This window comes from Microbacterium sp. NPDC089321 (genome assembly GCF_040684935.1).
Lineage (GTDB): Bacteria > Actinomycetota > Actinomycetes > Actinomycetales > Microbacteriaceae > Microbacterium.
The window spans coordinates 960,420-1,015,836 of sequence record NZ_JBFBGX010000002.1; the positions used below are offsets into that span (position 1 = coordinate 960,420).

Below are 55,417 nucleotides of genomic sequence, written 5' to 3' on the forward strand. Positions count from 1 at the left end.
TCGCCCCCCGCGGCCGGGTCCCCTTGATGGGGCTCGTGGACGCCTGTCCGTCGCCCGTCGCGAGGAACTGCTCGGGGCTCGCGCTGAGCACGTGCTGCTCCCCCACTCGCAGGTAGCCGCCGTGGTGTGCGGGCGTCGCCGCACGCAGTCGCCGGTAGACGACGAAGGGATCATCGGGTCGTGCTGTCGTGAATCGCGTGGTGAGGCACAGCTGATACGCGTCGCCCCGCCGGATCGCCGATCGGCACTCCTCGACGAGGGCGGTGTACTCGGCCACCCCGTGCCTCGGCGTCGCGATCTGCGAGCCTGCGGGGACCGCTGCGGGTTCGAGAGCAGGGGCGGTCATCGCCTCGCTCACGGAGCGCGCCCAGGTGTCGAGCTCGTCCGCGGGCGCCAGTGCGTGCACCTCGCCCGTCGCATGGTCCACCGCGACCGCGCCGGTGACGCCGATCCAGGTCGGCTTCGCGGCGGTGTCCGCGACGGGGGCGCCGTTCGCGGCGGCGCCGTGCTCATACGGCAGCCAGCCGACCCAGCCTCCGAGGAAGGGGATGCGCGACGTCCGTGCCGGTGTGCTCAGGCCGACGGCGCGCACCGCCGACGGGTCCGGGTCGGCGAAGCCCGTTCCGATGAGGCTCCAGCCACCCTGCGGATCGATCCCGGCATCCAGCCAGAAGACATCGCCCGCGCCGCCGAACAGGCGGGCGAACAGCGTCTCGACGTCGGGGCGCCGATCATCGACGACACGCAGGAGGCGTGCGATCAGCGGGAGTGGTGCGGGCACCTTCACAGCGTATGGCTCCGCCGCAGGCTTTACGCTCATGGGGTGAACGACTTCGTGCTCTGGGTCATCGAGGCCGTGCAGGCCGTCGACCCGGTGCTGCGCACGGTGCTGGCGGGTGTCGCGATCATGCTCGAGACGAGCATCCTGATCGGCCTCGTGGTGCCCGGCGACACGGTCGTCCTCGTCGCCGCGATCGGCGTCGACGGCTGGGCGGAGGGCATCGCGCTCGGCGTCACAGTGGTCATCGGCGCGCTGATCGGCGAGTCGATCGGCTTCTGGCTGGGCACCTGGGCGGGTCCGCACATCCGCGCCTCCTGGCTCGGACGGCGGATCGGCGAGGAGCACTGGCAGCGCTCCGAGCGCTACCTTCGCCGCCGCGGAGGCGTCGCCATCTTCCTCTCCCGCTTCCTGCCGGTGCTGCACTCGCTCGTGCCGCTCACCGTGGGGATGAGCGGATACGCCTACCGCCGGTTCATCGCGTGGACGCTGCCGGCGTGCGTGCTGTGGTCCGGTCTGTACGTCGGCCTCGCCGCCACCGCTGCGGGCAGCTATCACGAGCTCTCGGAGAGGGTGCACTACGCCGGCTACCTGTTCGTCGGGGTCATCGTGGTGCTGCTCGTGGTGCTGCTCGTCGGCAAGAAGCTGCTCGCGCGGCGCGAGGAGCGGCACATGCGCCATCCCGGCGAGGTGAACGAGGCCGAGCGGCACTCCGAACAGTGACCCCGCGGCGCAACCGTGAAAGACTGGTGACGATGTCTCCTGCCTCACCGGCCAAGATCCACTGGTTCGCCCGACTCGAACACCGCGTCCACGTCTGGCGCGAGCGACGCGCTCGCCGACGGGGGCGTTCGGCGACCGCCGTGCCCTTCCCCGGCTACGGCAGCACCGCCGGCTGGGTCCGCGTCGTCGGTCGCGCGCTGATCGTGCCGGCACCGCTGAAGAAGACCCGCGGCGAAGGGAGCGTCCGCGGCTGGCGCTCGTTCGTCAGCATCCCGGTCAGCTTCGCCTCGGTCGTCATCGAGATCGGCGGTCGGACGCACACGGTCGTCGCCGACCGCGGCGGCGTGATCGACACGGTGATCGACGCTGAGCTCCCCGCAGGGTGGCAGACCTTCACAATGTCTGTCGAGGGACAGAAGCCGCTCGAGGCCACCGCCTTCATCGTCGACGAGAACGTCGAGTTCGGCGTGGTGTCCGACGTGGACGACACGGTGATGGTCACGGCACTGCCGAGACCGTTCATCGCCGCATGGAACTCGTTCGTGGTCGACGAGCACGCACGCACGCCGGTGCCAGGCATGGCGGTGCTGCTCGAGCAGCTGCGGCGCGACAACCCGGGCTCGCCGATGATCTACCTCTCGACCGGAGCGTGGAACGTCGCCCCGACCCTGCGGCGCTTCCTCAGCCGTCACCTCTTCCCGGCCGGCGCCATGCTGCTCACCGACTGGGGCCCGACGCACGACCGCTGGTTCCGCAGCGGCCAGGCTCACAAGACGAGCAACCTCCGCCGCTTGGCGCAGGAGTTCCCGAATGTCCGATGGCTGCTGATCGGCGACGACGGACAGCACGACGAGGCGATCTACTCGCAGTTCCAGGAGGAGCATCCCTCGTCGGTCGCTGCGGTCGCCATCCGCCGACTGCTGCCCGCCGAGGCGGTTCTGGCCGGTGGTCGCGCGTCGGGAGAGCATGCCGACGGCGACGTGCCGTGGGTGAGCGCCGAGGACGGCGCGGGCCTGCGCGAGCGGCTCACCGAGGTCGGCATCCTCAACGACCCGTCATGACGGCGCTGTCGCGCGCCGAATGGTCGGCTCGTGCTGAGGCGCATGCCGAGCGAGCCGACGCTCTGACGGCTGCGCACCGCGAGCGTCAGCAGCGCGGCGAGAAGCATCCGGTCGAGGACTTCCTCTTCACCTACTACTCGTACAAGCCCGCGCAGCTGCGCAGATGGCATCCGGGTGCGGGGGTGACGCTGCACGACGCTGCGGAGCGCGCCGGCTGGCGCTGGTACTCGCCCGGCCCTCGTCCCGGCGACGTGGTTCCCGATGCGGAGATGTTCCAGGCGGAGAAGCCGCAGCTCGCCTCACTCGTCGAGCGGATGCTGCGACTGACCGCCGCACGCCCCGGTCAGTTCGGATGCTTCGGGCTGCACGAGTGGGCGATGGTCTATCGCTCCGACGAGCACCGGCACGCCGTGCCCCTTCGGCTGGGCGGCGCCGGTACGGATGCGGTCGTCGAGGCCGGCGAGCTGCGATGCACGCACTTCGATGCCTTCCGCTTCTTCACCGACGACGCTGTGCCCCGCAACAGGCTGCCGTTGAGCCGCGAGGGCCAGCCCGATATCGAGCAGCCCGGATGCCTCCATGCGGGGATGGACGTGTACAAGTGGGCGATCAAACTGGGTCCGCTGGTGCCCGGTGAGCTCATGCTCGATGCCTTCGAGCTCGCCTCCGACATCCGCCGTCTCGACATGGAGGCCGCTCCCTACGATCTGTCGGAGTGGGGCGTCCGGCCGGTGCGGATCGAGACCGCAGAGGGCAAGGCCGAGTACGTGCGCCGGCAACGGACGTTCGCTGAGCGGGGCAACGCTCTGCGTCACGCGATACTCGGCGCCTGGCTCGGGGCGAAGCTCCCCGTCGACTCGGCCGCGAGCTGAGCGAGATGCCGACGCACGCCCGCTGCGGCCGTGCGGCCTGCGCGGTTGGCGCCGATCGTGCTCGCTGAGGGTCCGTAGCCGACCAGCTGGATGCGAGGATCGGCCACCGCGGTCGTGCCGCGCCCGCCACGATCGAGCTGGATGCCGCCCTGCGGGCTGCGGAGATGAAGCGGGGCGAGATGGGCGATCGCGGGCCGGAACCCGGTGGCCCAGAGGATGATGTCGACGGCTTCGAAGGATCCGTCCGCCCACCGCACGCCGTCGGGCTCGATCGACGAGAACATCGGCCGTCGTGCGGCGTACGCCCCGAGCCGCTCGGCCTCCCTCTCCTGCGGCCGCAGCATGAGTCCTGTGACGCTGACGACGCTCTCGGGCGGGAGGCCCTGCGCGACTCTCTGCTCGACCAGGGCGACCGCCGCGGCCCCCGCCTCGGGAGTGAAGTCATCGGTCCGCCAGACCGGCGCCCTGCGGGTCACCCACACCGTGTCAGCGATCGGAGCGAGCGCGCCGAGGAACTGCACGGCCGATGCGCCGCCGCCGACGACCAGCACCCGCTTGCCGCGGAAGTGCTCGGGTCCCGGATAGTCGACGGTATGCAGCTGCTCGCCGACGAAGGTCTCCATGCCCGGGTAGTGCGGCACGAACGGCTGGGTCCAGGTGCCCGTCGCGTTGACGAGGGTGCGACTGCGCCACGACCGCTCCCCCGCCCGGATCGCCAGGATGCCGCCGTCGTCGCGCACGTCGTCGACGTGGACAGGACGGATCACGGGCAGGGCATGGTCGCGTTCGTATGCCGCGAACGTCTGCGGCACGGCGAGATTCGCGCGGGCATCGTCGTGCACGGGCGCGTCGTCACCGGGCAGTTCGGCGACGCGGTGCACGTCGCGCATGGTCAGGGCATCCCACCGATGCTGCCAGGCCCCGCCTGGGTGGACATCCGCGTCGAGCACGACGTGCTCGACGCCGAGCCGCTGCAGGTGGTACGACGCCGAGAGACCCGCCTGGCCCGCTCCGATCACGACGCTGTCGAGAATGCTCACACCCGTGCACAACATCTGCACAGGCGCGGTTGTTCCTGCTTGCTACCCTGGTGCTGAAGCGACCGGCGGGACGACCCGGCGGAGAGATCACAGGTGGGGACGGCCCCGCAGATTCGGTTCGCACCGTGACCCGCTCAGGCCTCCTCCACTCCGTCCTCACCCGCAGCGCCATCGTGCGCCTCATACTCGGCTGGGGCTCATTCGTCCTCCTGCTGGCCCTCGGGCCGCTGCTCTCGGGACCGTTGCCGACGATCACGCTCTGGCTCGCGCTGGCGGTCATCGTCGCCGTCATCTCGGTCTGCGCGTTCGGCGTCGTCATCGAGGCGGAGCACCTGGCGCATCGACTCGGCGACCCGTACGGCACCCTCGTGCTGACGCTGTCGATCGCCGCGATCGAGGTGATCCTCATCGCCGCCGTGATGCTCGGGCCCGGTGAGCATCAGACGATCGCCAGAGACTCGGTGATGGCCGTGTCGATGATCATCATGAACCTCGTCATCGGCGTCGCGCTCATCGCCGGCGGAATGCGGCACGCCGAGCTGCGTGCCAATCGGACGGGCGTCTCGACCTACCTCGGCATGCTCGTCGTGCTGCTGGCGGTGGCGTTCGCGTTCCCGGCCTTCCTCGGTGACGACGGCGCATATCCCCCTGCCGCCGCGATCACGATGGTCGTGCTCGTGGTGCTGCTCTACGCGTTCTTCCTGCTGCGCCAGACGGGTGCGCAGAAGACGGACTTCCAGGAGGTGGATGCCGCTCGAGATGCCCGTGGCGATGCCCCGCGCGTCTCCGCGATGGCCGTGATGGCCGAGCACCGTGCGGAGCTCATCGCGCGCGTCCTGCTTCTGCTCGCCCTCGTGCTGCCGATCGTGCTGCTCTCGCACGACATGGCGACACTGCTCGACGATGGACTGAGCAGGCTCGGAGCGCCGGTGGCCCTGTCGGGCATCCTCATCGCGATGATCGTGTTCCTGCCCGAGACGATCACGACCGTACGGGCGGCGCTGGGCGGCGAGATGCAGCGCGTCAGCAATCTGTGCCACGGCGCCCTGGTCTCGACGGCCGGGCTCACGATCCCCGCGGTGCTCACGATCGGCCTGCTCACCGGTCAGACCGTGCTGCTCGCCGAGAGTCCGGTGAATCTGCTGCTGCTGGGCCTCACCCTGCTGCTGACGATGGCCACGTTCGGCGCCCGGCGCCTGAACCCGCTGCACGGCGCCACGCACCTGCTGCTCTTCGTGCTCTACGTGTTCAGCGTGTTCGCATAGCGACGCGTATGCCGGCACAGGCATCCGGAAACGAAGAAATCCCGCGATCTCTCGCGGGATTTCTCTTCGGTGGACCTGAGGGGACTCGAACCCCTGACCCCCTGCATGCCATGCAGGTGCGCTACCAGCTGCGCCACAGGCCCATATCCGCCGCCGAACTCGGCAACCTGATCAGCATACTACGGACCGGCGGGCGACAGCCAAATCGCCCGCGCACGTCGGGAGTGTCGGCTACTCCGAGGTCGCCGCTGCGTCAAGAGCCTCCGGGCCGCCGCGCACGAGAGCTAGATTCGCCGCACACGACTCGCACCGAGTCGCCGAACCGAGGAGCCATCATGACGAACCCCACCCCGAACATGCTTCCCGAAGACCCCGACCTCGAGGAGGAGGACGCCGGCATGCCGACCCGGGAGGTCGACGGCGAGGTCGAGATCGATCCGGATGCCGATCCCGATCAGGTCGACAGCATCGACGCCGACCGCCTCGCCTCGGGCGCAGAGGACGAAGACGACGCCTGGGCGGGCGACGAGCGCACCGACTGACCTCAGCTGATCGCGAGAGGCCCCTCGAGGGCGTACGAGGTATCGGCGACCTCGAAGCCGATCGCCCGGTTCAATGAGAGCATGGCGCTGTTGTCGACGGCGGTCGACGTCTGCACCCAGCGTGCAGCGGCCGCCGCCGGCACCGAGCGCAGCTGCCGCAGATTCTCCGCCTTGAGCAGTCGCGCGATCCCCCGGCCGCGATACGCGCCCTCGACGAACGTGTCATCCTGCACGATGATCTCATCACCGTCTCTCGCGATGAAGATCACCGTGTAGCCGACGCCGTGCGATCCCGCACGCGCCATCGCCCGAGCGAGGATCCACCCCTGATCGCTCATGCGCTTCTCATGAGCACGCACCCACTCGGCATCGATCACGGTCGTCCGTCTGGTGAGCTCGCCCAGGGGCACGTCATCGCGCATGCTCGCGTTCAGGCGCACCCAATCAGCGAGCATGCCCTCCGGAACGGCGCCCGTCCATGCGACGACATCGACGCCCGAGACCGAGGGGGCGTCGGGGACCGCTGACGCGGTGTCGCGCAGCATCCGGAACTCGCTGTTCGCGATCGAGAGGCCGATGCTCTCCGCGAAGGCCACTCCGGGCGCCGACCACGTCTCGGACTGCGCCACGGCAGGCGAGTGCTCAGCGAGCAGCTCCCCCGCGGCCTGCCAGAGCGCTGTGCCGCGACCGCGACGACGGTGCTCGGGGAGCACTCCGACGGTGAGCTCTGCAGGATCGCCATCGGTCACCGCGACATCGGCCGCGCCCGCGACCGAGCCGTCGTCAGCGCGAAGGACGAGCGCCCATCGGCGACGGCCCGAAGGCGGGTCGGCGAACTGCGCCAGAATGCTCTCGTCGCTCGGCCACCGAGCACCGACGCGATCGCCGACGCCGGATCGCGGCGCTCCGTTCGATGAGCGCCGCCGCGTCGACCGGGTCGACGACGGAGGCGCGCACCGTCACTCCCCCGCGGCGGGGGCGGGAAGCTCGATCGGAACGACCGGGCAATCCTTCCAGAGACGCTCGAGGCCGTAGTAGACGCGCTCCTCGGAGTGGAAGACGTGCACGACGAGGTCGCCGAAGTCGAGCAGCACCCAGCGAGACTCCGCGCGGCCTTCGCGGCGCACGCGACGGTGACCTGCCTCGAGAAGCTGGTCCTCGATCTCGTCCGCGATGGCGGCGACGTTGCGCTCGCTGTTTCCGGTGACGAGAAGGAAGATGTCGACGAGCGGCAGCGGCTCGGAGACGTTGAGGGCGATGAGGTCCTCTCCGCCCTTCGCATCCGCCGCGCGCGCGGCGATCTGCAGCATCTCATTGGCTGTCTGGGGGGATTGCATCAACCGAGGACTCCTGAAGTGAAAGCGATGATGAGCGACGCGGCCAGCGCGAGCGCGAGACCACCGGCGACGATCGCCAGGGTCAGAGTGAGCTTGTTGCTCTTATCGGGAGCGGGCGGTCGGATGACCTCGCCCGCGGGCTTCGAGGTGCTGATCGCCGAGCTGGCGGCGATCGGGGTGGGCGACGAGGCGGGAGCCAGCTCGCCGTCGAGAAGCACGGCGTCGACGTCCTTGCCGTCGGTCGTGCCGAGCGCATGACCCTGCGAGCCGACACCCTCGGGCAGCTGGTAGGTGCCGGTGATGAGCAGCTCACCGGTGGATGCAACGGGCCCCGAGAGCGACCCCGCACCCGGCGACGGCGTGAAGATGAGGGTGCTCGCAGTCTTGTGCGGGCCCGCCGAACCGCTCTCGAGCAGTTCGTCGAACGCTGCGGGAGCACCGTGACCGCCGTGCGATCTCTTCACTCCGATGCCGAACGCCGCACCGACCATCGGACGGTCCGCTTCGCTCTCGGTCCCCTGCGCGGCCGTGGAACCGGCGGTCGGCTCGGTCTGGGGCTCGACGCCCGACTCGGCTGAGGTCGGCTCGAAAGGGGCAGACTCGTCGGGGGCCGGCTCGGCGTCAGCGGGCTCTGACGGTGCGTCGAAGCGCGGCGCCTGCGCGGCCTGAGGAGCGAAGGCAGGGATGCCGGACACGAGACCGGGTGACGCGACTGCCGGCTCATCCGCCATGGGCTGCTCGACGACGGGCTCACCGACGACGGGCTGCTGGACCACGGCCTCTGCGATGACCGGCTGCTCGACGACCGGCTCGTCCTCGACCGGCTGCTCGCCCGTGGCGACCACGGGCACGGATCCGGTGCGGATGCGCTCCTGCTCGCGCGCGGCGCGACGGGTCAGCGGTGACGATGCGGAGGGCGCCGGGGTCGCCGACGCCGCATCTTCGACGGGCGGTGTCGGCGTGAAGGCCGGCCCCGAGGGGGCCGGGGCGGTCGTCTCGGCGGCAGCCGCGGACTCGGTGGCCTGCGGCTCGGCCGGCTCCGGCTGGGCGGCAGCCGTGGCCTCCTCACCGCCGACGACCGGTGTCGAGCCGGTCAGACGAAGCTCACGCAGCTGCTTGCGCGTGAGGGTGTGCCCGTCCTCTTCAGTGCTCATGCCTTGCTCCGATACAGATGATGCTTCGCGATGTACTGGACCACGCCATCCGGCACCAGGTACCAGACGGGCTGCCCGTCGGCGACGCGCTCGCGGCAGTTCGTCGATGAGATCGACAGCGCCGGCACTTCGAGCTGACTCACATCCTCGGTGGGCAGTCCGTCCGTGCTCAGCACGTGGCCTGGTCGAGAGACGGCGACGAAGTGGGCGAGATCCCAGAGTTCATCATGGTCCCTCCAGCTGAGAATCTGCGCCACGGCGTCGGCCCCGGTGATGAAGAACAGCTCGGCGTCGGGCCGCTGCGCCTTGAGATCACGCAGCGTGTCGATCGTGTACGTCGGCCCGTCGCGATCGATGTCGACCCGGCTCACGGTGAAGTCGGGATTGGATGCGGTCGCGATGACCGTCATCAGGTAGCGATGCTCGCTCGGTGAGACGTTCTGCTTCTGCCACGGCTGACCGGTGGGCACGAACACGACCTCATCGAGGTCGAACGAGTGCGCCACCTCGCTCGCCGCGACCAGGTGACCATGGTGGATGGGGTCGAACGTGCCACCCATCACGCCGATGCGCGGTGCTCGAGCGGTGGAATCGTGCATGCGGTCCTAGTGGCCGTGGCCGTCCTTGCCGTGCTTCAGCGCGTACGCCTCGGCCTTGGCCGCGTGACGATTGGCGACGTTGCGGAAAGACAGCGTCACCAGGCCCATCACGGCGAAGATGATCGCGGCGATGACACCGAAGATGAAGGTTTCGGCAGCCACGTTGCCGTGGTGCTCCGTCTCGGCTGCGGCCATCGCAATCTGTGCGACGAGGTTCATCCTGACTCCGTTCGTGACCTGGCGAGCAAACGCCTGTCCAGTCTAGTCCTCAGCCGCGGATCTGACCGGACCCGCGCGCGAGCCACTTCGTGCTGGTCAGCTCGCCGAGCCCCATGGGCCCGCGGGCATGCAGCTTCTGCGTCGAGATGCCGACCTCGGCACCGAAGCCGAACTCCGCACCGTCGGTGAACCGCGTGGAGGCGTTGACCATCACGACAGCCGAATCGACCTCCGCCAGGAAGCGCTCGGCGTTGCGCGAATCGGTCGTGATGATCGACTCCGTGTGACCCGTGCTGTAGCGGCGGATGTGTGCGAGCGCCTCGTCGAGGTCGTCGACGACCTTGATCGCGATCTCGAGCCCCAGGTACTCAGTGGCCCAGTCCTCGTCGGTGGCCGGGATCGTGCCGGCGACGAGTCCCACGACCATGTCGTCGCCATGGATCGCCACGCCCTCGCTGAGCAGAGCGCTGGCGATGACGGGCACGAGCTGAGGGGCCGCCTGGCGATGCACGAGCAGCGTCTCGACGGCATTGCACACGCTGGGACGCTGCACCTTCGCATTGACGACGATGTCGCGCGCCCAGTCCATGGGTGCCGACTCGTCGATCACGATGTGCACCACGCCGGCCCCGGTCTCGATGACCGGCACGGTCGATTCGGTCACCACGGTCTCGATGAGCGAGGCGCTGCCGCGCGGCACCAGTACGTCGATGAGCCCGCGGGCGTGCATCATGGCCTTCGCGCCCTCGCGTCCGAAGTCGTCGACGCTCTGGATCGCCTCGGGATCGTGCCCGAGCGCCTCGACAGCCTGGCGCATCACCGAGACGAGAACCGTGTTCGAGTCTCGTGCGGCACTGCCGCCTCGCAGCACCACCGCGTTGCCCGAGCGCAGCGCGAGCGCGGCGATGTCGACCGTCACGTTCGGCCGCGCCTCGTAGATCGCTCCGACCACGCCGAAGGGCACGCGCACCTGCTCGAGGGCCACGCCGTTCGGCATCCGGTGCCCGCCCACGACCTGACCGACCGGGTCGGGCAGGGTGGCGACGTCACGGACCGCGGCGGCGAGAGCCGCGATGCGCCGCTCGTCCAGGCGCAGCCTGTCGATGAGCGCATCGCCGATGGCATCCGCTCGCCCTCGCTCGACATCGCGGTCGTTCGCCTCGACGATGCCCGCCGCGTTCGATTCGATCGCGGCGGCGATCGCCTCGAGCAGGTCAGCCTTCTCGGCGCTGGTCAGACGGGCGACCGAACGAGACGCCTCCTTGGCGCGCGTCAGGCGATCCAGCGCGGTGTCCGCGGGGGCGTCGGTGACGGAGGAAGTGCTCATGCGGTCAGTGTATCGACGGCCGAGCAGCCCTCGGGCCGCCGTGACGTCCGCCGTCAGGCGGTGACAGAGGGGGCGAACCAGGTGCCGATCTGCGCGCCCTCGAGAGCCTTGCCCACGAGGTCGGCGCTCGTGACCAGCACGCCGATGCCCGATCCCGCCGCCATTCGCGCCGCAGAGACCTTGGTGGCCGCTCCCCCGGTGCCGACGCTGTTGACGACCGACGCACCGAACTCGAGCCCGCTCAGATCCGAATCGGCGGGGATCTCGTCGATCGGCACCGCGGTCGGATCGGTCGGCGGCTTCGTGTACAACGACTCGACATCGCTCAGCAGCACGAGGGCATCAGCGCCGACCAGCTGTGCGACGAGCGCCGCGAGCCGGTCATTGTCGCCGAAGCGGATCTCCTGCGTGGCGACCGTGTCGTTCTCGTTGACGATGGGCAGGATGCGAAGCGACAGGAGCCGCTCCATCGCGCGCCGGGCGTTGCTGCGGGAGGTCGGGTTCTCGAGGTCGCCCGTCGTCAGCAGCACCTGGCCGGCGACGATCCCGAACGGCCGCAGCGCCTCCTGGTAGCGGAAGACGAGCACGTTCTGTCCGACCGCCGCAGCGGCCTGCTGGGTGGCCAGATCGGTCGGACGGGAGTCGAGCGCGAGAAACGGGATGCCCGTGGCGATCGCGCCCGAGGAGACCAGGATGATCTCGGAGCCGCGGCGATGCGCCGACGACAGCGCCTGCACGATCATCGGGATGCGCCACGACGACTCGCCGCTGATCGACGACGAGCCGACCTTCACGACGATCCGGCCCGCGGTGGCGAGCTCGGCGCGGGTGCGCGCGGTCATTCCTCGTCCTCGCGGGATGCGAGGCGCTTCTCCTCGAGCTCCGCCCGGGCCGCAGCCCTGGCATCCATCATCTCGTGGTACTGCTCGCGGCGTTCGGCCGTGGTGCGACGGTTCGATCCGCCGATGCGGACATCCGTGCCGCGCGGCGAGCTCATCAGCTCGGCCGTCGACGCGATCGAGGGCTCCCAGTCGAAGACCACGCTGTTGTCGCCGGTGCCGATCATGACGGTCGCCCCCGGGACGGCGCCCGCCTTGAACAGGGCGTCCTCGACGCCGAGGCGCTCGAGGCGGTCACCGAGGTAGCCGACCGCTTCCTCGTTCTGGAAGTCGGTCTGCTGAACCCAGCGCCACGGCTTCTCGCCGAGCACGCGGTAGACGTTGCCGTAGGTGCCGCCCTCGACGCGGATCGAGAACTCCTCCTTGGCGCCCTTCGGGCGGATCACGACGCGCTCGCGCGGGACCTCGGCGGCGACCTCGGCACGATGCTGGTCGACGAGCTCGGCCAGCGCGAAGCTGAGCGGGCGCAGGCCCTCATGCGCGACCGCCGAGATCTCGAACACGCGGAAACCGCGCGCCTCGATCTCGGGGCGCACCATGTCGGCGAGATCGCGCGCCTCAGGAACGTCGACCTTGTTGAGGGCGACGAGCTGCGGGCGCTCGAGCAGCGGCTTCTGCCCCTCGGGCACCTCGTACGCGGCGAGCTCGGCGAGGATGACGTCGAGGTCGGAGAGCGGGTCGCGCCCGGGCTCGAGCGTCGCGCAGTCGAGGACGTGCAGCAGGGCGCTGCAGCGCTCGACATGCCGCAGGAACTCCAGCCCGAGGCCCTTGCCCTCGCTCGCACCCTCGATCAGGCCGGGCACGTCGGCGATGGTGTAGCGGCTGTCGCCGGCCTGCACGACGCCGAGGTTGGGGTGCAGCGTGGTGAACGGATAGTCGGCGATCTTCGGTCGCGCTGCCGAGAGCGCAGCGATCAGGCTCGACTTGCCGGCCGACGGGTAGCCGACGAGCGCCACATCCGCGACGGTCTTGAGCTCGAGGACGACCGAGCACTCCTGACCGGGCGTGCCGAGCAGCGCGAAGCCGGGGGCCTTGCGCTTGGGCGAGGCGAGAGCAGCGTTGCCGAGGCCGCCGCGGCCGCCCTCGGCGACCACGTATCGCTCGCCAGGGACGATCATGTCGTGCAGGACGTCACCCTCGACGCTCTTCACCACGGTGCCGACGGGCACGGGCAGTTCGAGGGACTCGCCATCGTAACCCGAGCGGAGATCGCCCATGCCGAAGCCGCCGTTGCCGCCGGTGCGGTGCGGCGAGTGGTGGTACGACAGCAGCGTCGTCACCTGCGGGTCGGCGACGAGGATGATGTCTCCGCCGTCACCGCCCTTTCCGCCGTCCGGGCCGCCGAGCGGCTTGAACTTCTCACGACGGACCGAGACGCAGCCGTTGCCGCCCTTGCCGGCGCGAAGGTGCAGCGTGACGGTGTCGACGAACGTGACCATGTGCGTGCTCCTCCGAGGGGTTGTGCTGGGATACGAGGACGGGGCGAGCCGAAGCCCGCCCCGTCCAGGAAGTCTGCTGCTCTTACTGAGCGGCTGCGACGATGTTGACGACCTTGCGGCCGCCCTTCTTGCCGAACTCGACAGCGCCCGCCTCGAGAGCGAACAGCGTGTCGTCGCCGCCACGACCGACGCCTGCGCCGGGGTGGAAGTGGGTGCCGCGCTGACGGACGAGGATCTCGCCGGCGTTGACGGTCTGACCGCCGAAGCGCTTCACGCCGAGTCGCTGTGCGTTGGAGTCACGACCGTTGCGGGTCGAGCTCGCGCCCTTCTTATGTGCCATGTCTGAGCCTCTTCCGTGCTTACTTGATGCCGGTGATCTTGACGCGCGTGAGCTCCTGACGGTGGCCCTGGCGCTTCTTGTAGCCGGTCTTGTTCTTGTACTTCTGGATGACGATCTTCGGTCCGCGGAGGTTGCCGAGAACCTCAGCCGTGACCTTGACCTTCGCCAGCTTGTCGGCGTCGGTGGTCACAGAGGCACCGTCGACGAGAAGCACGGCGGGAAGCTCGATGTTCTCGCCCTGGGCAGCCTGAACACGGTCGAGCTGAACGATCGTGCCGACCTCGACCTTCTCCTGCCGGCCACCGGCGCGCACTACTGCGTAAACCACTTCATACCTGTTTCGTTGGGGAGCGGATCGCTCCGGGAATCTCACGGGAAGACTGTTGCTTGCGTACATCGCCCGGGGCGACGGGTGCAGACGCAAGACTTCTCCTGCGACCGGAAAAGCCGTCAGGGGTCTCGCACCAAAGGACAACTTTACCGGATCATCGCCGATGCCGCAAAGCGAGGCCGGAGGTGTGTCCCCGTCCTAAGATCGCGGCATGACCGTTCTCGTCGACGATGCCATCTGGCCAGCGCACGGCCGGCTGTGGGCGCATCTCGTCAGCGACTCGGATCTGGCCGAGCTGCATGCGTTCGCCGCGGAGCAGGGCATCCCGGCTCGCGCTTTCGACCGCGACCACTACGACGTGCCCGAGGAGTCTCTGCCGAGGCTCCTCGCCGCCGGTGCGGTGCACGTGGGCGGCAAGGAGCTCACCAGGCGACTGATCCGCTCAGGACTCCGGGTCAGAGCTCGCGACCGTCGCTGATCCCTCTCCCTGAGCCGGCGCGGCGTTGGGGGTCAGCATGGCGGTCGTCACACGACGGCGGTTCCGTCCCTGTCCAGGGGCCTTCGGCTCGGGAAGCGCGTCGAGCACCGAATCGAGCAGCTGCTCGGTCTCGGTCTTCGGCGCCTTGCGGTCGCCTCCGCGCTTCTTCCGCTTCTTGGGACGCTCGCTCTGCGCAGGCGCCTCGACGGCGGTCTGCTGCTCGGCTGCGGCCGGCTGCTCGCCGGCGGCGGCCTCCCCGTTCGCGACGATGGTCGAGGCGGCGATGGCGGCGAGGGCCGACTTCGCCCCCTCGGTGATGCTGTGCGTGCCGCCGTTCGCCTGCGGCTGCTGCGCCTGGGCGGCGGCCGGCTGCTGCGACTGCGACCCACCGCGCGAGCGACGGTTCTGGCCGCCGCCGTTGTTCGAGCCGCCGTTGCCGCTGCGGTGCTTGACCACGGGATCGTGATGCACGATCACGCCGCGGCCGGCGCACACGTCGCATGCCTCGCTGAAGGTCTCGAGCAGACCGAGACCGAGCTTCTTGCGGGTCATCTGCACGAGGCCGAGCGAGGTGACCTCGGCGACCTGGTGCTTCGTGCGGTCGCGGCTCAGGCACTCCACCAGGCGGCGCAGCACGAGATCGCGGTTGGACTCGAGGACCATGTCGATGAAGTCGACGACGATGATGCCGCCGATGTCGCGCAGACGCAGCTGGCGGACGATCTCCTCAGCGGCCTCGAGGTTGTTCTTGGTGACGGTCTCCTCGAGGTTTCCGCCCGAGCCGACGAACTTGCCGGTGTTGACGTCGACGACCGTCATCGCCTCGGTGCGGTCGATCACGAGCGAGCCGCCCGAGGGCAGCCAGACCTTGCGATCGAGCGCCTTCTCGATCTGCTCGGTGATGCGGTACGCGTCGAACGGGTCGACGTCGTCGGTGTAGGTCTCGACCCGCTCGAGCAGATCGGGTGCGACGCTCTCGAGGTACGCGCGGATGGTGCGCTGCGCGTCGTCGCCCTGGATCGTCATGCGGGTGAAGTCCTCATTGAAGACATCGCGCACGATCTTCACCAGCAGGTCGGGCTCGGCGTGCAGCAGTGCCGGAGCCTGCTGCGTCTGCACCTGCTTCTGGATGTGCTCCCACTGCGACGTGAGCCGCTGCACGTCGCGGGTGAGCTGCTCTTCGGTGGCGCCCTCGGCTGCGGTGCGGACGATCACGCCCGACGACTCGGGCAGCACCTCCTTGAGGATGCGCTTCAGGCGAGCCCGCTCGTTGTCGGGGAGCTTGCGCGAGATGCCGTTCATCGACCCACCCGGCACGTACACGAGGTACCGGCCGGGAAGCGAGATCTGGCTCGTGAGGCGCGCGCCCTTGTGACCGACCGGGTCCTTGGTGACCTGGACGAGAACGCGGTCGCCCGCCTTGAGAGCGAGCTCGATGCGGCGCGGCTGATTGCCGGTCTCGACGCCGTCCCAGTCGACCTCGCCGGAGTAGAGCACCGCGTTGCGACCACGGCCGATGTCGACGAACGCGGCCTCCATGCTGGGCAGCACGTTCTGCACGCGGCCCAGGTACACATTGCCGATCAACGACGCATCCTGATTGCGGGCGACGTAGTGCTCGACGAGCACGTCGTCTTCCAGCACCCCGATCTGGGTGCGGCCGTTCTTGGCGCGCACGACCATCATGCGGTCGACCGATTCGCGGCGCGCGAGGAACTCGGCCTCGGTGACGACGGGACGGCGGCGGCCGGCATCGCGACCGTCGCGACGGCGCTGCTTCTTGGCCTCGAGACGAGTCGAGCCCTTGATGGCCTTCGGCTCGGTGATGTACTCGACCTGGCGCTGACGCTGGCGCGGCTCTTCACGCTGGTCGTCGCCCTCACCGCGGCGACGGCCACGACCACGACGGAACGCGCTGCCGCGGTCGTCGCCCTCGTCGTCGTCGCGGCTGCTGCGTGCGGGCAGCGGCACCACCTCGGGGGCGTAGAAGTGCAGCTGGGTCGAGACCTTCGAGACGAAGACCTCGGGCAGCAGCCCCAGGCTCACGGCCGTCACGGGATTCGGGGACTCGGGCTGCGCGGCCGGCTCGGGCTCTGCGGCCGCCGTCTCCGCCTCTGCAGCTTCAGAGTCTGCCGCCGCCTCGGGCTCTGCGGGCGTCTCGGGCTGCTCGTCCGCAGCGGGCTGCTCGTCCGCAGCGGGCTGCTCGTCCGCAGCGGGCTGCTCCACAGCATCCGGCTCCGCGACGGGCTCAGCCGCCTCGGCGGTCCGGACGTCCTCGACTACCGGCTGCGCCGGCGTCTCGTCGAGGGTAGGGGTGTTGTTGTCATCGTTCTCATCGGCCATCTCTGGCTAGCTCCCTGCGCGGGCACTGCGTGCGCCGCGAAAACTCGTGCGGCGAAACAGCGGCCGCGAACTCAATCGGCTGGCGGTCGGCTCTGCGGCGCGACCACCTGGGGCACAGGACCCCGAAGTCTTGTCGATTCGATCGCGGATGAACGCGACGTCGTCTTGAGCCATTATCGCACTACCCGACGCCGACAACCGCACGCGTTCGACTCGCGCGCCGCGATTCACGCGAGCCGCATAGACACCGTTGGGATAATCGCGCCATGACCACGCAGCGCTCCCGCCATGTCGGCTACGGAATCTGGCTCGTCTTCGCCGCGATCGTCGGCTGGTGGGCGGCGTTCCAGCTCACCATGGAGAAGTTCTACGTTCTCGAGAACCCCGGCGAGACCACCAGCTGCTACGTGAGCGTCATGCTTCAGTGCGACAAGAACCTCTCGTCATGGCAGGGCGAGGTGTTCGGGTTCCCCAACCCGCTCATCGGCGTGACCGCGTGGATGGCCGTGATGGTGATGGGCGTGGCCGTGCTCGCCGGCGTGCGATTCCCGCGCTGGTTCTGGGGGCTGTTCGGCGTCGGTGTGCTCGGGGCCTTCATCTTCGTGTGCTGGCTCATCGGCCAGAGCATCTACAGCCTGCACACCCTGTGCCCGTGGTGCATGGTGACCTGGTCTGTCACGATCCCGACCTTCCTCGCGACGACCCTGCATCTGATGCGCAACGGCACGCTGGGCGGTTCCGCCGCCATGCGCGAGCGCGCCGGACGCCTGATGGTCTGGGTGCCGCTGGCGACGATCGTCGCCTACGCGATCATCATCGCCATGGCCCAGCTCGCCGGACTCGACCTGCTCGGTGAGGTCGTCGGCATGGTCTTCTGACGCAGGCGGACGCGCAGACGAAGAGAGAGGGACGCCCGCACGGGCGTCCCTCTCTCTTCGTCTGCGGTCTGGGTTCAGTCGAACCAGATGCCGAGCTCGCGCGCAGCCGACTCGGGGCTGTCCGAGCCGTGCACGAGGTTCTGCTGCACCTTGAGGCCCCAGTCCCGGCCGAAGTCGCCGCGGATGGTGCCGGGTGCGGCGGTCGTCGGATCGGTGGTGCCCGCGAGCGAGCGGAAGCCCTCGATGACCCGGTTGCCCGCGAGGCGGATCGCCACCGACGGGCCTGACATCATGAACTCGAGGAGCGGCTCGTAGAACGGCTTGCCCTCGTGCTCGGCGTAGTGCGCCGCGAGGCGGTCGCGGTCGGGCTCGACCAGTCGCAGGTCGACGAGCGCGTAGCCCTTCGCCTCGATGCGGGCGAGGATGCTGCCGGTCAGGCCGCGGGCGACGCCGTCGGGCTTGACGAGGACGAGGGTTTCTTCAGTGGCCATGTCATTCGCTCTCTGTGTGAGGTTCTGCCGGCGGGCCCGCCGGCCGCTGTCGGTCGATTCGGGCCCCACCGATCGTCGCATACGCCCACATGCCGCCGAAAATCAGCACCACGAAGATGATGGCCGGCTCGAAGATGCCGCCGAGTGCGATGACGCCCTGCAGCGCCCACCCTGCAGGAATCGCCCAGGGCTTGGTGATGGAACCCGCGACGCCGACGAGGGCGATGGCGACCACCACGCCGGCGACGATCCCCCACCACGACGGGATGCCCGCAGGCAGGGCATTCAGGCCGAAGATCACGAGACCCGCGAGCAGGGCGCCGACGGCCTCGAAGCCGAGCACGATCGAGCCGAGCTTCTGCACCAGGGTGCGCTGAGCACGGGGGCGAGGCGCTCTGGCCGCGCGGGCGCTCACGCGCGCCACCCCGACTTCCAGTCCTCCTCCTCGGAGAGCAGCAGTGCTTCACCCGCGAGCACGATGGATCCGGCGATGACGACGGCGCGGCGGTCGGCGGAGGCGGCCCATTCGCGCGCGGCATCGACGGCGTCGGCGAGGGTGGGATGCACGCTCGCACGGCGTCCGCGCTCCTCCACCAGGTCGGCGATCACATCGGCATCCGCCGCTCGATCGGAATCGGGAGCCGTCGCGAACACCTCGGTCACCTGCGGCAGCAGCGCGTCGACGATGCCAGCGGCGTCCTTGTCTGCGAAGACGCCCAGCACGAGAGCCCACTCGTCGAAGTCGAAGCTGTCGTCGAGCGATCGCGCGAGGGCGGCGGCTCCGTGCGGATTGTGAGCGGCGTCGACAACCACCGTCGGCGCGATGCCGACCAGCTGGAGTCGTCCCGGCGAGGTGGCGTTCTGCAGCCCGTCGGCGAGGATGTCGCCGACGATGCGCTGCGAGGCGCCGCCGATCAGCGACTCCACGGCCGCGACCGCGAGAGCGGCGTTGTGACCCTGGTGCGCGCCGTACAGCGGCAGATACTCGTCGGTGTACTCCCCCGCGAGGCCGCGGATGCTGATCAGCTGACCCCCGACGGCGAGCTTCTGCTCACTGAGCCCGAACTGCTCGCCCTCGAAGGCGATCGTCGCGTCCTTCTCGCCGGCCACCCGGCGAAGCACGGCAGCGACCTCCGGCTTCTGCTCGGCGGAGACGACGGCAGCGCCGTCCTTGATGATCCCCGCCTTGACCTCGGCGATCGCCTCGACCGTGTCGCCGAGGCGATCGGCATGGTCCATGTCGATCGGAGCGAAGACCGCGACATCGCCATCGGCCGTGTTCGTCGAATCCCACGACCCTCCCATGCCGACCTCGAGCACGAGCACATCCACAGGCGCGTCCGATGCGGCGACGAACGCGAGCACCGTCAGCAGCTCGAAGAAGGTGAGCGGAGCATCGCCCGCGGTCTCGAGCTCGGCGTCGACGATCCCGACGAACGGCTCGATCTCGTCCCAGGCATCCGCGATCGCACCGTCGGCGATCGGCTCGCCGTCGATCATGATGCGCTCGGTGAACCGCTTGAGGTGGGGGCTGGTGAACAGGCCGGTTCGCAGACCGTGCGAGCGCAGCAGGCTCTCGATCATGCGGGCCGTCGAGGTCTTGCCGTTCGTGCCGGTGATGTGCACCACCCGGTAGGTGCGCTGCGGGTCGTCGAGCAGGGTGAGGATGCGGGCGACCCGCTCCTTGCGGGGCTGCACCCACCGCTCGCCCGCCCGCTCGAGCAGCTTCTCGTAGACGATGTCAGCACGCTGGACGTCACTCACGCTGATGCTCCGATCCTCGAGACGGCGACCGTGAATTCACCGCGGTTGGCGTAGGTGCCCTTGGCGATCACCGCGGCGAACTCGCTCTCGGCCAGCTCGTCGTCCGCACCCAGCAGCGCGTGCTCGAGCGCGAGCGTCTCGCCCGCGACATCGGCGATCTCGAATGCCGAGTACACGGCATCCCCGTCTTCGGCGTCGTCGAAGCGCAGCGCGAGACGGATGCGGTCGCTGACGTCGAAGCCGGCGTTCTTGCGCGTGTCCTGCACGGCGCGGATCACGTCGCGCGCGAGTCCCTCGGCTTCCAGCTCGGGCGTGGTCGCGGTGTCGAGCAGCATGAATCCGCCGCCGGGAACGAGCGCGAGCGCCTCGCCCTCGGGCCGGCCCGAGGTCTCGAGCACCAGGTCGTACTCATGCGGCTCGAGAGCGATGCCGTCGGCGGTCACCACTCCGCCGTCTTCGGTCCAGAAGCCCTCCTTCGCCGCCCGGATGACCTTCTGCACCTCCTTGCCGAGGCGCGGACCGGCAGCGCGGGCGTTGACGCTGAGGCGGTGACTGATGCCGTACTCGGCTGCCGTGGTCTCGGCGAGCTGCACGAGTTCGACCGACTTCACGTTCAGCTCTTCCTGCAGGATCCCCTCGAACTGGGCGAGGTCGGCGGCGAGCGGCGACACGACGGTCAGTCGCGCGAGCGGAAGACGAACGCGCAGCTTCTCCTTCTTGCGCAGGGCGTTGCCCACGCTCGACAGCTCGCGCACCGCATCCATCGCGTCGCGCACCTCGTCGGCCGCGGGGAACACCGCGGCATCCGGCCAGTCGGTCAGGTGCACGCTGCGCCCGCCGGTCAGCCCCTGCCAGACGCGCTCGCTGATGAGCGGCACGAGCGGAGCAGCCACGCGGGTGAGCGTCTCGAGCACCGTGTAGAGGGTGTCGAACGCCTCGCGGCTCTTCGGGTCGTCGCTCACGCCTTCCCAGAACCGGTCGCGCGAGCGGCGGATGTACCAGTTGGTCAGCACCTCGGCGAAGTCGCGCAGACGTGCCGATGCCGTCGTGGAGTCGAGCCCCTCGAGGTCGGCGCGCACCTCGCGCACGAGATCCCCGAGGCGCGCCAGGATGTACCGGTCGAGCACGTCGGTGCTGTCGGTGCGCCAGGTGGCCTCGTAGCCGCCGCTCGCGTTGGCGTAGGTCGCGAAGAAGTACCACGAGTTCCACAGCGGCAGGATGAACTCCCGCACACCAGCGCGGATGCCCTCCTCCGTCACGGCGAGGTTGCCGCCGCGCAGCACAGAGCTCGACATGAGGAACCAGCGCATGGCGTCCGAGCCGTCGCGGTCGAGCACCTCGCTGACGTCGGGATAGTTGCGCAGCGACTTCGACATCTTGTAGCCGTCGCTGCCGAGCACGATGCCATGGCAGCTCACTCCGGTGAACGCCGGCCGGTTGAACAGTGCGGTCGACAGGACGTGCATGACGTAGAACCACCCGCGGGTCTGACCGATGTACTCGACGATGAAGTCGGCCGGCGCGTGCGAATCGAACCACTCCTGGTTCTCGAACGGGTAATGCACCTGCGCATACGGCATCGATCCCGAGTCGAACCACACGTCGAAGACGTCCTCGATGCGGCGCATCGTGCTGTTCCCGGTCGGGTCGTCGGGGTTCGGCCGGGTGAGGTCGTCGATGTACGGGCGGTGCAGATCGATCTCGCCCTCGGGATTGCGCGGCAAGGTGCCGAAGTCGCGCTCCAGCTCCTCCAGAGATCCGTAGGCGTCGACGCGCGGGTACTCGGGGTCGTCGCTCTTCCAGATCGGGATGGGCGAGCCCCAGTAGCGGTTGCGGCTGATCGACCAGTCGCGCGCCCCCTCGAGCCACTTGCCGAACTGGCCGTACTTCACGTTCTCTGGCACCCAGGTGATCTGCTCGTTGTTCGCGAGAAGGTCGTCCTTGATGTCGGTGACACGGATGAACCAGCTCGAGACGGCCTTGTAGATCAGAGGGTTCCGGCACCGCCAGCAGTGCGGGTAGGAGTGCACGTAGCTCTGCTCGCGCAGCATCCGGCCTGCGGCGCGCAGCAGGCGGATGAGCGGCGTGTTGGCATCCATCCACAGCTGCCCTGCCACGTCGGTCACCGACGACAGGAAGCGTCCGCCGTCGTCTAGCGAGATGATCGTCGGGATGCCTGCAGCGTTCGTGACCCGCTGGTCGTCCTCACCGTAGGCGGGCGCCTGGTGCACGATGCCGGTGCCGTCGGTGGTCGTGACGTAGTCGTCGACGAGGATGCGCCAGGCGTTCTCGGTGCCCCAGGTCTCGGCATCCGCGTAGTAGTCGAAGAGCCGGTCGTATGCGACGTCCTCGAGCTCCCGGCCCAGAACGGTCTGCTGCACAGCGGCGAGCGCGTCGTCGGCCGACTCGTAGCCGAGATCCTTGGCGTAGCCGCCCAAGAGGTCGCGGGCGAGCAGGTAGCGGTGCGCGTCGCTCTCGGCGACGTCGTCACCGGGGACGATGTCGGCGGCGCCGTTCGGGCCACCAGGGACGACGACATACTCGATCTCGGGTCCGACGACGAGCGCGAGGTTCGTGGGAAGGGTCCAGGGCGTGGTCGTCCAGGCGAGCGCGCGCACCGCGGTGAGACCCAGGCTCTCGGCCTTGACGCCGACGAGCGGGAACGTGACGGTGACCGACGGGTCCTGACGGTCTTTGTACACGTCGTCGTCCATGCGCAGCTCGTGCGCCGACAGCGGCGTCTCGTCGCGCCAGCAGTACGGCAGCACGCGGTATCCCTCGTAGGCGAGACCCTTGTCGTAGAGCGTCTTGAAGGCCCACAGCACGCTCTCCATGTAGCCGAGGTCGAGCGTCTTGTACCCGCGCTCGAAGTCGACCCACCGGGCCTGTCGGGTGACGTAGTCCTGCCACTCATGCGTGTAGGTCAGCACCGAGTCGCGCGCCTTCGCGTTGAAGACGTCGATGCCCATCTGCTCGATCTCGCTCTTCTCGGTGATGCCGAGCTGCTTCATGGCCTCGAGCTCCGCGGGCAGACCGTGCGTGTCCCACCCGAAGACGCGATCGACCTTCTTGCCGAGCATGGTCTGGAACCGCGGGAAGACGTCCTTCGCATACCCGGTCAGCAGGTGACCGTAGTGCGGCAGCCCGTTGGCGAAGGGAGGGCCGTCGTAGAAGACCCACTCGTCGGCGCCGTCGCGCTGCGCGATCGAGGCACGGAAGGTGTCATCGGTCTTCCAGAAGTCGAGCACCTCGCGCTCGATCTCGGGGAAGCGCGGGCTCGGGGTGACGGCGTCGGCGGCTGCGCCGAAGGAGGAGCGCGGGTAGGTCATCGTGTCTCGCAGTGGTCGTGGGCGGATGCTGCTGCAAGGACGACCCGTGCTGACGCACGAACCGCGGTACCACCCTGCGTGCTTCTCGCGAAGCCACTCTCACTGCGGCGATGACGGGCCTGCCCCGCTCGGTTCTACTTCCCCGCCTGGGGCGGAGGGTTCTTCCGAGAGCTCCCCGGTGATGGCCGGATCACAGCTGATGCGCCCATTCTACGCGGCACCTGCGCTCGTCGCATCCGCACCCGCCCGCACCCGCGCCCGGCCCGCACCTCGCGTGCGTCCGCCTCGGGGTGTACACCTGCCGCGGAGATATACACCTGCCGCGGAGATCTCCCGCGAACTCGTCCGCGCGAAGCGGAGATCCCCGCGCGAAGCGACCGGACGACTACCGTGCAACGTGCAGACCCTGAGCGACGGCTCGCGTGATCACGTCCTGCACGGCGGGCCAGTCGAACATCACCTGGGAGTACGAGACCCTGATGACGTGGTACCCGAGCAGCATCAACTCGGCGTCGTGCTTGATGTCCTCCGAGCGCTGCGCCCCGACATGATGTCTGCCGTCGATCTGCAGCACGAGTCGATCACCGAGGAGGGCGTCGACTCGGTGACCGTGGATCCAGATCTGGACGCGCAGGGGTTGGCGCAGCCAGCGCAGTCGCGGCCTCAAGTACGTCTCGAGTCCAGCATCCGCGAATGGCGTCGCAGAAGCGAGCACGCGACGAGCCGCTGGCCGGAGAGGCAGTCGCGAGAGAGCGTCGATCTGCACCAGACCCTTGTTGAGCGCCGAGTCCCATGTCGCGAGCGCCCGTTCGAAGGGCTCGCACTCTGCGATGTATCCCAGTGTGTTCTCAATGGGATCGATGACCTCATCGGGTGAATGCGGGACCAGCGGCGCTCCCCAGTGCACCTTCGCCGCGACACGCACTTTTCCCGTGCGGGACTCCGGCACAGCGACGTGGGGTCTGCCGGATGCGTCGTGCAGCCAGAGCCTGTAGTGCTGCGCGGCCGTGCGACAGGTGATCACCACGCCGGTCTTCACCGCGTCACGCAGAGTCGGGGCGAGATCGGGCGCGGCGATCCAGCCGCGGCGCGGACGGGTCAGTGATCCTTCCGATACGGCGGATTCGATCGTTCGGCGCGAGAACCCGTGTTGGGTGATCAGCGTGGTTCGTGCATATCCTCCCTGCGCTCTCACGAGCTGGACGAGTTCGGCTGCTGAAGGGACGACCATCTGCCCAGGATCCGACGACGCGCCATCCCGGGCATCCGGCATTCGCGCTCTCTGGGGAGAACTGGCGCTGAGCGCCCGGCTGTGGAGACTCGCGACACCCGCGCTCGCCGCGTGCGCGCTCGCGGGGTGCGCGCCTGCCGCGGAGATGTGCGCCTGCCGCGGAGATCTCCTGCGAATTCCTCCGCGCGAAGCGCACATCTCCGCGCGAGACGCCCGGTCGGGGCGGCCTGCGAAAGGGCGATGCCGTCCGCAGGGCGAGCAGGACGGCCCCGTGCACCCGCATAGAGTCGAGGGCATGGCCAGCCGCCGCACCGCCCTCCGCCCGCCCCTGGTGTCAGAGCCCGACCTGCCGGACACCCTGAGTCCCGCGGCTCCCCGTCGCAGTTCCGATCTGAGAGCCGCGCTCATCGACATCGACGGCGATGCCGACCTCGCGCATTCGACGCTCGAGCAGTGCGTCATCAGCGGCAGCGGGTCGGCAGTCGACCTCGAAGGCGCGACGATGATGGATGTCGACGTCCGCGACCTCCGCGTCGCCAAGCTGTCGGCACGGCGGTCGACCCTCCGCCGTGTGCGCATCTCAGGTGGTCGTATCGGGACCCTGGATCTCAGCGACAGCGGCATCCACGAACTCGCGCTGCACGACGTGCGCATCGATTACCTGACGCTCGCCGGCGGCAAGGCCGTCGACGTGCGCGTCGACTCCTGCAGGATCGCCGCCCTCGACATCCCGGGCGCGACGCTCTCGAGAGTGGCCTTCGCGGCCACGTCCAGCGACGAGGTCGACCCGCGCGGCATGCGAGCGGAGCATCTCGATCTGCGCGGACTCGACGCGCTGGGCTTCCTCGACGTCACGGCATTGCGCGGTGCGACGCTGACGCTGCGTCAGGTGGAGCTTCTCGCGCCGGTCTTCGCCGCAGCCGCCGGCATCGTCATCAGCGACTGAGCGCTATCCGCCGCCGGATCAGAGAGCGGCCGCCACCAGCTCCCTGGTGAACGGATGCTGTGGCGCCGTGAACACGTCTGCAACCCGGCCCTGCTCGACGATGACCCCGTCGCGCATCACCAGGACGTCATCGCACACCGCGGCGATCACCGCGAGGTCGTGCGAGACGAACACCATCGTGAGCTGCCGCTCGACCTGCAGTCGCGAGAGCAGGTCGAGGACGCGTGCGCGCACTGTGGGGTCGAGCGCCGACACCGGCTCGTCGAGCACCAGCACCTGCGGATCGGCGGCGAGCGCTCGGGCGATCGCCGCTCGCTGACGCTGCCCGCCGGAGAGCTGCCGAGGGCGTCTCGCCGCCAGCGCGTCGTCGAGTCCCACTTCGCTCAGCAGACGGTCGACCGCGCGACGGCGTTCGCGGCGCGGGGTCCCGGCCGCCTGCAGCGCCTCGGTGATCGACCTGCCGATCGTCCACCGGGAATCGAAGGCTCCCAGCGGGTTCTGATGGACGAGCTGCACACGCTGCGCACGCGCCCAGTCGATCGAGCCCTCGTCGGGGCGCTCGACGCCGACCAGCATCCGGGCCAGCGTCGTCTTGCCCGACCCCGACTCACCGACGATGCCGAGCGTCCGCCCGGCCGCGAGCGTGAACGACGCCCCGACGACGGCGGGACGTTTGAACCGCTTCGACGCGTCACGCACCTGCAGCAGCACCTCACCTGAGACGCCGTCCCGCGTGCGCGGCGTCGCGATGCTCGCCTCGATGAGCGACCGCGTATACGCCTCCCGCGGCGAGGTCATGACCTCGGTGACCGTCCCCTGCTCGATGATCCGACCCTCGCGCATGACGAGCACGCGGTCCGCCACTCGGCGCACCGCGGCGAAGTCATGGCTGATGAACAGGACGGCGCGCCCCCGATCGGCTATCGATCGCAGCAGGGAGAGGATGCGGGCCTGCACCGTCGCATCCAGGGCGGTCGTCGCCTCGTCGGCGACGAGCACGGCGGGATCCGCGGCGAGCGCCGAGGCGATCAGGGCGCGCTGCCGCATGCCGCCCGACAGCTCGTGCGGATGGCTTCGGGCGCGCTGCTCCGGTTCGGGGAGCGAGACGGATCCCAGCAGCTGCACGACCCGCTCATCCCGACGTCCCCTGTGCAGCCCGTGGATCTGCATGGGCTCCGCCACCTCACGGCCGATGCGGCGCAGCGGGTCGAGAGCGGCGAGAGCATCCTGCGAGACGAGGGCGATGCGCCGGCCTCGGAGCCCCCGCCAGCCGTTCTCGCTCAATGCTGCGGCGTCCGTGTCGTCGACCCGCAGCTCCTCGACCGTCATATGCGCGCCGTCGGGCAGCATCCCGAGCAGGGCTCGTGCCGTGAGCGACTTGCCCGCTCCGGATTCGCCGACGATGGCGACGCACTCCCCCGGCGCGACATCGAGGTCCACCCCGTCCACGACGCGCTGCGCGTCGATCTCGATGCGCAGCCCCCGCAGTCGGATCGCAGTCATGAGCGCCTCCCGTCGACGCGGGCGCGCAGCGCACGACCGATGACCGTCGCGCTGATGACCGTGAGGGTGATCGCCAGACCGGGGAAGACCGAGATCCACCAGGCCCGGCCGAGCACGTTCCGGCCGCCCGAGAGCATCAGCCCCCACTCCGGTGCGGGCTCTGTGGGTCCGAGTCCGAGGAAGCTGAGGCCCGCGGCGGCCAGGATGCTGGATCCGATGCCGATCGTCGCGAGCACGCTCAGCGATCCGAGCACGCCTGGCGCGACGTGGCGGGTGAAGGTGCGCACGGGCCCGACACCGAGGATGCGGGCAGCCTCGACGTGCTCGGCGATGCGCAGCGTGCGGGTCTGCGTGCGGGCGAGGCGGATGTACACCGGCACCGCGGCGATCGTGACGGCGATCGCGACGTTCACCGCGCCGGGGCCGAGCACCGCCACGACGATCAGGGCGATGAGGAACTCGGGGAAGGCGAGCAGGATGTCGGTGGCGCGCATCGCCGCCGAGTCGAGAAGCCGCGGTGCGACGCCCGACAGCGAGCCGAGCACGAGACCGACCGTCACGGCGAGCAGGGTGGCGAGCAGACCGATGCCGACGGAGCGCCCGGCTCCGTGGACCACGCGCGAGAAGACATCGCGCCCCGACTGATCCGTGCCGAACAGATGACCTGCTCCCGGTGCCTCGAGAGCGGAGCGAACGTCGGCGCGCAGCGGGTCATGGGTGGCCAGGGCATCGGGGAACACCGCGGCGAGCGCGACCGCGGCGAGGAAGATCACGGCGAGAACGAGTGCGGTCCGTCTGGCGATCATCGCCGCTCCTCGATCGCGGGCGCCTCGAACGCTGCGGGGTGGGCGCGCAGCCGCGGGTCGATGAGCGGGTGCAGCAGCTCGACGATGACGTTCACGACGACGAAGACGGCGGCACTCAGCATGATCACGCCGGCGACGACCGGCAGGTCGCGGTCGACGATCGCGGTCAGCGTGACGCGCCCCAGCCCTGGGCGGGCGAAGACGGTCTCGACGAGCACGGCCCCGCCGAGAAGCGAGCCGATCAGATACGCGGTGAGCGTCAGAGCGCCGGCCGCGCCGTGACGCAGCGAGTGACGCAGCACGAGGCGGGCGGGCCCCGCGCCGCGCGCGCGTGCCGTCTCGGCGAACGGCTGCCGCTCCGCCTCGTCGATGCCGTCTCGCAGCACCTGGCCGATCAGCGCAGACACGGGGAGGGCGAGGGTGAGGGCGGGCAGCACGACCGTGGCGGGGCTGCGGGTGCCCGCAACGGGAAACCATCCGAGCCCGAAGGCGAAGACGGCGAGCAGCACGATTCCGATCCAGAAGACCGGCGACGAGAGCACGATGAGCTCCCCTGTCACCACCGCCGCCCGCGCGGCACCTCTGCGCGCGAGGAGCGCCACGGCGAGCGCGATGAGGATCGCGATCAGCAGGGCGAGCCCGGTGAGCTGCAGCGTGGGGCCGAGCTGGCGCCCGATGACGTCGCTGACGGGCATCCGGAGCTGGTACGACGTTCCGAGGTCGCCGCGCAGCAGCCCGCCGACGTACGAGGCGTACTGCTCGAGCGGCGGCCGGTCGAGGCCCAGCTCGGCGCGCACCCCTGCCTTGACTTCCTCGCTGACCTTGGCCTGGGGGCCGAGCATGACCGAGACGGCATCGCCCGGGATGATCCGGAACGCGAGGAACGCCAGCGTCGCCGCACCCCAGAGCACGACGACGGCAGACGCGGCGATCCCCGCAGTTCGGATCAGGGCGTGCCGCACGTCAGCGGCTGACGCTCGCGTCGTAGAACAGCGGACGGCCGTACAGGTCGTACTCGATGCCCTCCACGCCCTTCGCGGATCCGGTGATCAGTGAAGACACGTACAGCGGCACGATGGCTACGTGGTCGGCGTTCCACTGCTGCAGCTCGGTGTAGATCTTCGCGCGCTCGGCGGTGTCGGAGGTCGAGAGACCCTGCTCGAGCAGCTCGTCCACGGCGGGGTCGCTCACCTGCGAGGCGTTCTGGAAGCCGTCGGTCCCCAGGTGGCTGCGCAGCAGATCGGCGTCGACGCCCGAGAAGTCCCAGTCGGTGATGTCGTAGGTCTTGGGGCCGTACTGCTCGTTGTAGGCGGCGGGCTCGAGCTTCTCGCGCACGATCTCGAAGCCGACGTCCTTGAGGTCGGACTGGATGGCGTTGCCGAGCGCAGTGCGTTCGTCGGAGATCGGGGTCCAGGCGATCCAGCGTGCTGAGAGGCGCTCGCCGTCCTTCACCCGGATGCCGTCGTCGTCGCGCTCCGTCCAGCCGGCGTCGTCGAGGAGGGAGTTCGCCTTGTCGGCGTCGAATGCCCAGGTGCCCTCGAGCGACTCGTCGTAACCAGGGGTGGTCGGACCGAGGATGCTCCAGGCACGGGGGAACTCGCCGAAGAAGATCTCGTCGACCGCGGCATCGATGTCGATCGCCAGCGAGAAGGCCTGGCGCACCTTCTGATCGGCGAAGACGCCGTGCTTCTCGTTCAGGAACAGCGAGTACGGCAGGCCGGGGTACTCCTTGGCCGTCACGGTGATGTCATCGCCGAGGTCGGCGACGACGTTCGGCGGCAGCTGGGTGGCGACGTCGGCCTCGCCCGACGAGAGCACGCCGGCGCGGACGGATGCCTCGGGCAGCAGCTCGACGCGCAGCGTCTTGATCTTGGGCGCCTCGGCCCCGTCCGGCCCCCAGGCGTAGTCGTCATTGCGGGTGTAGACGATCTCCTGGTCGGCGGTGTACTCGCTGAGCACGAACGGCCCCGTGCCGACCGTGACATCGGGGCCGCCCGCGGCGAGCTGATCGGCGGAGCCCTCGAGCACCTTGGGCGACCAGAAGCCGAGCTGTGCGGTGCTCGCGGCCTGCAGGAAGGGGGCGTACGGCTGGGTGAAACTGACCTCGACCGTGTGCTCGCCGACGACCTCGGTGCCCGCGTACAGCTCTCCGCCGAGCATGCTGGCGGCCTGCGCGGACTTCGTGGCGGGGTCGACGATGCGGTCGAAGTTCGCCTTCACTGCGGCGGCGTCGAACGCCGTGCCGTCGGAGAAGGTGACGTCGTCACGCAGCTCGAACGTGTATGTGAGACCGTCGTCCGACACCTTCCAGCTCTTGGCGAGCCACGGCGAGAACGAGCCGTCGGCCTCCTGGAAGACGAGCGAGTCGAGCACCTGGCGCTGCACCATGCCCGAGACGTCGAGCTGGCTGGTCTGCGGGTCCATGTGCCCCGCGGAGAGGTTCGCCCCTTCGATCGCCCAGACGAGTTCGGCGTCGGCGGTGGCGCCGTCGTCGGCGGGTCCTGCGCAGGCGCTGAGCAGGAGGGCGGATGCTGTGGCCAGCGCAGCGAGGGGCAGGAGGCGGCGCACGGGGAAGGAAGGCATTCGGGAACCTCGATGGGTGCGGGAAAGGGGGAACGCTCCATCCTACCGATGGTTGTTGTACTCGGTCGATCTACGAGTCCGACCGCGGCGACCGATAGACTCGCGGGACAACCCACACTCAGGCACGCTCACACAGTGCCGCACACATCGCTCGAGGAGACCTCCATGTCCAGCATCCCTGACAAGCCCGCACTCGAAGGCCTCGAGACGAAGTGGGGAGAGCGGTGGTCGGCCCAGGGCACCTTCCTCTTCGACCGCGCCCGCGCGGTGGCATCCGGTCGCGGCAGCGTCTACTCGATCGACACTCCCCCACCCACTGCGTCCGGCAGCCTGCACATCGGCCACGTGTTCTCGTACACGCACACCGACATCAAGGCGCGCTTCGAGCGCATGCGCGGACGCAACGTGTTCTACCCGATGGGGTGGGACGACAACGGTCTGCCGACCGAGCGCCGCGTGCAGAACTACTACGGCGTGCGCTGCGATCCGTCGCTCCCCTACGACCCCGACTTCACCCCGCCGTTCGAGGGCGGCGACAACAAGTCGTCGCGCGCCGCCGACCAGCAGCCGATCAGCCGCCGCAACTTCATCGAGCTCTGCGAGAAGCTGACCGTCGAGGACGAGAAGCAGTTCGAGGCGCTCTTCCGCCAGCTCGGCCTGAGCGTCGACTGGACTCAGACCTACCGGACGATCTCCGACGACACGATCCGGCAGAGCCAGCTCGCATTCCTGCGCGGCCTCGAGCGCGGGGAGGCCTACCAGTCGCTGGCGCCCACCCTGTGGGACATCGACTTCCGCTCGGCGATCGCGCAGGCCGAGCTCGAAGACCGCGACCAGCAGGCCGCGTACCACCGCGTCGCCTTCCACAAGACCGACGGGTCCGGTGACATCCACATCGAGACGACCCGCCCCGAGCTGCTCCCGGCCTGTGTCGCACTCGTGGCCCACCCCGACGACGAGCGCTACCAGCCGTACTTCGGCAAGACGGTGCGCACGCCGATCTTCGACGTCGAGGTGCCGGTGCTGGCGCACCACCTCGCGCAGCCCGACAAGGGCTCGGGAATCGCGATGATCTGCACCTTCGGCGACGTCACCGACATCATCTGGTGGCGCGAGCTCGACCTGCCCAACCGCACCATCCTCGGCAAGGACGGCCGCGTGCTCGCCGAGGCCCCCGAGGCCATCGTCTCCGATGCGGGCAGGACCGCCTACGCCGAGCTCGCAGGCAAGACCGTCTTCAGCGCCCGCAAGAGCATGGTCGAGCAGCTGCAGGCGTCGGGCGACCTGCTCGAGGTCGGCAAGCCCTTCAATCACGCCGTGAAGTTCTTCGAGAAGGGCGACCGCCCTCTCGAGATCGTCTCGACGCGTCAGTGGTACATCCGCAACGGCGCACGCGACCCGCAGCTGCGCGAGCAGCTGCTCGACAACGGCCGTACGCTGAACTGGCACCCCGACTTCATGCGCGTGCGCTATGAGAACTGGGTCGGCGGCCTCACCGGCGACTGGCTCATCTCGCGTCAGCGCTTCTTCGGCGTCCCCATCCCCGTCTGGTACGCGCTCGACGAGAACGGCGAGCGCGATTACGACCGCGTGCTGACCCCCTCGCTCGAGAGCCTGCCTATCGATCCGACGACCGATCTGCCCGAGGGGTACACCGAAGAGCAGCGCGGAGTGCCCGGTGGCTTCGACGCCGAGCAGGACATCTTCGACACCTGGGCGACCTCGTCGCTCACTCCTCAGCTGGCCGGCGGCTGGCAGCGTGACGAGGAGCTGTGGAACACGGTCGCTCCGTTCGACCTGCGCCCCCAGGGCCAGGACATCATCCGCACCTGGCTGTTCTCGACCATGCTTCGCTCGACGCTCGAGGACCAGCGGTCGCCGTGGCGCAACGCCGCGATCTCCGGCTTCATCGTCGACCCCGACCGCAAGAAGATGTCGAAGTCGAAGGGCAACGTCGTCACGCCGGCCGACATCCTCGACAAGCACGGCTCGGACGCGGTGCGCTACTGGTCGGCATCCAGCCGCCTCGGCATGGACGCCGCTTTCGACCCCCAGAACCCCACGCAGGTGAAGATCGGCCGTCGCCTGGCGATCAAGATCCTGAACGCGGCGAAGTTCGTGCTGTCGTTCCCGGTGCCCGAGGGCGCGCAGGTCACGCACGCCCTCGATGCCTCGATGCTCACGGCTCTCGACCAGGTCGTGCGCGACGCGACGAAGGCCTACGAGAACTACGACCAGGCGAAGGCTCTGGAAGTCACCGAGGCGTTCTTCTGGACGTTCTGCGACGACTACCTCGAGCTGGTCAAGGAGCGCGCCTACGATCAGAGCGACGTGGGCCAGGCCTCGGCCGCGCTCGCTCTGCGCCTGGCACTGTCGACGCTGCTGCGGCTGCTCGCCCCGATCGTGTCGTTCGCGACCGAGGAGGCATGGTCGTGGTTCGAGGAGGGCTCCATCCACACCGCCGCCTGGCCCGAGCCGCTCGGCATCGAGGGCGACCCTGCGGTGCTGACGACCGCCAGCGAGGCGCTGATCGGCATCCGCCGCGCCAAGACCGAGGCGAAGGCATCGCAGAAGACTCCTGTTGCGACCGCCACGATCGCGGCACCCGCGACGAAGGTCGAGGCGCTTCGCGCCGCTGCCGACGACCTGCGGGCCGTGGGCCGCATCGCCGAGCTGACCTTCGCAGAGGCCGACGAGCTCGCCGTCATCGCGATCGAGCTGGCACCGGTGGAGAGCTGATGCAGCTGGGCACCCGCTGGGCGACGGGATCCGAGCCGCCCGCATCGGTCCCCTCCGACCTGCGCCCGGCGATCACCGAGGTCGAGGCCCGGGGTCTCACCGGACATTGGACGCTCACCTGGCTCGAAGGCCGTCCGATCGCCGAGCTGGATGCCGGGTGGGAGGTTCTGCTCACGGCATCCGGCGAGGTCGTCGCGCGCCCCTTCGAGGACTGACGGCACTTCCCCTTCCGCCAAGGCCCCCGCTTCCTGCGAGGAAGTGGGGGCCTTCGTTCGTCGGGCCGGTGTTCAGCGACCCGAGAGACCGACCATCGCCAGAAGGTGGTCGACCTCATGGGGGTCGGCGCGGCGGGTCTGCTGATCCTGCAGCAGCCCCAGCCCGATCTCTCGGCGCTCGGCGCGAGCGGCCACGCGGCGCTCGACGTGGCGGGTGAGCGCTGCGGCCAGCTGCTGGAGCAGACGCTCGAACGGCGTGGGTGATGCGAGACGAAGAGTCGCGGTGGTCATGGTCACTCCTCATTCATGGTGCCGCGGCTGTTCGCCGCGGGAAGATCGAAGACCTCGGCGCGCAGAGACACGCGCCGAGTGCCGGGCAGCGCCTCCTGCCCGCGATAGCGCTCGACCGCCGCGTCGACCACGGCGGTGAGTTCATTCTTGAGCTCGGCCATCTGCTCAGGGGTGATGTCGAGCATCGTCGTCATGACCAGGCCCGCGTCCTTCCAGCCCTCTGGCTGCTCGGACTCCGGACGGTTGATGTACTCCATCAGGGTCTGATGACGAAGACGAAGGAACTCGGTCGTCACGATCTGCGCCGCGGCGCGGTTCGACGGCGACATCGTCTCGGCGGGACCCGGCATGTTGATCCGTCCCTTGGGTCGCTCCCACCAGCGCTCCCGTGCGGTCCCCCGGTCGGGAACCTCACGGATGAGATCGTGTGCGGCGAGGGCGCGCAGGTGATAGCTGGTCGCTCCGGAGGTCTCTCCGATCAGTGCGGCGAGCGTGCTCGCCGTCTGGGGTCCGCGTTCGCTCAGCAGATCGTAGATCCGGACGCGCAACGGGTGCGCAAGGGCTTTCAGCGCACCGGCGTCGAGAGTGCGGATCTGCTCGTTGCTCTTCATGTATGCAAAGATACCCTTGCAAAGGGGCCTTTGCAACGGTTTCTTTGCACGTTCGCCGCGTCAGCTCACGGCAGTGCGCGCGGCGACGAACGCAGCCACGCAGCGCTCGACCTGCTCGCTCGTGTGCGCCGCCGAGAGCTGCACACGGATGCGCGCCTTGCCGCGCGGCACGACAGGGAAGCTGAACGCGGTGACGTACACGCCCTGGCGCTGCATCTCATCGGCGATGCGCGCGGTGAGCGCCGCGTCGCCGAACATGACCGGCACGATCGGGTGCTCGCCCGGGAGCAGGTCGAAGCCCTCCTCGGTCATACGGCGGCGGAACAGCTCGGCGTTCTCGGTCAGTCGCGCACGCAGGTCGGCCGAACCCTCGACGAGGTCGAGCGCGGTGAGGGTGCCCGCCACGATCGAGGGCGCGAGCGTGTTCGAGAAGAGGTACGGCCGCGAGCGCTGGCGCAGCAGAGCGACGATGTCGCGGTGTGCGGCGACGTAGCCGCCCGATGCTCCACCGAGGGCCTTGCCGAAGGTGCCGGTGTAGATGTCGACGCGCTCCGAGACACCGCAGAACTCGGGGGTGCCGCGTCCGTTCTCGCCGACGAAGCCCACCGCATGCGAGTCGTCGACGAAGACGAGCGCGTCGTAGCGCTCGGCGAGGTCGCAGATCTCACGCAGCGGGGCGATGTAGCCGTCCATCGAGAAGACGCCGTCGGTGACGATGACACGGAATCGGGCATCCGACGCAGCCGTGAGCTGCTCTTCCAGATCGGCCATGTCGCGGTTCCGGTAGCGCAGGCGGCGCGCCTTCGACAGCCGGATGCCGTCGATGATCGACGCGTGGTTCAGCTCGTCGGAGATGATCGCGTCGTCCGCCGAGAACAGCGTCTCGAAGACCCCGCCGTTCGCGTCGAAGCATGAGGAGTACAGGATCGCGTCATCGGTGCCGAGGAAGGTGGCGAGACGCCGCTCGAGCTCGAGATGCTGCTCCTGCGTGCCGCAGATGAATCGCACGCTCGCGAGACCATAGCCCCACTCATCTAGAGCGCCCTTCGCGGCCGCGAGGATGCGCTCGTCGTCAGCGAGACCCAGATAGTTGTTCGCGCAGAAGTTCAGCACCTCGGTGCCTCCGGTGACGATCTGCGCCTTCTGCGGGCCTGTGATCCCCCGTTCGCGCTTCGTGAGCCCCGCTTCTTCGATGCCGGCGAGCTCGGACTGCAGGTGGTCCTTGAATGTCGTGTACATGGCTGCTCCTTGCAGTCGTTCTTACAGCTCGGTCCAGTCGAGGATGATCTTGCCCGTGCCGGCCGACTCGGCGGCGGCGAAGCCGCGTTCCCAGTCGCGTGCGGGGATCACGTCGGCGATCACGCGGGTGATCGACTCGCGCAGCGTGGCGCTGGTCTGCAGCATCGCGCCCATCGCGTTCCAGGTCTCGAACATCTCACGGCCGTAGATGCCCTTGATCGTGAGCATGTGGGTGACGAGCTTTCCCCAGTCGATGTCGAACCCCGAACTCGGAAGCCCCAGCATGGCGATCTGACCGCCGTGGTTCATGTTGTCGATCATCGCCGGCAGGGCCGCGGGGGCACCGCTCATCTCGAAGCCGATGTCGAACCCCTCGCGCATGCCGAGCGCGCGCTGCGCGTCGCGGATGTCCTGCTGCGAGACGTCGACCACCGCGTCGGCGCCCATCTGCTTCGCCATCTCGAGGCGAGGCGCGCTGACGTCGGTGGCCACGATGAAACGCGCACCGGCGTGCCGGGCGACCGCGATCGACATGAGGCCGATGGGGCCGCACCCGGTGATCAGCACGTCCTCGCCGATCACCCGGTACATCAGGGCCGTGTGCACGGCGTTGCCGAGCGGGTCGAAGATGGCACCGAGCTCGGGCGTCACGTCGTCGTGGTGCACCCAGACGTTTGTCGCGGGCAGCGAGAGGTACTCGGCGAAGGCGCCGTCGCGCTGGAGGCCAAGGCCGATGGTGCGGATGCACATCTGGCGGCGTCCGGCACGGCAGTTGCGGCAGGTGCCGCAGACGATGTGCCCTTCGCCCGAGACCCGGTCGCCGACCGAGATGTCGTGCACGAGCGGACCGACCTCCACGACCTCGCCGTAGAACTCGTGCCCCGGGATCAACGGCGCCTCGATCGCAGACGCCGCCCAGTCGTCCCAGCGGTGGATGTGCAGGTCAGTGCCGCAGATGCCGGTGCGCAGCACGCGGATGACGACCTCGCCCGTGCCGGCGACGGGGTCCGGACGATCTACGAGCTCGAAGCCCGCGCGCGGACCGCTCTTGAACAGTGCCTTCATGCTTCGATCTCACCGCATCGAACCGTGTAGAACAACGCCTTCTTCCTGCACGGTCGATTAAGCAGATCTGAAAGTATGATCGGACTGTGGAACTCCATCAGCTCCAGATCCTGCGCGAGCTCGGTGCCCTCGGCAGCCTCACCGCCGTCGCCGATGCGCTGCGGGTCACGCCGTCCGCCGTGTCGCAGCAGCTCGCCGCGCTGCAGCGCGGTGTGCGCACTCCCCTCACCCGGAGGCAGGGGCGCACTCTCGTGCTGACGGCTGCTGGTCAGGTGCTCGCGGAAGCCGGTGGGGAGGCGCTGGATGCCATGGCCGCCGCACGCGGTGCGCTCGACGCGTTCGAACATGATGCGGCCGGCGTCGTCAGCGTGAGCGGCTTCCACAGCGCAGGCCAGGCGCTGTTCGGCGCGCTGCTGCGCGAGCTCTCAGACAGCGACGACGCTCCGACCGTTCAGCTCACCGATGAGGATGTCGCGCAGAGCGAGTTCCCGGCCCTCACCGCTCGCTACGACATCGTGCTCGCGCACCGGATGGAGCACTCGGAGCCCTGGCCATCGCAGGGCGTGCGCAGTCTCACCCTCGTGCGCGAGCCGCTCGACGTGGCGGTCGCCGCGTCGCACCCTCTCGCCACCCGCTCATCGGTCTCGCCTGCGGACATCGCCGGCGAGCGCTGGGTCACGAGCCGCATCGGATACTCCCCCGATGACGTCCTGAGAGCCGTCGCCGCGGTGGCGAACGTGGCCCCGCGTGTACAGCACCGCATCAACGACTACGGGGCGGTCGCCGCGGCCGTCGCCGCGAGCGACGTGATCGGCCTGCTCCCCCGCTTCACCTCACGCAGTGTCGATGACAGCGAGATCGTGCGCATCCCGCTGCTCGGCGTCAGCACGCACCGCCTGATCGACGTCCTCGCCCGCCCTGAGACGCTGCGCCGGCGAAGCGTGCGGCTCGTCGTCGACGGCCTGCAGCAGGTCATGACGCGCCTGAGCGGCTGACGCCCGCGCCATAGACTCGGCTCATGACCGAGGCCGTCAACCCGCTGCTGACCCGCTCGACGCTTCCGTACGAACTGCCCGACTATGCGGCCATTCGACCCGAGCACTACCTCCCTGCATTCCGGGCGGCCTTCGATGAGCACCTCGCCGAAGTCCGGACCATCACCGCGGTGCGATCCATGCCGACCTTCCAGAACACGATCGAGGCTCTGGAGCGCAGCGGCGAGCTGCTCGATCGCGTCGCGCACGCGTTCTACACGGTCAGCTCGGCAGATGCGTCGCCCGAGATCCAGGCGGTCGACGAGCAGCTCGCGCCCATGATGGCCGCTCATGACGATGCGATCCGCCTCGACGGAGCGCTGTACTGGCGCGTGTCGCAGGTGCACGATCAGCTCGATCGACTCGACCTGACGGCCGAGCACCGTTATCTGATCCGGCGCCATTTCCGCGAGATGACGCATGCGGGAGCGGCGCTCGACGACGACGCCAAAGCACGCCTGACCTCAGTGAATCAGCGTCTGTCGACGCTCAGCACGACGTTCGAGAAGAACCTGCTCGCCGACACGAACGATCTCGCCGTGGTCTTCGACGACGCCGCCGAGCTCGATGGCCTCTCCGCGGGCGAGCTCAGCGCGACCGCTCGCGCGGCGGCGGAGCGCGGTCTCGAGGGGAGATATCTGGTATCGCTGCCGCTGTTCAGCGGGCACCCCTATCTCGCATCCCTCACCCGGCGCGAGAGCCGTCGCCGCATCATGCAGGCCTCACTCGCCCGCGGCTCTCGGGGGAACGAGCACGACAACAGAGCCGTCCTCGCTGAGATCGTGTCTCTCCGCGCGGAGCGCGCCGAGCTGCTCGGCTACGACTCGCACGCCGCATACGTCACCGCTGACGAGACGGCCGGCACGCCGGATGCTGTCGAGCGCATGCTGCGAGAACTCGCCGTTCCCGCCGCTCGCAACGCGCGGCGCGAAGCAGCGGCGCTGCAGCAGATCATCGACGACACCGAGCTCGAGCCGTTCTCGCTCGAGGCCCACGACTGGGCGTTCTACACCGAGATGGTCCGTCGGGCGCGCTACGACATCGATTCCGCAGCCCTCCGGCCGTACTTCGAGGCCGAGCGGGTGCTGCGCGACGGCGTCTTCTTCGCCGCGACGAGGCTGTACGGGATCACCTTCACAGAGCGCACCGACCTGGTCTCGTACCACCCCGGAGCGCGGATCTTCGAGGTGCACGACGAGGACGGCTCGGCGGTCGGGCTGTACGTGCTCGATCTGTACACCCGCGACTCCAAGCGGGGCGGGGCGTGGATGAACTCGATCGTGAGCGAGTCGGCGCTGCGCGGCACCCTGCCGGTTGTGGCGAACAACCTCAACGTCTCGCAGCCGGCCGACGGAATGCCCACCCTGCTCACGCTCGATGAGGTGACCACGCTGTTCCATGAGTTCGGGCACGCTCTGCACGGACTGTTCGCCCGGGTGACGTATCCGCACTTCTCGGGCACGAACGCGTTCCGCGACTTCGTCGAGTTCCCGAGTCAGGTGAACGAGATGTGGATCCTGTGGGACGAGGTGCTGTCCAACTATGCGCGCCACCATGAGACGGGAGAGCCGCTCGACGCCGGTGTCATCGCCCGCCTCCGCGCGTCCGAGAAGTTCGATCAGGGTCACGCGACCAGCGAGTACCTCGCCGCGGCGTGGCTCGACCAGGCGTGGCATCGGATCGGCGCGGGCGTCGATCCTGGAGATGTCGCAGAGTTCGAGCACGGCGCTCTGGCCGACGTGGGACTGCTGAGCCCGGTCGTGCCGACCCGCTATTCATCGGCGTACTTCGCTCACATCTTCTCCGGCGGGTACAGTGCCGGCTACTACTCGTACATCTGGAGCGAGGTGCTCGACGCGGACACCGTGGAGTGGTTCCGGGAGAACGGCGGCCTGACCCGCGAGAACGGAGACCGCTTCCGCCGGCGCCTGCTCGGCGTGGGCGGGTCGAAGGATCCGCTCGAGGCCTACCGCGACTTCCGGGGTCGTGATGCCGAGATCGCTCCGCTGCTCGCGCGCCGAGGACTCGACGGCTGAGACGCCTGCGCTCAGGCGTGCCGCCGCGCCAGATGGTGCGTCGCCTTGTACCAGGTGAGCTGGTGATAGCTCTGCGTCAGGTGCTCGCCGAGCGATGACACGGGCATGGTTCGCACGGTGATGCGCTCGGTGTCGTCGAGACTCTGCTCCCCCGCGCGAACGCAGTCCAGAGCGAGGAAGTGGTGCACCTGATTGGTGTGGTTGCCGAAGTTCGCCCAGGTCGGTCCGAGGTCGATCACATCGGATGCCGTGAAGCCCGTCTCCTCACGCAGTTCGCGATGCGCAGCATCGATCGGGGACTCATCCGGCTCCACGGCGCCGCCGATCGTTCCGAGCGCGACGATGCCGGCGCCGTGCCGGTACTCCTCGACGACGATGGCATCGCCCCTGCCGTCCAGCGCGAGCACCGAGATCCAGTCGCCGGGCTCCAGCACGTAGTACGGCGCGATGCGCCGACCCTCGGCGTCTTCGCAGTCATCTGCTCGCAGCGAGATCCAGCGATCGGCCACGATGGTGCGCGTCGCGACCACCTGCCAGGGCTGAGGGCGGTCGTCTGTCATGCTGCTCAGGCGCTCTTGCGCTTGCGCGAGAGAACCACGGTGGGCGGAGCCCCTTCTTCGACGGCCGCCTTGGTGACGACGACCTTCGAGACGTCTTCGGCCGACGGGATCTCGAACATGATCGGGCCGAGCACGTCTTCGAGGATCGCGCGCAATCCGCGGGCGCCGGTCTTGCGGAGCACCGCGAGATCGGCGATCGAGCGCAGCGCGTCGTCTTCGAACTCGAGCTGCACGCCGTCGATCTCGAACATGCGCTGGTACTGCTTGACCAGAGCGTTGCGGGGTCCGGTGAGGATGTCGATCAGGGCATCCTGATCGAGGGGCGAGACCGAGGTGACGACCGGCAGACGGCCGATGAACTCGGGGATGAGGCCGAACTTGTGCAGGTCTTCGGGAAGAACCTCGCTGAACAGATCGAGGTCCTTGCCCTTGTCGTGCAGGGGAGCGCCGAAGCCGACGCCGTGCTTTCCGACGCGGGCCGAGATGATCTCCTCGAGGCCGGCGAAGGCGCCCGCCACGATGAACAGCACGTTGGTCGTGTCGATCTGCAGGAACTCCTGATGGGGGTGCTTGCGACCGCCCTGCGGTGGCACGGATGCCACGGTGCCCTCGAGGATCTTCAGCAGCGCCTGCTGCACGCCCTCACCCGACACGTCGCGAGTGATGGAGGGGTTCTCAGCCTTGCGCGCGATCTTGTCGATCTCGTCGATGTAGATGATGCCGGTCTCGGCACGCTTGGTGTCGTAATCGGCGGCCTGCAGCAGCTTGAGAAGGATGTTCTCGACGTCTTCGCCGACGTAGCCGGCTTCGGTCAGAGCCGTCGCGTCTGCGACGGCGAACGGCACATTGAGCCGCTTCGCGAGGGTCTGAGCGAGGTAGGTCTTGCCGCAGCCGGTGGGGCCCAGCATGAGGATGTTGCTCTTCGCGACCTCGACCTCTTCGGCCCGCTGCTCGGCCGACTGGATGGTGCCGCGGGCGCGCACGCGCTTGTAGTGGTTGTAGACGGCCACGGCGAGTGAGCGCTTCGCTGCGTCCTGACCCACGACGTACTCTTCGAGGAACGAGAAGATCTCACGAGGCTTGGGCAGCTCGAAGTCGGCGACCGGCCCGCTCCCCGCCTCCGCCATGCGCTCTTCGATGATCTCGTTGCACAGCTCGACGCACTCGTCGCAGATGTAGACGCCGGGGCCGGCGATCAGCTGCTGCACCTGCTTCTGGCTCTTTCCGCAGAAAGAGCATTTGAACAGATCAGCGCTTTCACCGATGCGTGCCATGCGCGTCCTCCTCGGGGCAATGAGAGATCGTCATTCGAGCGTAACCGCTGGCCCCGACACCGGGCCGCATTGACGGGCGCACGACACGGGCCCGACTCCGCTCTGGGCGGAATCGGGCCCGTGTTCATCGAAGGCTCACACCATCGACTTGGTGTGCCACACCGTCTTCGTCTCTGTGAAAGCGGTGATCCGGTCAAGGCTCGGCTCGACCGATCCAGGGCGCAGCACGCGCGTGAGCGTGTCGGCCGCGGCGATCTCGAGGTCGACCCAGTCGAGCGCGCCGGCGCCGCTCAGATCGAGCGCATTGACGTCGGCGTGGGATGCCAGCCACGGCGCGATCTCGGCGGGCGAGCCCGTGAGCACGTTCACCACTCCCCCCGGTACGTCGCTGGTCGCCAGCACCTCGGCCAGGCTGATGGCAGACAGCGGGAACCGCTCGCTCGCGACGACCACCACCGTGTTGCCCGTGACGAGCGCCGGTGCGATCGCCGAGACCAGGCCGAGCAGCGCGGAGTCCTGCGGGGCGATCGTGGCGACGACGCCGGTGGGCTCGGGCACCGAGATGTTGAAGTAGGGGCCGGACACCGGGTTGGCGTTTCCTGCGACCTGTGCGTACTTGTCGCACCAGCCGGCGTACCAGACCCACAGGTCGATCGCGGCGTCGACCTGTGCGGCGGCGACGCCGGCGGACGCTCCCTCCTGGTCGGTGATCTCGTCGATGAACTGCGCACGGCGGCCTTCGAGGATCTCGGCGACCCGGTAGAGCACCTGTCCGCGGTTGTACGCCGTTGCGCCTGACCAGCCCTTCACCGCAGCGCGTGCGGCGACGACCGCGTCCCTGGCATCCTTCCGCGATGCCTTCGCGGCATTCGCGAGGAAGGCGCCCTTGGACGTGACGACCTCGTAGGTGCGACCCGACTCGCTGCGCGGGAACGCGCCGCCGATGGCCAGCTTGTACGTCTTCGGAACGGTGAGGCGCTTGCTCATGCCGAGGCTCCCTTCAGGTACGCGGTCAGGCCGTGGCGGCCGCCTTCCCGGCCGTAGCCGGACTCCTTGTATCCGCCGAACGGGCTCGACGGGTCGAATCGGTTGAACGTGTTCGCCCACACCACGCCGGCGCGAAGGCGATCGGCGACGGCGAGGATGCGCGAGCCCTTGTCGCTCCAGATGCCGGCCGACAGTCCGTAGGGCGTGTTGTTGGCCTTGGCGATCGCCTCGGCCGGTGTGCGGAAGGTCAGCACCGACAGCACCGGACCGAACACCTCGTCGCGTGCGATGCGATGCGAGGCCTCCACGCCGGTGAAGATGGTCGGGGCGAACCAGAAGCCCTTCTCGGGGATGGCGCAGTCGGCGGTCCAGCGCTCAGCGCCCTCGGCCTCGCCGATCTCGCTGAGCTCGCGGATGCGAGCCAGCTGAGCGGCCGAGTTGATCGCGCCGATGTCGGTGTTCTTGTCGAGCGGGTCGCCCAGACGCAGCGTCGACAGACGCTGCTTCAGACGGTCGATCACCTCGTCGTGGATCGATTCCTGCACGAGCAGACGGCTGCCGGCGCAGCAGACATGCCCCTGGTTGAAGAAGATGCCGTTCACGATGCCCTCCACGGCCTGATCGATCGGCGCGTCGTCGAAGACGATGTTCGCCGCCTTGCCGCCCAGCTCGAGGGTCACCTTCTTGTCGGTGCCGGCGATCGCCTTGGCGATGTCGCGGCCGACGCCCGTCGAGCCGGTGAAGGCGACCTTGTCGACATCCGGATGCCTGACCAGCGACGCGCCCGTGGCCCCCGCACCGGTGACGATGTTGACGACACCGGCGGGCAGGTCGGCCTGCTGCAGGATCTCCGCGAAGATCAGGGCGGTCAGCGGCGTCGTCTCAGCGGGCTTGAGCACCACCGTGTTGCCTGCGGCGAGAGCCGGGGCGACCTTCCACGCCAGCATGAGCAGCGGGAAGTTCCACGGGATGACCTGCGCGGCGACGCCGAGCGACTTGGGGTTCGCACCGAGGCCGGCGTAGTCGAGCTTGTCGGCCCACCCCGCGTAGTAGAAGAACCACGAGGCGACGAGGGGCACGTCGACGTCACGGCTCTCCTTGATCGGCTTGCCGTTGTCGAGGCTCTCGGCGACAGCGAGCTCTCGGGCGCGCTCCTGCACGAGCCGGGCGATGCGGAACAGGTACTTGCCGCGGTCGCGACCGCTCATCTTCGACCAGACCCTGTCGTGCGCGCGGCGGGCTGCTGCGACAGCGCGGTCGATATCGCCGTCGGACGCCGACGCGATCTCGGCGATGCGGTGCTCGTCGGCGGGCGAGATGGTGTGGAAGCTGTCGCCGGTGCCGTCGACGAACTCCCCGTCGATGAACAGCCCGTAGCTGTCCTTGAGGCGCAGGATCGCCGTGGACTCCGGAGCGGGAGCGTATTCCAGGAATGACATATCTATCCTCGGTTGCTGAGTTCGACGGAGAATCAGTCGATGGTGACGTAGTCGGGGCCGGAGTAGTGTCCGGAGATGAGCTTCTGACGCTGCAGCAGCACGTCGTTGAGCAGGCTGGAGGCGCCGAAGCGGAACAGGTGCGGCTGCAGCCATTCCTCACCGGCGGTCTCGGCGACGGTGACGAGGTACTTGATCGCGTCCTTCGACGAGCGGATGCCGCCGGCCGGCTTCACGCCGATCTTCTCGCCCGTCGCCCGGTACCAGTCGCGCACGGTCTCGAGCATGAGCAGTGTGGTCGGCAGGGTGGCTGCCGGCTGCACCTTTCCGGTCGACGTCTTGATGAAGTCACCACCGGCGAGGATCGACAGCCACGAGGCGCGCTTGATGTTGTCGTATGTGTTCAGCTCTCCGGTCTCCATGATGACCTTGAGCGAGGCGTAGCTGCCGTCTTCGCGGCGGCATGCCTCCTTGACCTGGGCGATCTGGTCGAAGACGAAGCCGTAGCGACCCTCGAGGAACGCGCCGCGATCGATGACCATGTCGATCTCGTCTGCACCCGCGGCGACGGCATCCGCCGTGTCGGCGAGTTTGATCGCGAGCGAGGAGCGACCCGAGGGGAAGGCCGTGGCGACGGCGGCGACCGAGATGCGGCCGTCGTCGGGGTCGCCGTGCAGCTCTCCGAGTGCCTCGACGGCGTGCCCGACCATGTCGCCGTACACGCAGACGGCCGCGACGAGCGGTGTGGTCGGATCAGCGGCATCCGGGTTCTTCGCCTTGGCGACGAGCGAGCGCACCTTGCCTGCCGTGTCAGCGCCCTCGAGGGTGGTCAGGTCGATCAGCGAGATGATCTTGTCGAGCGCCCACGCCTTCGACGTGGTCTTGATCGAGCGCGTGCCGAGTCCTGCGGCCCGCTGCTCGAGACCCACGGCATCGACACCGGGCAGACCGTGCAGGAACCGGCGCAGGGTCTGATCGTCGGGCTCGCCGCCGAGCAGGTCGACCGCGCTGCGGCGGGCCAGTTCTGTAGTCGTCACTTCTCCTCCAAGAGATCACGAGCGGTGGGTTCGTCGGTCACCAGAATGCTGCACAGCCCGCTGTTCACGACTGTACGCGCGATGTCGTGCTTGGCGGCACCGGCGGTGACGAAGATGGATCGGGGCGCTGCGCGCAGCTGCTCGAGGTCGACGCCGACCGTGCGCTCGTCGAGCTGCGGATCGACGATGTTGCCGTCGGCGTCGATGTAGCGCCCGAGCAGGTCGCCGACGGCGCCGCGGCGCACGAGCTCGGCGATGTCGTCGGTGGTGAGGTAGCCGTTCTCGACGTGGGCCGAGCCCTCGTCAGCGGGACCGGCGGTGAAGAGGAAGGTGTTCGCGCCTGCGGCCTGCTCGAGTATGGCGGACACGGTGCGGTCGGACTCGATGGCCCGCTTGGTCTCGACGCGCTCGAGGATGGCAGGGCTCGGCAGAAGCACAGCGTGACCACCGCCGCGCTGAGCGATGGTCGCGGCGACGGAAGCAGCGCCGCCGGCTCGACGGTTGAGGCTCACGCCCCCGTTGGCCTGCACGACCGTCACCCCACGCGCCCAGCCGTCGGGCAGCGCTTCGGCGATCGCGGTCAGCGTTCGTCCCCAGCTCACGGCGAGGGTGCGGGGCACGGGCCGCAGGGCGGCGAGCAGATCGGCTGCTGCGCGCGCGACGCGCTCCAGAACGGCGTCCGGTTCTTCGGGGGCGGGAACGACCACAGCGTCCTGCAGTCCGTACCGCTGCACGAGCTCGCGCTCGAGTCCGAGGCGACGAGCGCGCGGGTGGACGATCTCGATGCGCACGATGCCGCGCTCCCGCGCCTGCACGAGCAGGCGGCCCACCTTCCAGCGCGAGATGCCGAGGAGGGCGCCGATCTCGTCCTGCGTCTTGTTCTCGTCGTACGAGAGCTCTGCCACACGCACCATGAGCAGTTCGTCGTCCACGGCATCCCTCCTTCCGCCTCCAGCTTAGGAGCCGACCGACGCACGCGCAGGGTTCTGCTCAGATGAGCAGAGGAACGCCACCGCCATGCGCATTCGTCGGCACGCACCCTGCACACGAAGAAGAGCGGTCCGGACGTGTGTCCGAACCGCTCTCCTTCAGGGTTGGTATCAGCCGCGCTTGCGCGAGGTGAGCACCTGGTCGACGATGCCGTACTCGAGAGCCTCGTTCGCCGAGAGGATCTTGTCGCGGTCGATGTCGCGGTTGATCTGATCGACGGGCTTGCCCGTGTGCCGTGCCATCGTCTCCTCGAGCCACGTGCGCATGCGCAGGATCTCAGCTGCCTGGATCTCGATGTCGGACGCCTGACCGTGGCCGGCCTCACCCATCGCAGGCTGGTGCATCAGCACGCGCGCGTTCGGAAGCGCGAGGCGCTTGCCCGGCGCGCCTGCGGCGAGCAGCACGGATGCTGCCGATGCGGCCTGTCCGAGAACGACGGTCTGGATGTGCGGAGCGACGTACTGCATCGTGTCGTAGATCGCGGTCATCGCGGTGAAGGAGCCACCGGGCGAGTTGATGTACATGGTGATGTCGCGCTCGGCGTCCTGGCTCTCGAGCACGAGCAGCTGCGCCATGACGTCATCGGCCGACGCGTCGTCGACCTGCACGCCGAGGAAGATCACGCGGTCCTCGAACAGCTTGTTGTACGGGTCCTGGCGCTTGAAGCCGTAGGCCGTGCGCTCTTCGAACTGCGGGAGGATGTAGCGGCTCGAGGGCAGGTTGCCGGCTGCGCGGAACGTTGGTGTGTACATGCGTGTCTTCCTGCCTTACTTGTCCGCGCCGGTGCCGCCGCCGCCGTGCACGTCGCTGGCGTGCTCGCGGATGTGGTCGACGAATCCGTACTCGAGCGCCTCGTCGGCGGTGAACCAGCGGTCGCGGTCTCCGTCGGCGTTGATCTGCTCGACCGACTTGCCGGTCTGTGCGGCCGTGATCTCTGCGAGGCGGCGCTTCATCGACAGGATCAGCTGAGCCTGGGTCTGGATGTCGCTCGCGGTGCCGCCGAAGCCGCCGTGGGGCTGGTGAAGCAGAACGCGGGCGTTCGGGGTGATGTAGCGCTTGCCCTTGGTGCCGCTCGTGAGCAGCAGCTGGCCCATGGACGCCGCCATGCCGATGCCGACCGTCACGATGTCGTTGGGCACGAACTGCATGGTGTCGTAGATGGCCATGCCCGCGGTGATCGACCCACCGGGAGAGTTGATGTAGAGGTAGATGTCCTTCTCAGAGTCTTCGGCGGCGAGAAGGAGGATCTTCGCGCAGATCTCATTCGCGTTCTCATCGCGCACCTCAGAGCCCAGCCAGATGATGCGGTCCTTGAGCAGCCTGTCGAAGACGCTCGTCGCCATCAGGGGTTCAGCCATGTCAGCTCCTGTTTCCGTGTTTCGGTGATTCGAATCTACCGGCGGTCACACGCGCGTCCGGCCGTGTTCGCCGTCGGCATATCAGCGTGGCGTGGTCGCGACCTCAGGCATCCCTCGGATCCAGCAACTCAGCCGCGTACCCCGTCACCGACCGCGTGTAGCGGGTGAGGTGCGGGGCGAGCGCATTCAGGGCGATGGATGCACCGCGCACCGCGTCACCGGAAGAGACCAGGGCCAGGGCGTAGAACGCCGCGGCCTCGTCGGCCATCGACGCGCCCCGGGTGCGCTCGTACTCCTCGGCGAGCATCTGGAGAGACTCGTCGACCCGGCCGAGATTGCGGATGGTGCTGGCGAGCTGGATGATCGCCCTCGTGCGCCGTTCGGGATCGAGGCCCGCGTCGAGAGCGGCTCGGTACAGCGGCTCCGCAGTCGCCTCCTCCCCCGCACTGTCCCGCGCGCCGGCCCGCTCGAACAGCGCCACCGGATGCCCGGCGCCGAGCCCCGCGGCCAGACCGTCGATCCGCACGATGCGCTCCTCGTCGCTCAGCGTCTCGTCCGCCCACACGGCATCGACGCGCGTCTGCCACTCGTCCGGTGCCTGATCCATGTCGTCCTCCTCCTCATACGACGAAGGGCGGATGCCGCAGCATCCGCCCTTCGCTCGATCACGAAGTGATCACTCGGCCTTGTCGGCCTCGTCCTTCGCAGCGGCCTTCTTGGCCGGAGCCTTCTTGGCAGCCGGCTTCTTGGCAGCGGGCTTCTCAACCTCTGCGTCGTCAGCGGCGTCCTTCTTGGCGGGAGCCTTCTTCTTCGCCGGAGCCTTCTTGGCGGGCTTCTCCTCGGCAGGAGCCTCCTCGGTCTCAGCGGCGTCCTCGTCCTCGGCATCGCCGATGAACTCGGACAGGTCGACCTTGGCGCCGTTGCTGTCGACGATGCTGACCTTGCCCAGCGTCACGGCGAGAGCCTTGTTGCGCGCGACCTCGCCGACGAGGGCGGGCAGCTGACCCGCGCCCTGCAGCGCCTCGACGAACTCCTGCGGAGCCATGCCGTACTGTGCGGCCGACTGGATGAGGTACTGGCTGAGCTCCTCCTGCGAGACCTGAACGTTCGCGTTCTCGGCGATCGTGTCGAGCAGCACCTGCGTGCGGAACTGCTTCTCGCTGGCCTCGGCGACCTCGGCGCGGTGCTCGTCGTCCTCGAGGCGGTTCTCGTTCTCGAGGTGCGCGTGCACCTCGTCCTCGATGAGCTGCGGCGGAACCGGGATCTTGACCTGCTCGAGCAGCTTCTCGATCAGCTGGTCGCGCGCGGCGGCTCCCTGGGTGAAGACTCCCTGCTGGGCGACGCGCTCGGCGAGGCTCTCGCGCAGCTCGGCGATGGTGTCGAACTCAGACGCCATCTGCGCGAAGTCATCGTCGGCCTCGGGCAGCTCGCGCTCCTTGACGGCCTTCAGCTTGACCGAGACCTCGGCCTGCTCGCCGGCGTGGTCGCCGCCCACGAGCGCAGAGCGGAAGGTGGTCTCCTCACCGGCGGTCAGCGAGTCGAGGGCCTCGTCGATGCCCTCGAGCAGCTCGCCCGAGCCGATCTCGTACGACACACCGTCGGCGCGGTCGATCTCGGTGCCATCGATCGTGGCGACCAGGTCGAGCTCGACGAAGTCGCCCTTCGCCGCGGGACGGTCGACCGGGATCAGAGTGCCGAAGCGGGCGCGCAGGCTGTCGAGCTCGCTGTCGATCGCCGCGTCGTCAGCCTCGATGGCGTCGACGGTGAGGGTGATGTCCGAGAGCTCGGGAAGCTCGATCTCGGGACGCACGTCGACCTCGATGTCGACGAGCAGGTCGCCGGAGAAGTCCTTCTCGTTCGGCCACTGAGTGATGTCGGCCGACGGGCGGCCGACGATGCGCAGGTTGTGCTCGGAAGCGGCCTCGCGGAAGAAGCCGTCGAGCGCCTCGTTGGCGGCGTGCTCGATGACCGCACCGCGGCCGACACGCTGGTCGATGATCGGAGCGGGGACCTTGCCCTTGCGGAAGCCGGGGATCTGCACGTCCTGAGCGATGTGCTCGTAGGCGTGCGCGATGCTGGGCTTGAGGTCCTCAGGGGTGACCGTGATGGTGAGCTTGACCCGGGTCGGGGACAGCTTCTCGACGGTGCTGTTGGCCATGCTGGTGTGTTCTCCTTGTGGTTTCCGCGCGAACGGCGCGGTCGTGAAGTCTTCGGGCCGTGGTCGGGGCGACAGGATTTGAACCTGCGACCTCCCGCTCCCAAAGCGGGCGCTCTACCAAGCTGAGCTACGCCCCGGCTTGAACCCGCGCACACGGGAACGGCCCTGACGAGTCTAACGGACGGAACACGTCTCTCCGTCCGCTATGCTTGACGAGGTGCTTCGCTCGACGGAGCATCCGAGAGGGCGACAAGCCCCTGGAAATCCGGGGATGTAGCTTAATGGTAAAGCCTTAGTCTTCCAAACTAATGACGCGGGTTCGATTCCCGTCATCCCCTCCGATCACAAGGCCCCCACCGCGAGGTGGGGGCCTTCTTCGCGTGCGGCGCACGCAATCGCGTCGTGGAACGCGAAGAATCCCCGGAGCCGATGGCTCCGGGGATTCTTCTTGTCAGGTCTCAGCGTCCGCCGCGACGCTCACGAAGCTGCGTGAGCGCATCTTCGAGCAGCTGCTCGGCCTCTTCGTCGGTGCGGCGCTCCTTCACGTACGCGAGGTGCGTCTTGTAGGGCTCCGCCTTCGCGAGAGCCGGCGGGTTCTCCCTGTCGCGGCCCGCGGGCAGTCCGCTCTGCGGGTGGTCGATCGTCTCGGGGATCTCCTCGTCGGGCAGACCAGCCGCGAAGTAGCGGACGGTCTCGTTGCCCAGGCCGTCCCAGTACGAGACGGCGATGCGGTCGGCGTGGTAGCCGTGGTCCTGCTCCCCCATCGGCCCTGAGCCGACGCGGGTGCCGCGGATCGCGTTTCCTCCGGTAGCCATCAGATCACCTGGAACTTCGTGATGAGACCGAGCGCGACGATCGAGATGAACCAGATCAGCGCGAGAACGATCGTGAATCGGTTGAGGTTGCGCTCGGCGAGGCCGGAGGAGCCCACTGCCGCGGACATGCCGCCGCCGAACATATCGGAGAGGCCGCCACCGCGGCCCTTGTGAAGAAGGATGAGGAGCGTCAGCAGCACACTGGTGATGCCAGTGAGCACCTGCAGAACGAACTCGAGAACCTGCACGGGGAAAGCCTTTCGCCGGGGCCGATAGGCCCGCCTAGCGGTCAATTATAGGACGAGGCGCTCGCGCGCCCCGTCCCGACTCACACGCCGACGTGCTTCTGGAAGCGCACGATCGCCGCGAATTCGTCCACGACCAGGCTCGCACCGCCGACCAGAGCGCCGTCGACATCGGGCTCGCGCATGAAGCTCGCGATGTTGGACGACTTCACCGATCCGCCATACAGCACGCGCGTGCGCGCGGCAGCATCGTCATCAAGAGCCTTCGCGAGCACACCTCTCAGTGCGGCGCAGACGTCCTGCGCCTGGGCGGGGGTGGCAGCCTGGCCCGATCCGATCGCCCAGACCGGCTCGTACGCCACGACGATGTCAGCCGATGCCGGAACGCCGTCGAGAGCCTTCTCGAGCTGGCCGGCGGGCACGGCGCTCGCGCCGAACTCCTCGAGGTCCTCGGCGGTCTCGCCGACGCAGATCACGGGCACCAGGCCGTGCTTGAGCGCAGCCTTCACCTTGGCGTTCACGACGGCGTCGTCCTCGCGGTGGTACTCGCGGCGCTCTGAGTGGCCGATGATCACGTAGCCGACGTTCAGCTTCGCGAGGAAGGCGCCCGACACCTCTCCGGTGTACGCGCCGGAGTCGTGCGCCGAGACGTCCTGCGCGCCGAGCGCGAACGGGATCTTGTCGGCGTCGATGAGCGTCTGCACGCTGCGGATGTCGGTGAACGGCGGGAAGACCGCCACCTCCACCGAGTCGCCCTCGTGACCGGCGTCCTTCAGCGTCCAGTGCAGCTTCTGCACCGTTGCGACGGCCTGGAGGTGGTCGAGGTTCATCTTCCAGTTGCCCGCGATCAGCGGCGTCCGGCGAGTCTTCGCAGTGGTCACGGAGTTCACTCCCATCCGAGGACCGTCAGGCCCGGTAGCTTCTTGCCCTCGAGGAACTCGAGGCTCGCGCCTCCGCCCGTCGAGATGTGGCCGAACTGGTCGTCCGAGAACCCGAGCTGGCGCACGGCCGCGGCCGAGTCGCCACCGCCGACGACGCCCAGGCCGTCGACCTCGGTGAGCGCCTGCGCGACCGCCTTCGTCCCGGCCTCGAACGCAGGGAACTCGAACACGCCCATGGGGCCGTTCCAGAAGACCGTCTTCGACTCGCGAACAGCCTCGGCGAACGCCGCTGCCGTGTCGGGTCCGATGTCGAGTCCGATTCCGGATGCCCCGAACGAGCTCTGCTCGATGGCATCCGCTGCGACGATCTCGTGGTCGGCGTCGGCGGCGAAGCCGGAGGCGACGACGACGTCCGTCGGGAGCACGAGTTCGACTCCGCGCTCCTTCGCCTCGGCGATGTAGCCGCGCACGGTCTCGAGCTGGTCCTTCTCGAGAAGACTGGATGCCACAGCGTGGCCCTCTGCCGCGAGGAAGGTGAACAGCATCCCTCCGCCGATCAGCAGGCGGTCGACGCGAGGCAGCAGGTGCGAGATCACGCCGAGCTTGTCGCTGACCTTCGATCCGCCGAGCACGACCGTGTAGGGCCGCTCGGGGTTCTCGGTGAGACGATCGAGCACGTCGAGCTCTGCGGCGATGAGAAGGCCCGCGGCCGAGGGCAGCTGGGCCGCGAGATCGTAGACGCTGGCCTGCTTGCGGTGCACGACGCCGAAGCCGTCGGACACGAGCGCATCGCCGAGCTCGGCGAGCTGGGCGGCGAACGCCTCGCGGGTCGCGTCATCCTTCGAGGTCTCGCCCGCATTGAATCGCAGGTTCTCGAGCACGGCGATCTCGCCGTCCTTCAGACCTGCGACGGTGTGGCGTGCCGAGTCGCCCACCGTGTCCGCCGCGAATGCGACGGGCACGGTGAGCAGCTCCGACAGCCGCTGCGCGACCGGCTCGAGACTGTACTGGGGGTCGGGCGCGCCGTCCGGGCGCCCGAGGTGCGAGCACACGATGACGCGTGCGCCGGCATCGGCGAGGGCCTTGAGGGTCGGCAACGACGCCCGAACGCGACCGTCATCCGTGATGACGCCGTCCCGCAGCGGGACGTTCAGGTCGCAGCGGACGATGACCCGCTTGCCCGAGAGGGAACCCAGTGACTCGAGAGTGCGCAGCGCCATGGTTCAGAGACGCTCGGCCACGTACTCGGTCAGGTCGACGAGACGGTTCGAGTAGCCCCACTCGTTGTCGTACCAGCTCGACACCTTGACGAGGTTCCCGCTGACATTGGTCAGCTCGGAGTCGAAGATCGAGGAGTGCGGGTTGAGCTGGATGTCGCTCGAGACGATCGGGTCCTCGGTGTACTGGAGGATGCCCTCGAGACGGCCCTCGGCTGCGGCCTCACGGTAGGCGGCGTTGATCTCTTCGACGGTCAGGTCGTCGCGCTCGGCGATGATCGTGAGGTCGACGATCGAGCCGGTGGGAACCGGCACGCGGTACGACGAGCCGCTGAGCTTGCCGTTGAGCTCGGGCAGAACCAGGCCGATGGCCTTGGCGGCGCCGGTCGAGGCGGGGACGATGTTGACTGCGGCGGCGCGTGCACGGCGGAGGTCGCTGTGCGGGCCGTCCTGCAGGTTCTGGTCGGCGGTGTAGGCGTGCGCGGTCATCATGAATCCGCGCTCGATGCCGAACTTGTCGTTGAAGACCTTCGCGAGCGGCGCGAGGCAGTTGGTGGTGCACGATGCGTTCGAGATGACGTTCATCGTGGCGGAGTCGTAGGTGTCTTCGTTCACGCCCACGACGAAGGTTCCGTCGACGTCGGTTCCGGGCGCGGAGATGATGACCTTCTTGGCGCCGCCGGCGATGTGCTTGGAGGCGTCGGCGGCCTTGGTGAAGCGACCGGTCGACTCGATCACGATGTCGACGCCGAGCTCGCCCCACGGAAGAGCGGCGGGGTCACGCTCTTCGAAGACCTTGATGGCCTTGCCGCCGACCGTGATCACGTCGCCCTCGTGGGTGACCTCGACGCCGAGGGGGCCACCGACGGAGTCGTACTTCAGGAGGTGTGCCAGAGCGGCGTTGTCGGTGAGGTCGTTGACCGCGACGATCTCGAGGTCAGCGTTCTGTGCGAGAGCCGCACGAAGGAAATTACGTCCGATACGACCGAAGCCGTTGATACCGATCTTGACAGACACGAAAGTCTCCTGGTTCTTACTCAAGGAAATACGTATTTCTTGCGGAAAGCGCGGACAACGGCGTCCTGATGGGCCAAACGCCCATCAGGACGCCGGTCTTTTACGACAGTACCAGCAGACCGGAGGTCTTCTCGCGCGCGATTTCGAAGCGTGACGCGACGTTCTGCCAGTTCGCGATGTTCCATGCGGCCTTGATGTAGTCGGCCTTCACGTTGAGGTAGTCGAGGTAGAAGGCGTGCTCCCACATGTCGAGCTGGAACAGCGGCACCGTGCCCTGTGCGGTGTTCGACTGCTGGTCGAACAGCTGCTGGATGATCAGGCGCGCGCCGATCGGGTCCCAGCTCAGCACGGCCCAGCCGGAGCCCTGGATGCCTGCGGCTGCTGCGGCGAAGTGCGCCTGGAACTTCTCGAACGAGCCGAAGAACTCGTCGATGGCGGCCTTGAGCTCGCCCTCGGGCTGTCCGCCGCCCTCCGGCGACAGGTTGGTCCAGAAGATCGAGTGGTTGACGTGACCGCCGAGGTTGAACGCGAGGTCCTTCTCGAGCTTGTTCACGTTGGCGAGGTTGCCGCTCTCGCGGGCCTCGGCGAGACCGTCGAGCGCCGCGTTGGCGCCGGCGACGTATGCGGCGTGGTGCTTGTCATGGTGCAGTTCCATGATCTTGCCGCTGATGTGCGGTTCCAGAGCCGCGAAGTCGTAGGGAAGGTCGGGGAGCGTGTAGGTCGCCATGTCGATTTCATCCAATCCGCGCCGCGCCGCGGCGCTTGCCGATCCTCTGCGAGGCCGAAGTGCCTCTCAGAGCAGACGTTTTTCATCCTACTGACGACAACGCCACAGACGGCGGGATGTTCCGAATGGCGGACGGATGCAGCCGCTCCCCGCGATCTCAGCCGTCCAGACCAGCAGGAACGGCCGCCTCGGTGCCGGGGATGCCCTCCTGCTGCGCGCGCTTGTCGGCCATCGCCAGCAGACGGCGGATGCGGCCGGCGACGGCGTCCTTCGTGAGCGGGGGGTCGGCATGGTGCCCGAGCTCGTCGAGGCTGGCGTCGCGGTGCGCGAGCCGGAGGCTGCCAGCGGTGCGCAGGTGCTCGGGGACGTCGTCGCCGAGGATCTCGAGTGCGCGCTCCACGCGCGCGCATGCCGCGACGGCGGCCTGTGCGGATCGGCGCAGGTTGGCGTCGTCGAAGTTGACCAGGCGGTTGACGCCGGCGCGCACCTCGCGGCGCTGACGCATCTCTTCCCAGGCGACGGCGGTGCGACGGGCGCCCATCGCCGTCAGGATGGCCCGGATGGCCTCCCCCTCGCGCACGACCACACGCGGCAGGCCGCGCACCTCGCGTGCCTTCGCGGCGACGCCGAGGCGGTGCGCCGCGCCCACCAGCGCCATGGCGGCCTCTCCCGACGGGCACGAGATCTCGAGCATGGCCGACCGGCCCGGCTCGCTGAGGGATCCGGATGCCAGGAATGCACCGCGCCAGATACCCGCCAGCTCCTCCGGGGAGCCGGTGGTGAGGCGGTTCGGCAGTCCGCGGACGGGGCGACGACGGGCGTCGAGGAGACCGGTCTGGCGTGCGAGGGTCTCGCCTGCCGCGATGACGCGCACCGCCCAGCGGGCTCCGCTGTTCGCTCCGCTCGCGCCGGCGACGCTCGCCTTGACCTGCGCGATCTCGGGGCGCACGCCGTAGATCTCGGCGAGGTCGCGGCTCACGCGACGGGCCAGCAGCTCGGCATCCACCTCGGCTTCGACCGCGACACGACCGGCGATGGAGTGCAGACCTCCCGCGAAGCGCAGGATGGTCGTCACCTCAGCGACACGCACCGTCGGAGGTGCGTTGCGCACGCTGACGAGCTCGGCCTTGACGTCGGTGGTTAGTGCCACGGGACTCCCTCACGATCCTGGCGTCGGATCGCGACGCAAGGGACTAGCCTACAAGGC

Annotated in this window: 55 protein-coding genes and 3 tRNA genes (1 of these 58 running past the window's edge); 13 read left to right on the forward strand and 45 right to left on the reverse strand. The window is 68.7% G+C overall.

Features of this window, described 5'->3' with window-relative positions:
• Positions 1-781 carry the 5' portion of an aminodeoxychorismate synthase component I gene (pabB, locus tag AB0N59_RS12640; protein WP_363483676.1) on the reverse strand. Its footprint begins 557 nt before the window's first position, so only the first 781 of its 1,338 coding nucleotides appear in the window; the start codon lies at positions 779-781; its stop codon lies beyond the left edge, outside the window.
• A 42-nt stretch (positions 782-823) separates the two neighbouring features.
• Here pabB and AB0N59_RS12645 point away from each other — a divergent pair, with 42 nt between their 5' ends.
• Genes AB0N59_RS12645 through AB0N59_RS12655 form a run of 3 tightly spaced genes read left to right on the forward strand, consistent with a single transcriptional unit; the run spans position 824 to position 3,434 of the window.
• On the forward strand, positions 824-1,501 hold the full coding sequence (locus AB0N59_RS12645; RefSeq protein ID WP_363483679.1) for a DedA family protein: 678 nt from the start codon (positions 824-826) through the stop codon (positions 1,499-1,501).
• A gap of 32 nt (positions 1,502-1,533) precedes the next feature.
• On the forward strand, positions 1,534-2,562 hold the full coding sequence (locus AB0N59_RS12650; protein ID WP_363483682.1) for a phosphatase domain-containing protein: 1,029 nt from the start codon (positions 1,534-1,536) through the stop codon (positions 2,560-2,562).
• Entirely contained in the window at positions 2,559-3,434 is an 876-nt protein-coding gene (locus AB0N59_RS12655) for a 3-methyladenine DNA glycosylase (RefSeq protein WP_363483685.1), read from the forward strand. The genes AB0N59_RS12650 and AB0N59_RS12655 overlap by 4 nt, the downstream gene beginning before the upstream one ends.
• Here the strand turns inward: AB0N59_RS12655 and AB0N59_RS12660 are convergent.
• Positions 3,374-4,474, reverse strand: a complete 1,101-nt coding sequence (locus tag AB0N59_RS12660) for an FAD-dependent oxidoreductase (protein ID WP_363483688.1) — start codon at positions 4,472-4,474, stop codon at positions 3,374-3,376. The genes AB0N59_RS12655 and AB0N59_RS12660 overlap by 61 nt on opposite strands.
• Positions 4,475-4,599: 125 nt before the next feature.
• On the opposite strand from AB0N59_RS12660, the gene AB0N59_RS12665 reads away from it, so the two are divergent.
• Positions 4,600-5,739, forward strand: coding sequence for a calcium:proton antiporter (locus AB0N59_RS12665; protein ID WP_363483691.1), 1,140 nt, complete (start codon positions 4,600-4,602; stop codon positions 5,737-5,739).
• A 70-nt stretch (positions 5,740-5,809) separates the two neighbouring features.
• Here the strand turns inward: AB0N59_RS12665 and AB0N59_RS12670 are convergent.
• Positions 5,810-5,882: transfer RNA gene (locus tag AB0N59_RS12670), tRNA-Ala, on the reverse strand.
• Positions 5,883-6,074: 192 nt separating this feature from the next.
• On the opposite strand from AB0N59_RS12670, the gene AB0N59_RS12675 reads away from it, so the two are divergent.
• Positions 6,075-6,281, forward strand: coding sequence for a hypothetical protein (locus tag AB0N59_RS12675; RefSeq protein ID WP_363483694.1), 207 nt, complete (start codon positions 6,075-6,077; stop codon positions 6,279-6,281).
• 2 nt (positions 6,282-6,283) lie between these two features.
• Here the strand turns inward: AB0N59_RS12675 and AB0N59_RS12680 are convergent, their stop codons facing one another.
• The 10 genes from AB0N59_RS12680 to rplU all read right to left on the reverse strand — a co-directional run bounded on the left by AB0N59_RS12680 (position 6,284) and on the right by rplU (position 13,923).
• Positions 6,284-7,129, reverse strand: coding sequence for a GNAT family N-acetyltransferase (locus tag AB0N59_RS12680; protein ID WP_363484248.1), 846 nt, complete (start codon positions 7,127-7,129; stop codon positions 6,284-6,286).
• A gap of 111 nt (positions 7,130-7,240) precedes the next feature.
• Positions 7,241-7,618 carry a ribosome silencing factor gene (gene rsfS, locus AB0N59_RS12685; RefSeq protein ID WP_363483697.1) on the reverse strand — a complete coding sequence of 126 codons (378 nt, stop codon included), beginning with the start codon at positions 7,616-7,618 and terminating at the stop codon, positions 7,241-7,243.
• Positions 7,618-8,772, reverse strand: coding sequence for a hypothetical protein (locus AB0N59_RS12690; RefSeq protein ID WP_363483700.1), 1,155 nt, complete (start codon positions 8,770-8,772; stop codon positions 7,618-7,620). The genes rsfS and AB0N59_RS12690 overlap by 1 nt, the downstream gene beginning before the upstream one ends.
• Entirely contained in the window at positions 8,769-9,371 is a 603-nt protein-coding gene (gene nadD / locus AB0N59_RS12695; protein ID WP_363483703.1) for a nicotinate-nucleotide adenylyltransferase, read from the reverse strand. The genes AB0N59_RS12690 and nadD overlap by 4 nt, the downstream gene beginning before the upstream one ends.
• A 6-nt stretch (positions 9,372-9,377) precedes the next feature.
• Positions 9,378-9,590, reverse strand: a complete 213-nt coding sequence (locus tag AB0N59_RS12700) for a hypothetical protein (RefSeq protein ID WP_363483706.1) — start codon at positions 9,588-9,590, stop codon at positions 9,378-9,380.
• Positions 9,591-9,639: 49 nt separating this feature from the next.
• On the reverse strand, positions 9,640-10,917 hold the full coding sequence (locus tag AB0N59_RS12705; protein ID WP_363483709.1) for a glutamate-5-semialdehyde dehydrogenase: 1,278 nt from the start codon (positions 10,915-10,917) through the stop codon (positions 9,640-9,642).
• Between the two features lie 53 nt (positions 10,918-10,970).
• A complete protein-coding gene (gene proB, locus AB0N59_RS12710; protein ID WP_204973845.1) occupies positions 10,971-11,759 on the reverse strand; it encodes a glutamate 5-kinase in 789 nt (262 codons plus the stop codon).
• Positions 11,756-13,255, reverse strand: a complete 1,500-nt coding sequence (obgE, locus tag AB0N59_RS12715) for a GTPase ObgE (RefSeq protein ID WP_363483713.1) — start codon at positions 13,253-13,255, stop codon at positions 11,756-11,758. Before obgE ends, proB begins: the two co-directional genes overlap by 4 nt.
• A gap of 82 nt (positions 13,256-13,337) precedes the next feature.
• Complete coding sequence (gene rpmA, locus AB0N59_RS12720) at positions 13,338-13,595, reverse strand: 50S ribosomal protein L27 (protein WP_193596248.1); 258 nt, start codon at positions 13,593-13,595, stop codon at positions 13,338-13,340.
• Positions 13,596-13,614: 19 nt separating this feature from the next.
• Entirely contained in the window at positions 13,615-13,923 is a 309-nt protein-coding gene (rplU, locus tag AB0N59_RS12725) for a 50S ribosomal protein L21 (RefSeq protein WP_182253397.1), read from the reverse strand.
• 214 nt (positions 13,924-14,137) lie between these two features.
• On the opposite strand from rplU, the gene AB0N59_RS12730 reads away from it, so the two are divergent.
• Complete coding sequence (locus AB0N59_RS12730; protein ID WP_363483717.1) at positions 14,138-14,404, forward strand: DUF4031 domain-containing protein; 267 nt, start codon at positions 14,138-14,140, stop codon at positions 14,402-14,404.
• Here AB0N59_RS12730 and AB0N59_RS12735 read toward each other — a convergent pair.
• Positions 14,369-16,747, reverse strand: a complete 2,379-nt coding sequence (locus AB0N59_RS12735) for an Rne/Rng family ribonuclease (RefSeq protein ID WP_363483720.1) — start codon at positions 16,745-16,747, stop codon at positions 14,369-14,371. The two genes, AB0N59_RS12730 and AB0N59_RS12735, sit on opposite strands and share 36 nt — an antisense overlap.
• A 266-nt stretch (positions 16,748-17,013) precedes the next feature.
• On the opposite strand from AB0N59_RS12735, the gene AB0N59_RS12740 reads away from it, so the two are divergent.
• The gene (locus AB0N59_RS12740; RefSeq protein WP_363483723.1) at positions 17,014-17,625 is read left to right on the forward strand and encodes a vitamin K epoxide reductase family protein; all 612 of its coding nucleotides are present in this window, start codon (positions 17,014-17,016) and stop codon (positions 17,623-17,625) included.
• 74 nt (positions 17,626-17,699) lie between these two features.
• Here AB0N59_RS12740 and ndk read toward each other — a convergent pair whose 3' ends face one another.
• From ndk to AB0N59_RS12765, 5 genes are all read right to left on the reverse strand, one after another.
• Positions 17,700-18,116 (reverse strand): nucleoside-diphosphate kinase, encoded by a 417-nt coding sequence (gene ndk / locus AB0N59_RS12745; protein WP_071643142.1) that lies wholly within the window; start codon positions 18,114-18,116, stop codon positions 17,700-17,702.
• Between the two features lies 1 nt (position 18,117).
• The gene (locus tag AB0N59_RS12750) at positions 18,118-18,531 is read right to left on the reverse strand and encodes a DUF4233 domain-containing protein (RefSeq protein WP_363483726.1); all 414 of its coding nucleotides are present in this window, start codon (positions 18,529-18,531) and stop codon (positions 18,118-18,120) included.
• A complete protein-coding gene (locus AB0N59_RS12755) occupies positions 18,528-19,880 on the reverse strand; it encodes a folylpolyglutamate synthase/dihydrofolate synthase family protein (protein ID WP_363483729.1) in 1,353 nt (450 codons plus the stop codon). Before AB0N59_RS12755 ends, AB0N59_RS12750 begins: the two co-directional genes overlap by 4 nt.
• Positions 19,877-23,209 carry an isoleucine--tRNA ligase gene (ileS, locus tag AB0N59_RS12760; RefSeq protein WP_363483732.1) on the reverse strand — a complete coding sequence of 1,111 codons (3,333 nt, stop codon included), beginning with the start codon at positions 23,207-23,209 and terminating at the stop codon, positions 19,877-19,879. Before ileS ends, AB0N59_RS12755 begins: the two co-directional genes overlap by 4 nt.
• A gap of 385 nt (positions 23,210-23,594) precedes the next feature.
• Entirely contained in the window at positions 23,595-24,440 is an 846-nt protein-coding gene (locus tag AB0N59_RS12765; RefSeq protein WP_363483735.1) for a DUF559 domain-containing protein, read from the reverse strand.
• A gap of 295 nt (positions 24,441-24,735) precedes the next feature.
• Here AB0N59_RS12765 and AB0N59_RS12770 point away from each other — a divergent pair, with 295 nt between their 5' ends.
• Positions 24,736-25,386: a pentapeptide repeat-containing protein gene (locus AB0N59_RS12770; RefSeq protein ID WP_363483738.1), complete on the forward strand. Its 651-nt coding sequence runs from the start codon at positions 24,736-24,738 to the stop codon at positions 25,384-25,386.
• Positions 25,387-25,404: 18 nt separating this feature from the next.
• Here AB0N59_RS12770 and AB0N59_RS12775 read toward each other — a convergent pair whose 3' ends face one another.
• Genes AB0N59_RS12775 through AB0N59_RS12790 form a run of 4 tightly spaced genes read right to left on the reverse strand, consistent with a single transcriptional unit; the run spans position 25,405 to position 30,278 of the window.
• Positions 25,405-26,889: an ABC transporter ATP-binding protein gene (locus AB0N59_RS12775; RefSeq protein ID WP_363483741.1), complete on the reverse strand. Its 1,485-nt coding sequence runs from the start codon at positions 26,887-26,889 to the stop codon at positions 25,405-25,407.
• The gene (locus AB0N59_RS12780) at positions 26,886-27,695 is read right to left on the reverse strand and encodes an ABC transporter permease (protein WP_363483744.1); all 810 of its coding nucleotides are present in this window, start codon (positions 27,693-27,695) and stop codon (positions 26,886-26,888) included. The genes AB0N59_RS12775 and AB0N59_RS12780 overlap by 4 nt, the downstream gene beginning before the upstream one ends.
• Entirely contained in the window at positions 27,692-28,657 is a 966-nt protein-coding gene (locus AB0N59_RS12785) for an ABC transporter permease (RefSeq protein WP_363483747.1), read from the reverse strand. The genes AB0N59_RS12780 and AB0N59_RS12785 overlap by 4 nt, the downstream gene beginning before the upstream one ends.
• Before the next feature lies 1 nt (position 28,658).
• Complete coding sequence (locus AB0N59_RS12790; RefSeq protein ID WP_363483750.1) at positions 28,659-30,278, reverse strand: ABC transporter substrate-binding protein; 1,620 nt, start codon at positions 30,276-30,278, stop codon at positions 28,659-28,661.
• A 165-nt stretch (positions 30,279-30,443) separates the two neighbouring features.
• Between AB0N59_RS12790 and valS the strand changes: the two genes are divergently transcribed.
• Together valS and AB0N59_RS12800 are read left to right on the forward strand one after the other, a co-directional pair.
• Complete coding sequence (valS, locus tag AB0N59_RS12795) at positions 30,444-33,017, forward strand: valine--tRNA ligase (protein ID WP_363483753.1); 2,574 nt, start codon at positions 30,444-30,446, stop codon at positions 33,015-33,017.
• Complete coding sequence (locus tag AB0N59_RS12800; RefSeq protein WP_363483756.1) at positions 33,017-33,232, forward strand: hypothetical protein; 216 nt, start codon at positions 33,017-33,019, stop codon at positions 33,230-33,232. The genes valS and AB0N59_RS12800 overlap by 1 nt, the downstream gene beginning before the upstream one ends.
• A gap of 72 nt (positions 33,233-33,304) precedes the next feature.
• Here the strand turns inward: AB0N59_RS12800 and AB0N59_RS12805 are convergent, their stop codons facing one another.
• Genes AB0N59_RS12805 through tdh form a run of 4 tightly spaced genes read right to left on the reverse strand, consistent with a single transcriptional unit; the run spans position 33,305 to position 36,438 of the window.
• Positions 33,305-33,523, reverse strand: coding sequence for a hypothetical protein (locus AB0N59_RS12805; protein ID WP_363483759.1), 219 nt, complete (start codon positions 33,521-33,523; stop codon positions 33,305-33,307).
• A gap of 2 nt (positions 33,524-33,525) precedes the next feature.
• Positions 33,526-34,134 carry a helix-turn-helix domain-containing protein gene (locus AB0N59_RS12810; protein ID WP_363483762.1) on the reverse strand — a complete coding sequence of 203 codons (609 nt, stop codon included), beginning with the start codon at positions 34,132-34,134 and terminating at the stop codon, positions 33,526-33,528.
• A gap of 60 nt (positions 34,135-34,194) precedes the next feature.
• Complete coding sequence (locus AB0N59_RS12815; RefSeq protein ID WP_363483765.1) at positions 34,195-35,373, reverse strand: glycine C-acetyltransferase; 1,179 nt, start codon at positions 35,371-35,373, stop codon at positions 34,195-34,197.
• Between the two features lie 21 nt (positions 35,374-35,394).
• Entirely contained in the window at positions 35,395-36,438 is a 1,044-nt protein-coding gene (gene tdh, locus AB0N59_RS12820) for an L-threonine 3-dehydrogenase (protein ID WP_363483768.1), read from the reverse strand.
• A gap of 86 nt (positions 36,439-36,524) precedes the next feature.
• On the opposite strand from tdh, the gene AB0N59_RS12825 reads away from it, so the two are divergent.
• Together AB0N59_RS12825 and AB0N59_RS12830 are read left to right on the forward strand one after the other, a co-directional pair.
• On the forward strand, positions 36,525-37,433 hold the full coding sequence (locus AB0N59_RS12825; protein ID WP_363483771.1) for a LysR family transcriptional regulator: 909 nt from the start codon (positions 36,525-36,527) through the stop codon (positions 37,431-37,433).
• Between the two features lie 23 nt (positions 37,434-37,456).
• Positions 37,457-39,508, forward strand: a complete 2,052-nt coding sequence (locus tag AB0N59_RS12830; RefSeq protein WP_363483774.1) for a M3 family metallopeptidase — start codon at positions 37,457-37,459, stop codon at positions 39,506-39,508.
• An 11-nt stretch (positions 39,509-39,519) separates the two neighbouring features.
• Here the strand turns inward: AB0N59_RS12830 and AB0N59_RS12835 are convergent, their stop codons facing one another.
• The 11 genes from AB0N59_RS12835 to AB0N59_RS12885 all read right to left on the reverse strand — a co-directional run bounded on the left by AB0N59_RS12835 (position 39,520) and on the right by AB0N59_RS12885 (position 49,445).
• On the reverse strand, positions 39,520-40,068 hold the full coding sequence (locus tag AB0N59_RS12835; RefSeq protein ID WP_363483777.1) for an NUDIX hydrolase: 549 nt from the start codon (positions 40,066-40,068) through the stop codon (positions 39,520-39,522).
• Positions 40,069-40,073: 5 nt separating this feature from the next.
• Positions 40,074-41,342 (reverse strand): ATP-dependent Clp protease ATP-binding subunit ClpX, encoded by a 1,269-nt coding sequence (gene clpX, locus AB0N59_RS12840; RefSeq protein ID WP_204973884.1) that lies wholly within the window; start codon positions 41,340-41,342, stop codon positions 40,074-40,076.
• Positions 41,343-41,477: 135 nt separating this feature from the next.
• Positions 41,478-42,329: an aldehyde dehydrogenase family protein gene (locus tag AB0N59_RS12845; protein WP_363483780.1), complete on the reverse strand. Its 852-nt coding sequence runs from the start codon at positions 42,327-42,329 to the stop codon at positions 41,478-41,480.
• A complete protein-coding gene (locus AB0N59_RS12850; protein ID WP_363483783.1) occupies positions 42,326-43,768 on the reverse strand; it encodes an aldehyde dehydrogenase family protein in 1,443 nt (480 codons plus the stop codon). The genes AB0N59_RS12845 and AB0N59_RS12850 overlap by 4 nt, the downstream gene beginning before the upstream one ends.
• A gap of 32 nt (positions 43,769-43,800) precedes the next feature.
• The gene (gene deoC, locus AB0N59_RS12855; protein WP_363483786.1) at positions 43,801-44,802 is read right to left on the reverse strand and encodes a deoxyribose-phosphate aldolase; all 1,002 of its coding nucleotides are present in this window, start codon (positions 44,800-44,802) and stop codon (positions 43,801-43,803) included.
• Positions 44,799-45,734 carry a sugar-binding domain-containing protein gene (locus AB0N59_RS12860; protein WP_363483789.1) on the reverse strand — a complete coding sequence of 312 codons (936 nt, stop codon included), beginning with the start codon at positions 45,732-45,734 and terminating at the stop codon, positions 44,799-44,801. Before AB0N59_RS12860 ends, deoC begins: the two co-directional genes overlap by 4 nt.
• Positions 45,735-45,902: 168 nt before the next feature.
• Positions 45,903-46,544 carry an ATP-dependent Clp protease proteolytic subunit gene (locus AB0N59_RS12865; protein ID WP_204973890.1) on the reverse strand — a complete coding sequence of 214 codons (642 nt, stop codon included), beginning with the start codon at positions 46,542-46,544 and terminating at the stop codon, positions 45,903-45,905.
• A gap of 15 nt (positions 46,545-46,559) precedes the next feature.
• Positions 46,560-47,150, reverse strand: a complete 591-nt coding sequence (locus tag AB0N59_RS12870) for an ATP-dependent Clp protease proteolytic subunit (RefSeq protein WP_204973892.1) — start codon at positions 47,148-47,150, stop codon at positions 46,560-46,562.
• Positions 47,151-47,253: 103 nt separating this feature from the next.
• Positions 47,254-47,757, reverse strand: coding sequence for a tetratricopeptide repeat protein (locus AB0N59_RS12875; RefSeq protein WP_363483794.1), 504 nt, complete (start codon positions 47,755-47,757; stop codon positions 47,254-47,256).
• A gap of 69 nt (positions 47,758-47,826) precedes the next feature.
• On the reverse strand, positions 47,827-49,308 hold the full coding sequence (gene tig, locus AB0N59_RS12880) for a trigger factor (RefSeq protein ID WP_363483797.1): 1,482 nt from the start codon (positions 49,306-49,308) through the stop codon (positions 47,827-47,829).
• Positions 49,309-49,368: 60 nt separating this feature from the next.
• Positions 49,369-49,445, reverse strand: a tRNA-Pro gene (locus AB0N59_RS12885).
• A 130-nt stretch (positions 49,446-49,575) separates the two neighbouring features.
• On the opposite strand from AB0N59_RS12885, the gene AB0N59_RS12890 reads away from it, so the two are divergent.
• Positions 49,576-49,646 (forward strand) — tRNA-Gly (locus tag AB0N59_RS12890).
• 120 nt (positions 49,647-49,766) lie between these two features.
• Here AB0N59_RS12890 and AB0N59_RS12895 read toward each other — a convergent pair.
• From AB0N59_RS12895 to whiA, 7 genes are all read right to left on the reverse strand, one after another.
• Positions 49,767-50,123: an RNA polymerase-binding protein RbpA gene (locus tag AB0N59_RS12895; protein WP_204973899.1), complete on the reverse strand. Its 357-nt coding sequence runs from the start codon at positions 50,121-50,123 to the stop codon at positions 49,767-49,769.
• A complete protein-coding gene (gene secG, locus AB0N59_RS12900) occupies positions 50,123-50,371 on the reverse strand; it encodes a preprotein translocase subunit SecG (protein ID WP_101186835.1) in 249 nt (82 codons plus the stop codon). The genes AB0N59_RS12895 and secG overlap by 1 nt, the downstream gene beginning before the upstream one ends.
• 80 nt (positions 50,372-50,451) lie before the next feature.
• Entirely contained in the window at positions 50,452-51,264 is an 813-nt protein-coding gene (gene tpiA, locus AB0N59_RS12905) for a triose-phosphate isomerase (protein WP_363483802.1), read from the reverse strand.
• On the reverse strand, positions 51,255-52,469 hold the full coding sequence (locus AB0N59_RS12910; RefSeq protein ID WP_363483805.1) for a phosphoglycerate kinase: 1,215 nt from the start codon (positions 52,467-52,469) through the stop codon (positions 51,255-51,257). The genes tpiA and AB0N59_RS12910 overlap by 10 nt, the downstream gene beginning before the upstream one ends.
• Before the next feature lie 3 nt (positions 52,470-52,472).
• Positions 52,473-53,483 carry a type I glyceraldehyde-3-phosphate dehydrogenase gene (gene gap / locus AB0N59_RS12915; protein ID WP_363483808.1) on the reverse strand — a complete coding sequence of 337 codons (1,011 nt, stop codon included), beginning with the start codon at positions 53,481-53,483 and terminating at the stop codon, positions 52,473-52,475.
• Positions 53,484-53,583: 100 nt separating this feature from the next.
• Positions 53,584-54,210: a superoxide dismutase gene (locus tag AB0N59_RS12920; protein WP_099195270.1), complete on the reverse strand. Its 627-nt coding sequence runs from the start codon at positions 54,208-54,210 to the stop codon at positions 53,584-53,586.
• A gap of 157 nt (positions 54,211-54,367) precedes the next feature.
• Positions 54,368-55,360 (reverse strand): DNA-binding protein WhiA, encoded by a 993-nt coding sequence (gene whiA / locus AB0N59_RS12925; protein WP_204973909.1) that lies wholly within the window; start codon positions 55,358-55,360, stop codon positions 54,368-54,370.
• Between the last annotated feature and the right edge of the window lie 57 nt (positions 55,361-55,417).

Coding starts and splice junctions, on each gene's coding strand:
- ileS (WP_363483732.1), bottom strand. CDS start 23,209: ATGACCTACCCGCGCTCCTCCTTCGGCGCAGCCGCCGACGCCGTCACC.
- AB0N59_RS12800 (WP_363483756.1), top strand. CDS start 33,017: ATGCAGCTGGGCACCCGCTGGGCGACGGGATCCGAGCCGCCCGCATCG.
- AB0N59_RS12835 (WP_363483777.1), bottom strand. CDS start 40,068: ATGACAGACGACCGCCCTCAGCCCTGGCAGGTGGTCGCGACGCGCACC.
- AB0N59_RS12735 (WP_363483720.1), bottom strand. CDS start 16,747: ATGGCCGATGAGAACGATGACAACAACACCCCTACCCTCGACGAGACG.
- AB0N59_RS12770 (WP_363483738.1), top strand. CDS start 24,736: ATGGCCAGCCGCCGCACCGCCCTCCGCCCGCCCCTGGTGTCAGAGCCC.
- nadD (WP_363483703.1), bottom strand. CDS start 9,371: ATGCACGATTCCACCGCTCGAGCACCGCGCATCGGCGTGATGGGTGGC.
- valS (WP_363483753.1), top strand. CDS start 30,444: ATGTCCAGCATCCCTGACAAGCCCGCACTCGAAGGCCTCGAGACGAAG.
- AB0N59_RS12865 (WP_204973890.1), bottom strand. CDS start 46,544: ATGTACACACCAACGTTCCGCGCAGCCGGCAACCTGCCCTCGAGCCGC.
- AB0N59_RS12675 (WP_363483694.1), top strand. CDS start 6,075: ATGACGAACCCCACCCCGAACATGCTTCCCGAAGACCCCGACCTCGAG.
- AB0N59_RS12790 (WP_363483750.1), bottom strand. CDS start 30,278: ATGCCTTCCTTCCCCGTGCGCCGCCTCCTGCCCCTCGCTGCGCTGGCC.
- AB0N59_RS12775 (WP_363483741.1), bottom strand. CDS start 26,889: ATGACTGCGATCCGACTGCGGGGGCTGCGCATCGAGATCGACGCGCAG.
- AB0N59_RS12655 (WP_363483685.1), top strand. CDS start 2,559: ATGACGGCGCTGTCGCGCGCCGAATGGTCGGCTCGTGCTGAGGCGCAT.
- rsfS (WP_363483697.1), bottom strand. CDS start 7,618: ATGCAATCCCCCCAGACAGCCAATGAGATGCTGCAGATCGCCGCGCGC.
- AB0N59_RS12830 (WP_363483774.1), top strand. CDS start 37,457: ATGACCGAGGCCGTCAACCCGCTGCTGACCCGCTCGACGCTTCCGTAC.
- obgE (WP_363483713.1), bottom strand. CDS start 13,255: ATGGTCACGTTCGTCGACACCGTCACGCTGCACCTTCGCGCCGGCAAG.
- AB0N59_RS12810 (WP_363483762.1), bottom strand. CDS start 34,134: ATGAAGAGCAACGAGCAGATCCGCACTCTCGACGCCGGTGCGCTGAAA.
- AB0N59_RS12875 (WP_363483794.1), bottom strand. CDS start 47,757: ATGGATCAGGCACCGGACGAGTGGCAGACGCGCGTCGATGCCGTGTGG.
- AB0N59_RS12700 (WP_363483706.1), bottom strand. CDS start 9,590: ATGAACCTCGTCGCACAGATTGCGATGGCCGCAGCCGAGACGGAGCAC.
- tig (WP_363483797.1), bottom strand. CDS start 49,308: ATGGCCAACAGCACCGTCGAGAAGCTGTCCCCGACCCGGGTCAAGCTC.
- AB0N59_RS12740 (WP_363483723.1), top strand. CDS start 17,014: ATGACCACGCAGCGCTCCCGCCATGTCGGCTACGGAATCTGGCTCGTC.
- AB0N59_RS12895 (WP_204973899.1), bottom strand. CDS start 50,123: ATGGCTACCGGAGGAAACGCGATCCGCGGCACCCGCGTCGGCTCAGGG.
- AB0N59_RS12910 (WP_363483805.1), bottom strand. CDS start 52,469: ATGGCGCTGCGCACTCTCGAGTCACTGGGTTCCCTCTCGGGCAAGCGG.
- proB (WP_204973845.1), bottom strand. CDS start 11,759: ATGACCGCGCGCACCCGCGCCGAGCTCGCCACCGCGGGCCGGATCGTC.
- AB0N59_RS12780 (WP_363483744.1), bottom strand. CDS start 27,695: ATGATCGCCAGACGGACCGCACTCGTTCTCGCCGTGATCTTCCTCGCC.
- AB0N59_RS12650 (WP_363483682.1), top strand. CDS start 1,534: ATGTCTCCTGCCTCACCGGCCAAGATCCACTGGTTCGCCCGACTCGAA.
- AB0N59_RS12815 (WP_363483765.1), bottom strand. CDS start 35,373: ATGTACACGACATTCAAGGACCACCTGCAGTCCGAGCTCGCCGGCATC.
- AB0N59_RS12765 (WP_363483735.1), bottom strand. CDS start 24,440: ATGGTCGTCCCTTCAGCAGCCGAACTCGTCCAGCTCGTGAGAGCGCAG.
- tdh (WP_363483768.1), bottom strand. CDS start 36,438: ATGAAGGCACTGTTCAAGAGCGGTCCGCGCGCGGGCTTCGAGCTCGTA.
- rpmA (WP_193596248.1), bottom strand. CDS start 13,595: ATGGCACATAAGAAGGGCGCGAGCTCGACCCGCAACGGTCGTGACTCC.
- AB0N59_RS12870 (WP_204973892.1), bottom strand. CDS start 47,150: ATGGCTGAACCCCTGATGGCGACGAGCGTCTTCGACAGGCTGCTCAAG.
- AB0N59_RS12920 (WP_099195270.1), bottom strand. CDS start 54,210: ATGGCGACCTACACGCTCCCCGACCTTCCCTACGACTTCGCGGCTCTG.
- ndk (WP_071643142.1), bottom strand. CDS start 18,116: ATGGCCACTGAAGAAACCCTCGTCCTCGTCAAGCCCGACGGCGTCGCC.
- AB0N59_RS12730 (WP_363483717.1), top strand. CDS start 14,138: ATGACCGTTCTCGTCGACGATGCCATCTGGCCAGCGCACGGCCGGCTG.
- AB0N59_RS12705 (WP_363483709.1), bottom strand. CDS start 10,917: ATGAGCACTTCCTCCGTCACCGACGCCCCCGCGGACACCGCGCTGGAT.
- AB0N59_RS12805 (WP_363483759.1), bottom strand. CDS start 33,523: ATGACCACCGCGACTCTTCGTCTCGCATCACCCACGCCGTTCGAGCGT.
- clpX (WP_204973884.1), bottom strand. CDS start 41,342: ATGGCACGCATCGGTGAAAGCGCTGATCTGTTCAAATGCTCTTTCTGC.
- AB0N59_RS12690 (WP_363483700.1), bottom strand. CDS start 8,772: ATGAGCACTGAAGAGGACGGGCACACCCTCACGCGCAAGCAGCTGCGT.
- tpiA (WP_363483802.1), bottom strand. CDS start 51,264: ATGGGAGTGAACTCCGTGACCACTGCGAAGACTCGCCGGACGCCGCTG.
- AB0N59_RS12845 (WP_363483780.1), bottom strand. CDS start 42,329: ATGAGCAAGCGCCTCACCGTTCCGAAGACGTACAAGCTGGCCATCGGC.
- AB0N59_RS12850 (WP_363483783.1), bottom strand. CDS start 43,768: ATGTCATTCCTGGAATACGCTCCCGCTCCGGAGTCCACGGCGATCCTG.